The following is a 57,020-nucleotide window of genomic DNA, read 5'->3' on the forward strand; positions in this document are numbered from 1 at the left end:
ACCGAGAACCGGTGCGAGTTTTCGCGGGGCCATGTGCGTGGTGAACAGCGCAATGCCGATTGCGAACGGCGTTGCGATGATCAGCGAGATCACGGCCGAGATCAGTGTGCCGATGATGAGCGGGAACACGTAGGGCAGGAAGCCGCGTCCGCCGCTGATCTGCGAGGGGTCGTCAAACGACGCTTTGATGGTGTCCGTGGACTGAAGAAGCAGGAAGAATGCAACGCCGGCGAGGATGGCAAGAATGAAAATGCCTGCGCTGAGTGCAGCTGCCGAGAAGATGCGGTCACCGGGACGGATTACCGTGCGGGACTTCTTCGTGTCCGGAGCAGAGGCTTGTGTGTCTGTTGCTGTAGACAAAAGAGCTCCTGTGGTGTGGGTAGGTATTTCAACGGGCTGTGCGGCTGTTCGGAGTCCGTCCCGAACAGCCGCACAGCCCTAATGCTCAGTCTGAGTATGTTTCAGACCGGCGTCAGATCACTTCTTGACTTCGATCTTGTCGAGGGCAGAGGTGATCTTGTCGCGCATTTCAGAGGAGATCGGAGCCGAGCCTGCGCTTTCAGCAGCCGATTCCTGGCCCTCTTCGCTCACGACGAAGTTTTCCCACGCCTTGACCAGGTCGACCTTTTCCTGGCTGTCGTAGGACGAGCACACGATGTGGTAGGACACGAGGACGATCGGGTAAGCGCCTGCTTCTTCGGTGTCGCGCTTCAGTTCAACAGCGATGTCACCTTCGCCGCGGCCTTCTGCGACGGGCGAAGCGTCAACGACCTTGGCGGCTGCTTCGGGGGTGTACTCCACGAAGTCTTCGCCGACCTTGATCTTGGCGGTGCCGAGGTCGTCGGCAACTGCGGAAGCGTCTGCGTAGCCGATTGCGCCGTCGGTTTCAGAAACGAGCGAAACAACACCGTCGGTGCCCTGTGCAGCTTCACCGCCGTATTCCGACGGGAATTCTTCGGCTGCTTCGTCCTTCCAGTCTTCGCCGGCTGCCTTGTTGAGGTAGTCGGTGAAGTTCTTGGTGGTGCCCGATTCGTCGGAGCGGTGGACAGCCGTGATCTTGGTGTCAGGCAGGTCAGCGTCCGGGTTCAGGTCGGCGATTGCCTTGTCGTTCCACTTGGTGATCTTGCCTGCGAAGATCTGTGCGGCGGTGGCAGCGTCGAGGTTGAGTTCGTCAACGCCTTCGAGGTTGTAGGCGATGGCGATCGGCGAAATGTAGACGGGGAATTCGAAAGCTCCGCCGTCGCCGCAGACCTCGTTGGCCTGCTCGAGTTCGTCGTCGTCCATGAATGCGTCCGAACCGGCGAAGTCTGCCTTGCCGGCCAGGAACTGCTTGCGGCCAGCGCCGGAGCCGTCGGGCGAGTAGTTGACGGTCACGTCGGAGTTCTGGCCGGTGAAGTCGGTGGTCCAGGACTGGATGGCGGCCTTCTGCGAGGACGCTCCGATGCCGACGAGTTCGCCGGAGACCTGGTCTCCGCCTTCGTTGCCTCCGCCGGATTCTCCGGTGGCGGATCCTCCGCCGCATGCGGACAGGGTGATTGCAGCTGCGGCGAATGCGGCTGCGGCAGGTGCGAGGCGCGTAAGCTTCACAAGAGTGCCTTTCTTTCGAGGTCACGGGGTAGGTTTTCCCTCAGTGCTCTTCAAAAGCTAGGCCGTGCGTGTAACGCCCAGGAACTTTTAAGGTTAACTGAAGGTGAACCTCTGTTCGGCTGCGGTGTTCCCGGCCACACAAGCGCTGAAATCAGGCTATTGTTGCCGCCGCGATCAGGGTCACTCTGCGTGATTTCCCTGGTCGGGAAGGCTGGTCAGAAAGCTCTTACGCATCGATGGGGCGGAACCGCTCGAAGTCCACGATCTTCGGAATTGAGCCCGGCCGCACATAGGCCACAAGGATCTCGCCGGGGCTGAGGTACGGGTCTTTCTGCGGCAGCTTTTCCGCCAGGCCGGGCACACAGTATTCGGAGACGACGTCCAGGAATGTCGGCAGCACCGGTCTGTGCGAGCAGATGGCGGTCGTCTGGCCGCGCGCCATAACCTTCTTCAGCACCTTGACGGTCTTATTGGGGTTTTGGGTGTTCGCCTTCTCTGACAGCCAGCGGTTGGTGGAGATCTTCAGTCCGCGGCCTGCCGAGAACGGCTTGAGAGTTGCGGTGCAGCGTTTCCACGGGCTGGACAGCAGCTTGGGAATGTTCCAGGAACCCAACAGGCCGGTCAGCGCCATCGACTGGCGCGTACCGATGGCCAGCAGAGGCCGCAGCGCTTCTGTTTCGTGCCATTTGGAGCGTGGGAAGGCCTTGGCGTGGCGGACGATGATGAACTGCCACGCCCGCAGCGAACCTGTTGAGTAGGCGAGTTTGAGCTTCTCCAGCTGTTCGCGGTCTGAATGGCGGGAGACCTTTTTGATGGCCTGATCGATGGGCAGCCACCGCCCCTCATCGACTTCTTTGGGGTTGTCGGCCGCGGGCTTTTGGGTCGTGGTGACTTCAGCAGACCAGTACTTGACGTGCTTGGTGAGCTTCTTTCCCACCGTGTAGCGGGCGTCCGGCAACGGCAGGCCCAGGTGGATGATGTAGCCGGTCTCTTCCCGGACTTCGCGCACGGCGGCTTCCGGAAGTGTTTCGCCTTTGTCGACTTTGCCCTTGGGGAACGACCAGTCTTTGTGCTTGGGTCGGTGGATGAGCAGGACTTCCAGCTGGCCGGTGAAGTCGCGCCACAGAACCGCGCCGGCGGCAAAGACGTCGGCTTTGATCTTGGCGGATTCGCCGGCATTGGCTACAGGGGTGGGGCTCACGGGCGCTCTCCTGGGCGACGGCGGTAGTCGGCGATGGTCAGTTCCTGGTAGTTGGCGAGTTTCTCGCCGTCGGGTGAGCGGTCGATGTGCCGCCACACTCCCGCGGGACCCAGGACGAAGGATTCGGTCGCCGGGTCGAACGCGCGGTCGAACAGGGCGTCGATCTTGGCTATGTGTTCGGCTGATTTGAGTTCGACGAGAGCTTCGACGCGACGGTCGAGGTTGCGGTGCATGAGGTCGGCTGAGCCGATCCACATTTCGGTGTTCCCGTCGTTGAGGAAGGAGAACACGCGTGAGTGTTCGAGGTAGCGGCCCAGCACGGAGCGGACTTCGATGTTTTCGCTCAGCCCCTTGATCCCGGGTCGGATGGCGCAGATGCCGCGCACGAACATCTGGCACTGCACGCCTGCGCGGCTGGCCAGGTAGAGCGCGTCGATGATCGCTTCGTCGACGATGGAGTTGACCTTGATGCGCACGCGAGCGGGTTTGCCGGCGCGAGCGTTTTCGGTTTCGCGGTTGATCAGGTGCAGCAGGCTGGTGCGCACCGACTGCGGTGCAACCACGAGCCGCTGGTAGTCCGAGCGGGGCGAATAGCCGGAGAGCTTGTTGAAGAGCTTCGAAATGTCTTCGCCCAGCACGGGATCGCGGGACAGCAGGCCGAAGTCTTCGTAGCCGCGGGCCGTTTTGGGATGGTAGTTGCCGGTGCCCACGTGTGAGTAGCGGACCAGGCCGTCGCTTTCCTGCCGCACGACAAGACAGAGCTTGGCGTGGGTCTTCAGGCCCACGAGTCCGTAGACCACGTGCACGCCGGCCCGTTCGAGTTTGCGCGCCCACGAAATGTTGGCCTCTTCGTCGAAGCGGGCTTTGATTTCGACGACCGCGAGCACCTGTTTGCCGTCGTGGGCGGCTTCGATGAGCGCGTCGACGATCGGGGAGTCTCCCGAGGTGCGGTACAGGGTCTGCTTGATGGCCAGCACGTGCGGGTCGGCCGCCGCCTGTTCGATGAAGGCCTGCACTGATGTCGAAAAGGAATCGTAGGGGTGGTGCAGGAGGATTTCGCGTTCCGCTGTCGCTTCGAAGACGTCGACTTGGTCGGCGGTTTCGGTGGGTGCGAGGTCGCGGTTCATGCGCGGAACGGCCCGGGGGAAGTGCAGGTCGTCACGGGGAATGTCCGCGATGACCGACAGGCCCGTGAGGTCGAGCGGACCGTCCAGTTCGATGATTTCGGTGTCTGCCAGGTCGAGTTCTTCCTGCAGCAGCGCGCGCACGCGGGGGTGGATGTCGTGGGTGACTTCCAGGCGGACGGGCGGGCCGAAGCGGCGGCGGCTGAGTTCTTTTTCCAGCGCCTTGAGCAGGTTTTCGGCTTCGTCTTCTTCGACTTCCATGTCTTCGTTGCGGGTGACGCGGAAGAGCGAATAGCCGACAATCTCCATGCCTTCGAAAAGGGTGTCGAGCTTCGTGGCGATGAGGTCTTCGATCGTGACGAAGCGGGCGGGGTGTTCTGGTGACACCACCCGGTTTCCGTCGGGGGACTCTGACACGTTGATGAATCGGGGCAGCAGGCCCGGCACTTTGAGGCGGGCAAAGCTCTCCGATCCTGTCGCGGGGTGGCGCAGCAGGATGCCGAGGTTGAGCGAAAGCCCCGAAATATAGGGGAAGGGGTGCGCGGGGTCGACTGCCAGGGGAGTGAGAACGGGAAAGACCCGCTCGCGGTAGAAGCGGTCGATCCGCTTGTGTTCGCGCGCGGTGAGTTCGTCCATCGACACGAAGTGGATGCCCTGGTCTGCGAGTTTGGGCTTGATGTCGTCGAGGAAAAGCCGTGTGTGGCGTTTGGCCAGTGCACGCGAATGCTTGTTGATGGACCGCATGACCGCCCGCGGCTGGGCACCCGTGACAGAAGGCACGGCCAGTCCCGTGGCGATGCGGCGTTTGAGGCCGGCCACGCGGACCATGAAGAACTCATCGAGGTTCGACGCGAAGATCGACAGGAAGTTCACCCGCTCCAACAGCGGGGTTTCAGGGTCGTCCGCCATGGTGAGCACGCGCTCGTTGAACGCCAGCCACGACAGTTCGCGGTCGAGGTAGCGGTCCTGTGGTTCGGGAAGGTCGTGTTTCTTCCCGCTGGCGGCGACGTCGTACATCAGCGTTCTCCCTGCGTTGTTTCAGCGGTGTCCTCAGCCTGCGGCGGGGCGTAGCTGATGTGTTCAATGCGGTGTGTAAACCCCAGACGGTCGTACAGGCCGAGGGCCTTGTCGTTGTCGTCTTCCACGTAGAGTTCGAGCATCTGCGCTCCGCGGCGGTCGATCATGTCGCGCATGCCGGCAACCATGAGTGCATTGCCGATGCCCTTTGCGTGCACGCTGGGGTCGACAGCGATGACGTAGACCTCGCCCACCAGCAGACCGGAAACGTGTTCGGGGTGCATTTTGGTGTCGTGGAAGCCGATGACCCGGCCGTCCTGTTCGGCGATGATGACGTCGCGCGGGTCGAAATCAGCGCTGCGGGTGCGGCCGCGAATGTCCTCAATGGTCTGGTTGCCCTGTTCCGGGTGCCAGGAGAAGGCAGCGTTGTTGATTTCCAGCCAGCGCTCTTCGTCCGCGGTTTCAAAAGTGCGCAGCGAAACTCCGGCCGGCAGATCCAGCGGCGGCAGTTCGAGTTTTTCCACGCGCGGGGTCTGCAGCTGCAGAAGAGTGCGCTGCGGCGTGTAGCCGTATTCGGCGGCAAGAGCCGCGGCGGCCGGGTGGTTTCCGTGCGACCACGGCCACGTGGTGTGCTGACTTCCCTCAGCCCGCAGGCGCTCCAGCAGTTCGGTCCACAGCTTCTTGCCCAGTCCCTGACCTCTGAAGTCGGGGTGGATTGTGAACTCGACGGCACCTCGGGAGCCCAGCCCCGTGGCAATTCCGAAGCCGACGACGGTCGAGCCATCGACCAGAGCGACAGTGGTAGTGTCGGCGGCATCCGCCGCATCGAGCACACCGTCTGACAGTGGGGGAACGCCGTCTGCGCGCTGCGCTTCTGCAAGAAGGCTGCGGACGCTTCCGTCAACGCGGGCGGGAGAGTGAATATCCCAGGACACAGCTGCTGCCACCTTTCGCGGCGATCGGGTTTCCGGCTTCGCGGCCACAGTATATCGACGCGCCGCGCTTTCCCCGCCATTAGGCAGACTCATCCGGCTCTGAGACGATAGGGCCGTGTACAGATGGTTTCGCGCCCTCGTGGCCTTGGTCGGAGCGCTCGCTTTGGGGGCAACCTCCCTCTTGGGAAGCTACCCGCTCGCCGGCGAGGCCGTTGCCGTCATACCCGTGGCCCTGGCAACAGCCGCTCTCGTCGGCGTTCTCGCCTTCGGCTGGCCGCGTCTGACTGACTCCCCGCAGCGCTGGCTGACGTCGATCATGCTGTTCGTGTTCGGCCTGGCCGGCATGGGCAGCACGTGGATGAGCATCTATCCGCCGCACTTGGAGTGGCTGCCGCTGCTGACGGGCTTGGCGCTGCTGTGGGCGTTCGTGCAGAACCTGGCTCGCGGCATTGAGGCTTCAAACGCCGTGGCCAATGTGTCGGCGCAGGTGGCCGGTGTGGTCGTGACGCTCGCGGCGTGTTCGTGGGCTGCGAGTTTCCGCCTGCCGGGCGATAAGTCGGCGATCATCATCGGACTGTCCGCCATTTTCTTGGCTCAATGCGCATCCATCCTGCCGTTCCCGGCCCGCTACACCTCGCCGTTGGCGATCATCGCGGGGCTCGTCGGCGCGCTCATCGCCTACTCCGCTTGGTCGTATCCGACCCAGACTCTCGTTTCGGCGAGCATCATGGGTGTGCTGCTCGGCGGTCTCGTCGCCGCTGTTGACCGTGCGCTCGCCCCGATTGCCGTCGGCCGCTTCCATGCGCGCAGTCCCAGGCGCAGTCCCAACCGCAGCAAAGTCCGCGAAGTCGGCGTTAACCTCACCCTGGGCGGAACACCTATTGCGCTCGGCGGTGTGGTTGTCTACATCTTCGATCAGCTGCCGCTGATCTTCCCCATGATCTGACCTGATCTGTGACCGGGTGGTCAGGTCGACTGACGAGGTGCCGGGCGCGTCTTCTTTCCAATCGCGCCCTGGGTACACTGATGGCATGGATAACTTCGTGGTTCTCGAAACCTTCTTCACCGTTCTTGTTGCCCTCGCCGGCCTCGGCACCATCGGTGTTGCGGCCAAGGTCATCACCAACCTCTTCAAGAGCCGCCGCTGATGGTCACCGAAATCCCTACGGACCTCGCTCCTGAGCTTGTGCCGCTGGCATGGGTCATCGGGTCCTGGGAGGGTGTTGGCGTTGTCGGCTACGCTGACGCTCCTGACACCCAGTTCGGCCAGCGCATCGACTTCGTCGCCCCTGTCGGCGCCCCGTTCCTGCACTACACCGCGCAGGCGTACACGCTTGACGACGACGGCAAGATCGACAAGACGCTGACCATGGAAACCGGCATCTGGCAGCTGGTGCGCCAGCGCGAGGCCCACGATGCCGGTCCGGGACTCATGGTGCCCACCGCGGACACTCCGTTCACGACGGCCGACTCCGTCGAAAAGCTGCGCGGAGACGACGACGCTTTCGAACTCGAAGTGTCGATCGTGCAGCCGCACGGGATCATGGAGCTCTACACCGGCCGCGTCAAAGGCCCGCGCATTGACTTGGCGACAGACCTCGTTGCCCGCACCACCACCTCGAAGGAATACAAGTCCTCCACCCGCATGTACGGGCTGGTCGAAGGTGATCTTCTGTGGGCATGGGACATGGCCGCACTCGGCAACCCTCTTGGCAGCCACGCTTCGGCACGGCTGAAGAAGGTTGCATGACAAAATTTCCATGACGATCGATCACACTGCCGAATACCCCTTGGAATGGGACGACGGGCCGACACTCGAAGAGCGCAGACGCCGCAGGCGGCGTAACCTGGCGATCTTCGTGTCGGTCTTTGTTGTGCTCGCGGTCATCGCGGGGTTCCTCGTGGCGGTCGTGGGAACGGCCACGGTGCGGTATCAGAACATCCGCGCTCATGCGGACAGTGCCGTTGAAGCGGCCCGACAGTTCGCTGATGACCTGCGCGACGACCCGCAGAATGCCGAAGCTTCACGGAAGAAGGCCTCGGACGAACTGCACGCGGCGCGGAAGGAAATCGACAAGTTCCCCATGCCGGTGCTGCGCAAGTCCACTGACGTCGATAAGAACGTGAGCATCGTTGCCACGATCCTCGACCAGTTCATCATCGTCGTCGATGAAGCCGCGCCGACCGCGGTGAAGCTCGCCCAGTCGACTTCGGTGTTCAAGGGCGAAGACGGCCAGTCGCTGACCGAGCGCATCAAAGCGCTCAAAGACGCCGGGCCGGCCCTGGCTGATGCGCCAAAGGCCATGAAAAAGCTCAAAGGCGCGCGGGACACTCTCAACAATGTTGATGAGGCCGGTGCGTGGAGGTCAGTGCGCTCACAGCTGCACAAGTCCCAAGATGCGCTGAACGACGCCTACGACACTTTCGAATCAGCAGTGCCTTTCGCGTCCTAGCGGTGCCTTCGGCGCGCAGCCCGAGCTTGGCGCCCGTCCTCGCTGCAGTATTCCCCGTCGAACAGTCAGGAGACCCCGTGAATTCGCTTCGCTACCCCCGCTCTGCAGCCGTCTACGGCATCGACGAACGCGCTGACGAAGTCCAGCACTTCGGCATGCCGCTGAAAGAACAGCGTGACCTCGCTGCCGGCCGTGGTGTCGCTGACCTTTCGAGCTTCCGCGTGTACACGCTCACCGGCGAAGACTGCCTGCGCTGGCTGCACTCCCTGACAACGCAGTCACTGGAGAACCTGCCGGCCGGCACAAGCACCGAAACGCTGATCCTGTCGGCCACCGGGCACATCGAACACTGGGTGCGGATCATCGCGGAAGAGGACAGCCTGTGGCTGATCTTCGAAACCGGCGGTGAAGAAGCCGTCGAATGGCTGAATTCGATGCGCTTCATGATGCGCGCAGAAATCACCGACCGCACGCCTGAGTTCCAGTGCGTTGGCACGGTCGGCCCCGCACCGGAAGGGCTTCCCGTCCAAGCCGAGTGGAACGACCCGTGGCCTGCAATCGGAGCCGGCTCCGCCTCGTATGCTGCCCTTGACTTGGGCCAGGAACAGGCTTCACCGAAACACCCGGGCCACACGAACGACCTGCGCATTCAGCTGTGCCCGCGGGAGCAGCTGCGCGACTGGCAGCCCGGCGGCGTTGCCGGCCGCGACGCGTGGGAGGCCCTGAGGATCGAGAACTGGCGGCCGTCCCCGCAGGACGTTGATTCGAAAACGCTCGTGGGCGAACTCGACGTGCTGCGCACCGCCGTGCACCTGGCCAAGGGCTGCTACCGCGGGCAGGAAGCCGTGGCGCGCGTACACAACCTGGGTCAGGTGCCGCGCCGCCTGGTGTTCCTGCACGTCGACGGTTCGACTCACACCATTCCGCGCCCGGGCGCGGAAGTCTATGCCGAAGTCCGAGGTGCCGAACGGGTGATCGGGCACCTGACCTCGACCGCGATCCACTATGAGTACGGGCCCGTGGCGCTTGCTCTGATCCGCCGCGGAACCAGTCCTGACGCACAGCTGCTGGTTGCCGGAGACGAAGACGAAAAGCTGCCGACCACGGTCGAAGAAATCGTTGCCTTTAAACGCGAAAACCGCGTCGGCCTGCCGCAGATCAATCGCGAAGTTGATCTTCGTCGGTTTGGCAGGTGAGCCGGTCTGCACGAACGCGTCAGAGAGTTCTACACTGACCTCATGACTACGTTGGAGCAGGGCGGGCAGAGCCTGCCGCAGGAACGCAAACTTGTAACCGAAATTCCCGGACCGAAGTCCCGTGAACTCGAACAGCGCCGCAAGGCTGCAGTGTGTGCCGGTGTCGGCAGTTCGCTGCCGGCCTACATCGTCGCCGGCGGTGGGGGCATCCTCAAGGACATCGACGGGAACCAGATCATCGACCTGGGTGCAGGCATTGCCGTCACAAACGTCGGCAACTCGAACCCGCGCGTTGTGAACCGTGCCAAGGACGCACTGGAAGCGTTCACCCACACGTGCTTCATGGTCAACCCGTACGAGGCGTACGTTGAAGTTGCCGAGGCACTCAACCGCCTGACCCCCGGCGACCACGAAAAGCGCACCCTGCTTCTTAACTCGGGTGCCGAAGCGGTCGAAAACGCCGTCAAGATCGCCCGCAGCTACACCAAGCGCAACGCGGTTGTCGTGTTCGACCACGCCTACCACGGCCGCACCAACCTCACGATGGCCATGACCGCGAAGGCCATGCCGTACAAGAAGGGCTTCGGCCCGTTCGCCGGCGAGGTCTACCGCGCACCCATGTCCTACCCGTTCCGCGACAACGCCGCTTACGGCACCAAGCTGTCCGGTGAAGAGGCCGCTAAGCGCGTCACCACCATGATCGACAAGCAGATCGGCGCTGAAGAAGTCGCTGCGATCGTCATCGAGCCCATCCAGGGTGAGGGCGGATTCATCGTCCCCGCCGAAGGCTTCCTGCCGGCTCTGCAGGAGTACGCGCAGAAGAACGGCATCGTCTTCGTCGTTGACGAAGTCCAGGCCGGCTTTGCCCGCACCGGCAAGATGTTCGCTTCCGAATGGGAGGGCATCACCCCTGACCTCGTCACCACCGCTAAGGGCATTGCCGGCGGTCTGCCGCTGTCGGCAGTCACCGGACGCGCCGAAATCATGGACGCCGTGCACGGCGGTGGCCTGGGCGGCACCTACTCCGGCAACCCCGTTGCCGTTGCCGGTGCCCTCGGCGCCATCGAAGCCTACGAACAGGACGGTCTCGCCCAGCGTGCTCTCGAGATCGGCGAAAAAATGGTTGACCGCTGCACCAAGCTGCAGTCGCGCTTCGCCGAAGTCGGCGACATCCGCGGCCGCGGTGCTATGCAGGCTGTCGAACTCGTTGTCGAAGGCACCACCGAACCGCACCCCACGCTCGCCGGTGATGTCGTCAAGTACTGCGCTGAACAGGGCGTTCTCGTTCTGTCCACCGGTACGTTCGGCAATGTGCTGCGCTTCCTGCCGCCGCTGACCATTTCGGACGAACTCCTCGACGACGCATTCGACGTCATGGAAGAGGCTTTCGCCAAGGCATTCGGCAAATGATCTGAACCGCGCGGTGGGGCTTGCCCTCACCGCGCGGCTAAGCCGCAGAAGCGCTTCCGGCCGTTGCAATCACGCAGCGGCCGGAAGCGTTTCTGCTGTTCTAGTCGGCTTTAGCCCTGGCAAACAGCGCTGCGATGATCGCGCCGGACACGTTGTGCCACACGCTGAAAACAGCGGCCGGCAGTGCTGCGAGAGGCGAAAAATAGGCTGCGGCAAGGGACGCTGCCAGCCCGGAGTTCTGCATGCCCACCTCAATGGACAGTGCGCGGCGCTGGGCGGGGGACAGGCCCGTGAGCCTTGCGGCTCCATAGCCCAGCGCCAGGCCGACGGCGTTGTGCAGGATGACGGCCAGCAGAACAATGAGCCCGGCGGATGCCAGGCTGCTCTTGGAACCGGCAACGACCACCGCGACGATCAGCGTGATCGTGATGGTTGAGAGCCACGGCAGGGCCGGTGCGACGACCTCCACGGCACGTGCCGCAAACAGCCGCACGACGACACCCAAAACGACCGGCACGAACACGGTTTTGACGATCGAGAGCATCATCGCCCCGGCCGACACCTCGAGGTAGGAACCGGCAAGCCACAGTGTGAGGATCGGCGTGAGCAGGGGAGCCAGCAGCGTTGATACCGTCGTCACGGTCACCGACAGCGCAACATCGCCGCGCGACAGGTAGGTGACGACGTTCGACGCTGTGCCGCCGGGCGCACAGCCTACGAGGATGACGCCGACGGCCAGCATGGGCTCCAGGCCCAGCAGGCGGACGATTGCCAGTCCGGCCAGCGGCATGATGGTGAACTGCAGAGCAACACCGATCAGCACTGCCCAGGGGCGCTTGGCGATGCGGGCGAAGTCCGGCATCGTGAGCGTCAGTCCCATGAGGAACATGACCACGCCCAGTGCCCACGGGATCGCGGGGCTCATGGCCACGAGCGTGTCGGATGCGGCGACTCCCAGCAGCCCGCCGAGCACCACCAGGACCGGGAACGCCGTCACGGCCAGTCGTGCGCTGCGGGTCTGCTGGTCGCCGGCTGCTCTGCCTGTGTGTACTGCTGACGAGGTGCCGCTCCCGCGGCCGCTGTCTTCGCTGGGTGAGTTCGTGTTCCCGGGTGCCATAGCGGGTAATCTACGCGCCAGAGCGCGTTCGGCCCAGTGAAATCTCACATGGCAAGAGAACCGCGGGTCCCGAGCCCCACCTCGGCAGTCCACCCCAGCCCCACCTCGGCAGTCCACCCCAGCCCCGCCTCGGCAGTCCACCCCAGCCCCGCCTCGGCGACCTGAGGGAATTACTCGCGGCTCAGGGGTGTTCCGGGATTATGACTGAATCACCGTTGAAGCTTTCGATTCTTGACCTTGTGCCGGTACGCGGCGAGCAGACCACCAGTGATGCCCTGCGGGCCTCGAAGTCGTTTGTGGAAAAGGCCGATGCGCTGGGCTACACCCGCTACTGGGTGGCTGAGCACCACAACATGCCGGCCATTGCATCGAGCCACCCGGCTGTCGAGCTTATGCACTTGGGCCAGAACACCAAGCAGATCCGCTTGGGCTCCGGCGGTGTCATGCTGCCCAACCACGCCCCGTATGCCGTTGCCGAGCAGTTCTCCCTGCTGGCTGCCGTCTACGGTGACCGGATTGATCTGGGCATTGGGCGTGCACCGGGCACCGACCCGTTTACGCGCATGGCCATGTGGGGTCACCTGGGGGATGGCCAGGTGGTCAATCGTGAAGGCCAGCCGGTTGACCCGGTGGAGTACTTCCCGCAGCACGTCATGGACATTCTGCGCCTGCTGAGCCCGGAGGGCCTGGACGTGGAGCTGTTCGGCGATCGCAAGCACACTCTGCGCGCTACCCCGAAGCTTGAGGTCAATCCGGCAGCCCAGGTGTGGCTTCTGGGTTCGAGCAATTACTCAAGCCAGCTGGCCGCGGCACTGGGGCTGCCCTACGTGTTCGCCAATCACTTTGCCGGCCGCGGCGCACAGCAGGCCATGCAGACGTACCGTGACCAGTTCGAAGCAAGCCAGTTCGGAAGCCAGCCGCGCAGCTTCATGACGGCGAACGTCGTTGTTGCTGAAACCGAGGAAGAGGCGTGGAACCTCGCACAGCCTTTCCTCTACCAGATGGCGAACCTGCGGGTGGGTGCTCCCATGCGTTCCATGCCGACCGTCGGGCGGGAAACCGACGAGGTCATGTCTGCCGGGCATCGCGCGGTTGCGGACAAGCTCGCGCAGACCTACATCATCGCCACACCGAAGGACGCCGCCCGTCAGCTGCGCGAACTGGCAGCCGAGGGCGGCGTCGACGAAGTCATGATGCAGGCGGTAGCCGGCGGTTACCCGGACGAGGACCTGGGCAGTTCGGTCGCCCGAGAGCGGACTCTCGAGCTTCTGGCCGAAGAGCTCTTCTGATCCTCTAGCTTCCCGGGGCTCTTAGGCTCCCGAGGTGCCGCCGGCCTGGTCTGCGCCTTCGCCTGCTTGCCGTAGGCGGATGGCGCGGGCCTGGTTGTCGGCGAGTTCCACCAGCAGGCGTCGCTGTGCTGCGGGTGCCTGCGGGTGTTCGTCCAACCACGTGTTCGTCAGGTCGAGCACGCGCTGCAGGTCCTTGCCCCACGTGGGGTAGAGGCCCAGCACCAGACGGCGTGCGATTTCGATTGAGTGGTCAGCCCAGAACGATTCGAGTCGCTCAAAGTACTGTTCCACGTACGGTTCGCACAGCGGCAGGGCGCTCGGTGCTGTGAAGCCCTGGATGGTGGCACTCAGCGCGTCGTTGGACAGTGTGTGGTCGTCGACGGCTGCGGTGAACGCACGCTGTTTGGCCAGTGCCAGAGGCATGGCCGCCCGTGCTGTGCGCGCCCTCAGCGCTCCCGCACCGGTGTTGTCGAGTGCTGCTTCCGCATCGATGTCTTCGTGGTCGGCCCAGCCCTGTGTGACGAGCGCGGTCAGTGCCAGCCAGCGCAGTGAGTGGTCGATTTTCAGGTTGTCCGCCCCGTCGGTCAGGGTGCTGCCGAGCTCTGCGTCGAGCACTGCCGATGCCATTTCCCGTCCGGCGGCGTCTACGGGGTGCGGTTGGGTGAGCACCGTCGAGCGCTGTACCAGCAGCAGTGTCAGTTCGGCCAGGTCGAGCTGGACATCCGATCCAGATGTGGCCGTCGCCAGGGCGTCGAGTGCTGAGCCGAGCAGTGACCGCAGCGCCTCTGGGTGTTCGGCGTCGGCCGTCCATCGGTCGAGTGCGCCGAGCACTGTCTGGCGCATCCCGCCGGCGATGCCGGCGTGGTCTTCACGGCCGAGGGAACGTGCGTGGGCCTCAATGAGGTCTGTCACGGGCAGCAGCCCGTCGCGGGCGGCGTTGGTGAGTGCCGACCAGACCAGCGCCCGGTCCATGGGGTCTGCCAGGCGGCTTACGTGGCGCAGCGCCGTAGCGGTCGAGCGTTCGTCCAGACGGATTTTGACGAAGTCGTCGTCGCCGTGATTGACCAGCAGGAGGTCGGGGGCGGGCTTGCCGATCAGCTGGGGGACATCGGCCGTTGCCGTGTCGAAGTCCAGCGTGAACATGTCCGTGAGGTCAAGGGCCGCACCGTTTTTGGTGAATATGCCCACCCGCATGGTGTGCGGGCGCAGCACGTCGGACCCGTCGCAGTTGCGCTGGTAGGCCTTGGCCCCGGTGATGGTGCCGTCTGCGTCGACGTCCAGGTTGATCCCGATTTCGCTCACGCCGGTGGTCTGCAGCCAAGCCTGAGCCCAGCCCCGTACGTCCCGGTCCGGAGCTGCCGCATCGAGTGCGGACAGGAAGTCCTCCAGCGTGGTGCTGCCGTAGGCGTGGTCGCGGAAGTACTGGCGGGAGCCTTCGCGGAAGGCGTCAATGCCCACGTACGCGACCAGCTGTTTGAGCACGGAAGCGCCCTTGGCGTAGGTGATGCCGTCGAAGTTGAGCTTTGCGGCTTCGACGTCGGGAATGTCTGCGACGATCGGGTGGGTTGTGGGGTATTGGTCTTGGCGGTACGCCCAGTCTTTGCGCGACAGTGCGAAGGACACCCAGCCGTCGTCGAATTCGGTGGCTTCGGCCAGGGCGAGTCCGCCCATGTAGTCGGCGAAGGACTCTTTGAGCCACAGGTCGTCCCACCAGGTCATGGTTGCCAGGTCCCCGAACCACATGTGCGCCATTTCGTGCAGGATGACGTTGGCGCGGCCTTCCAGCTGGCGGCGAGTGACGGCGTCCCGGAACAGGTAGTCGTCGGTGAAGGTCACCAGGCCGGGGTTCTCCATGGCGCCGAGGTTGTATTCGGGCACGAAGATCTGGTCGTACTTGCCCCACGGGTAGGGGTAGTCGAAGAAGTCCATGAAGAAGTCCAGGCCCTGCTTCGTGACCGTGAAGATGGATTCGGGGTCCATGTGGTCGGCGAGGCTGGCCCGGGCGTACAGGCCCAGTGGGATGGTGAGGTCTGTGCCGTTTTCGCCGGCACCGGCACGGGTGTAGGTGTCGGTGAGTTCGACGTAGTGGCCGGCGCACACGCATGTGATGTAGCTCGACTGGCGCAGGGTGGGCGCGAAGCTGTGCCGCGTGATGTCCTTGGCGACCTCTTCGGAGTCCTGAGCTGCTCCGCCGGACAGCACCGTGAAATCGGACGGGGCGGTCACGTCGAATTCGAATACGGCTTTGAGGTCCGGCTGGTCGAAGTTGGCGAACACTCGGCGGGCGTCGGTCGGTTCGTACTGCGTGTACAGGTAGACCTTGTCGTCTGCCGGGTCGAAGAATCGGTGCATGCCCTCACCGGAGCGCGAGTACAGCGCTTTCGCTCCGATGGTCAGTTCGTTGTGTCCGGCGGTGACGGGGAAGGTTACGCGGAAGCCGTCGAAGGCCGAGGCCGGATCGAGGTCCTGCCCGTTGATGCTGACGGCGTACACCGAATCGGCGATGATGTCGATGAACGTCGTGGCGTCTTCCGCCGCGGTGAACGTCACGGTGGTCACGGAGTCGTAGGTGGGGATATCACGGTTGGGTGCACCGGACACGTCGAGGCTGACGCGGTAGGTGTCGAGGGTGAGCAGACGTGCTCGTTCTTGTGCTTCTTTGCGAGTGAGATTTGATGTCATTGGTCCTCCGCCGAACAGCTTTTCATATTTCGCTGAGGGTGGATATATAGACTTCAGGAGGAGGTGCGTCAGTGAGTACAGTCAAGCAGCCGTCTAGGGCCAGACGCCTGGGTTCGTACGTGGGGCTGCGCGCTCGGCTGGGTCTGCGCCGCATCAAGGCGAACTTCAGCCAGTATCTGCAGGTGGTCATCGGCGCTGTTGTGGCGTATTCGTTCTGTTTGCTGGTGCTTGGCCACCAGTACCCGTTCTTGGCGGCCGTCGCCGCAACCGTGGGAACGGGTGTTGTCACAGACCGTCGTCTGCGGCGGGCCACAGAGTTCGGCATCGGCGCGATTTTCGGCGTGCTGGCCGGCGAGGTGGTGCTGTCGCTGTTCGGCACGGGCATCTGGCAGATGGCTCTGGTCATGTTCTGCGGCATTCTTGTGGGCGCGCTCATCAATTCCGGCCCGCTGTTCATCACGCAGATCGGCGTGCAGTCCATCTACGTGGTCACGGTTCCACCTGCGCTGAATGCATATCCCTTTGATCGAACCGTCGACGCTGCTGTCGGCGCGTCTGTCGCAATCCTCATGAGCCTCATCGTGCCGCACGATGCGCGCAAGGCCCCGCGGGACCGAGCGGCGTCTCTGCTCGATGAGATCTCTGAGATTCTGCAGGCCATTTCGCGCAGCATCCGAACGGCCGATACTGGGGCTGCGCAGCGTGCGCTGGAACGGGCACGTGATACCCAGAGCTTTGTCGACCAGTGGCGCAGTTCGGTCAACGTGTCGAAGGAAGCGACTCGCATCAACGCGCGGTCGCGCCGCTACGCAGCCGAGGTCAACCGACTTGCCCGCGCCGCCGAATACGCGGACCGCTCCATGCGCATGGTGCGGATTGTGGCGCGCCGGTCGGTCACGCTGACCCAGACGGGCGAGGCCAGGCCGGAGATCTCGGGTCTCATCGATGCGCTCGCCGAGGGCAGCTCGATGCTCGGCATTGCGCTGCGCCGCGGTACGTCTCGTGTGCCGGCCGAAGAGTACCTGTCATCGGTGGCGGCTCGCCTGGACGTCAAGGCGCCTTTTGTTGAAGACCGTCTGGACGAAACGATCATTCTCATGCTGCGCCCGCTGGCGCACGACCTCATGTGCGCTGCCGGTCTGACCGAAGCCGCAGCTGATGACATCCTGCCGGGCCTGCCGGAACTTGGAGAGAACTGACCGGCACGTGAGTGCCGGGGCTCCTGGTGAGCCAGGTGCCCCGGGGGGAGTGGCCCGGGGAGCTTCCGGCACCTCGTGGAACCACAAGGCTGACGAGGTGCCGGTCACCTGGTGCGGCAAATCTGCAGCTGATCAATTTTCCACACGTTTTGGCACACAGCGTCGATGTCTGCTTGATTGTGGCTGGTCAGAAGCACAGTGCGACCTTCTTCCCGAAGTTCGTGCAGGAGCGTGCGGATCCGCTCAACGCTGCTGTCATCGAGCCCGTTGAATGCTTCGTCGAGGATGATCATCTTCTGACCTTCCATAAAGGCTTGGGCAATAGACAGTTTTTGCTTCATGCCGAGAGAGTAGTTGCGTGCTTTTTGTTTGAGGCTTGGGTCGAGGCCGACTCTTTCCATTGCCGCGGCTGCCTCATCTGGGCCGATGACCCGACGAATTCGGGCGAGGTCGAGTAGATTCTCTAAGCCTGTGAGGTGGCCAAGATAGGCCGGACGGTCGATCACGACCCCGACTTCGGTCGGGAAATCAGCGCGGGGACTTCTGAGGCTTTGGTCCAATCGGATGCTTCCGGAATCGGGCCGCTGCAGTCCGACGATCATTTTGAATAGGACTGATTTCCCTGAGCCGTTAGGGCCTTGAAGACCGTGGATTCGGTTTTCCTCGATCTCCATTGACGCTGATCGAAAGATTTCTGTGCCTTTGAAGGACTTGGATACGTTGTCGATATGCACAAGCGGCTGATTCATGGTTTCCACCGTTCGATGTAGTCGGGTGAGGGAGAGCAGGTCAGTGTCTGTCTGCTTCTGGCAGAGGTCTGAATTTGGAGATCAGAATCAGCAGGGCAGCACTGCTGCAGAAGCTGATTGCTGAGGCGCCCGCGGTCCAGGAGGATTCCCAAGCACCTAGAAAACCGGTTGCGGAAGGTGCAGGCCATAGCGGGTTCGCCGCGGGCAAAGTGGATGCTCCTGCCGCAACTAGGACGAGCGCGGCAGAACCGATTCGCGAAGTCGCCCATACTGCGGCCAGGGCCAACATGATCGTTGCCATGGAGCTGGCAGTCCCGCCGAGTACGACTGCGAGCCAGTCGGTCCAGACAGCCGGGGTGAGGCCGTAGATCATGCCGCTGGCTGCGCAGAGAAGCACAAAGGCCGAAGCTGAAACGAGTGTGCGCGCCGTGTCGGTCACCAGTTCGCGGATCAGTACGCGTGACGCTGTTCCGTGCCGAAGGGCTACAAGAGAGAATCGGGGAAGGACCCACCCGGACCAGCGGACGAGCGAGACCATCGCCAGTCCCAGCCAGACGATGACGCCATAAGCCCAGTGGACGAAGGACAGTCCGGCAGGCGACGTTCCGTAGAACAGCGCATCCGCCGCTGTGTCTTCTGGGGATGCGAGCAACAACAGCATCCAGGCTAGAGCGAGTGCTGTAAGAAACCACACGCTTCGAGGTGTTCGAAGGACTCGAAGGGCGGTGTGGATTCCAGCTCCGGCCTGTATGACAGTTAATGTCGCGATGCTGAAGGCGATGCAGGGGTATATCCAAACGCTCAGGCCGTTTACGGCCGGATGTATCGGCAAAAGAAAAGAGATCGGATTCACCGTTGGCGGAAGGAACTCTGCCCGGAATAGGACGGGTGGCAGAAGAATCAAGCAGGCGGCTGAAATCCTGTGTGCAAAGAGTGAGACACGGCACGCCACCGCGAGCCCTGCGGCAGCAGCCGCCAAGGTTCCAGCCCATGCGAATAGCGGAACGAGGAGTGCGCTGAGGACTGGAGTTTCTGCGAGTGCGAATGCGCTGAGCACCTGTGACCCAGCGGCGTCACCGGGCATTGTGGCGAAGCTGCTCCATGACAGGCTTAGGCCGTTTCCTGTCGCAGTGATTGCAGAGCCGACCGCAGCTCCCACACCTGCAGCGAGTCCTGCGAATGCACCGGTGATCGCCTCCGAGGCAACGGCTGCCCTCACTGTGCCCCGCCGGAGAATTCGCAAGGGAGACATGGAGCTCTGCTGGCCAGTCGCGCTGGCGATGATCAAAACTGGCCACACTGAATACATCAGGGGGTAAGGGTCATGTGAGCCTGCAACAACCGACTCCCAAAAAGAAACCCGCGCATCTGTTGGGATAGGAGGAAAAACAAGACCGAAGACAAAATAGACCCCAGCGCTCGCTAAAAAGATGAGACTGGCTTTTCGCAGGGCCTCTGGGCTTGGCAATGCTTGTGAAACGCGGGTCGAAGAGATTGTGTTCTGACCATGCCTAGGGGGTGCCGAATTCATCGAAGCGCCCGGGGTAAGCGAGGAGACCACAGCGTAAAGCCCACCGTGCCGAGGACCGTGAGCAGTACGACGCAGGTCGTTATGACCGGCTCGTGGAGTGGCCCCTGTTCCAGTCCGGTCGGCAACACTGCGTTGTCAGGCATGAACATCTCCAGCTGTGCGATTGCCAGAGCGGTGCCGACAAGAAAAACAACTGCGGGGCCGAGGAGCAGCGCCAGGAACGGATTGCGCAGATGCATCGCCAAAGCGGCGAAAAGAGCTGTGTAGAGAAGGCCGTGGAAAGCTGTCCAGAAGATCATGAAAACGACGAATTTCCAGGTTCCTGTGTGCGCAAATTGGCTGAATGTCATGTCTTCTGCCACTGGAAGAACCCGTTGTTCTGGCATGAAGGCGACCTGGTCGAATGCGGGTGCAATGGCAAAGGCCCACATTGCGGCCAACCCGATAGCTGAGCCAAACGCAAGTGCTCCTATCGCAGCTGAGCGAACAACGTGGGTTCCAACATAGGAACTCCGTCCCCGGCGAGCGATGATCGGCATCCATCCAGCGGCTTGAGTCTCCTGGAGCACGACGGGCACATAGAGAAGCGCTGCGTAGAAGACGAACAGCAGCGGCAGAACGTTGCCGATCGAAAAAATGAAAAGATCAGCCGGATCGGCGATGACGTTCGACGGTGCCGCTAGTGAACCATAGAGCACAGGAGTGAAGGCGATGAGAATGCCGACCGCAGCGGTCGGCGCAAATCGCTTGACATTGGCTGCTGAGAGAGGCTTTTCCCCAGCGAGCGCTGGAAATACTCGCTGGGGAAAAGCGCTGACTATTGCATGTTTCAGTTGCTCTTCCACTTTCCTGAGACTTGGACATTCACTCGGGTTGTGAGGTTGGTGCTGAACTGCACACGAGTCTTCTTTTCAGCTCCGACTCCGTTGGGCAGATCTCTGGATCTGTTCAGAAAGTTTTTGTTCATGCCTTCTCCTTTGAAGTTCCTTAAACCAGAATAGTAAATGTATGGCTTGAGTCACGTCAATGCTTCGTTTAGCGTTTTATTTGGATGCTGCGGTCCATGGTCTTGCGCCCGGCTAGAATGGCGGCATGCAGGTGCTCGGGAATATCCAAATGGGAATCATGATGCTCATCCAGGTGGGCGTCTTCGCTTTGACGACGATCGCGTTCATCGACTCGCTGCGATTCTCTGACGAGGCCTACAAAGCCATTGACCGCCACTCTAAGGCGCTGTGGTGCATCATCCTGGGTGTGGCCGCGGCCTTGGCGTTCGTCAACCTGCCGATCACCGGCGGCACGGGTGGTCTTGGCCTGCTGGGCATTGCCAGCATCGTGGCCGCCGGCATCTATCTGGGCGACATGGCCAAGAAGCTGCGCGCCGTTCAGCCCCGACGTGACCGGCGATGACGCGCGCGATTCTGCCCGGCGCGGAAGAGCACTACACGGCCATCATCGGCTCGGGTGAGCCCACGACCGTCTTCGCGCACGGCTTCGGCGGCAGCATTCGCGACACCAGGCCCTTCGGAACCGGTATTCGCGGCTCAAAAGTCTTTCCCCACATGCCCGGCCACGGAGGCAACCCATCGCCGGGACCCGGCTGGGACTATCCAATGCTCGCTCGTGCGCTTGCAGGTGTTCTTGAGCGCACTGACGCTGATCACGCACTCGGGGTTTCCATGAGCGCGGGCGCGCTCGCCCGGCTCATCACTGACGGGCATCCGGCTGCACGCAGTCTGAAAAAGGTCGCTTTTGTCCTCCCGGCCTCGTGGACCCCGCCGCCCGAACACCTCATGGAGAACTTTGAGGCGTACACGACGATGCTGCGCGGCTATGTCGAATCCGGTGATGAAGACGGCCTCGTTCGGGCTCTTGTGGAACGCGAAGCGCCCGAAGTGCGGCAGATGCCGGAAGCCCAGCAGTTCACTCGCGGGCGAGCCCGGGCCATCATGACCACCGACCTCAAAGACGGCATCGGCCTGGCACGCCAGACGGCTGTCGACAACCCGGCCGGCGCAGCAGACTTCGCAGGCGAAGTTCTTGTGCTGACCCACGAAGACGACAACAGCCACCCTGTTGAAGTCGCACAGAAATATGCGGCGGCGTTCCCCAGCGCGCACCTCGAAGTTCTGCCGCGCGGCTCCATCCTGTGGCGCGGCCGCCAGGACGTGCGCCGCATACTGGGTGAGTTCTTTGGCAGCTGAGCCGCCGATGCCGAACTCATCCGCTCGCCGTTTGGCACTCATATCCCTGCACACGTCCCCAGCTGCCCAACCCGGTGCCGGTGATGCCGGGGGACTGAACGTGTACGCCCTCAACGTGGCCCGGGAAATCGCGGCCGCCGGGCACACCGTCGACATCTTCACAGCGGACCCGCAGCTGCAGAGCGGCAGCCAGCAGGCACCTCGTGAACTGAGTCCCGGAATCCGTGCCCACCTGTTGGAGACGAGAGCCCAGACAAAAGAGGAACTCGCAGCCGACATCGACATCCTGGCCCGGCAGCTGAGCGAACACCCCGACTACCGTGCCGCCGAGTGCGTGTGGGCGCACTACTGGATTTCAGCCGACGCAGCCCTGCGCGCGAAGCCGCACAAACCGACCGCAGTGTCGTTCCACACGATGGCAGCGGTTAAGGAGCGCGACTTCCCGGGGCACAGCGAACCGGCCCAGAGGCTGGAAGCCGAACGGCGGATCGCGCAGACGGCCGACACCATCGTGGCCAACACCCCGGCAGAAGCCGAAGACGCGCAGGAACTCCTGGGCGCGAAGGCTGACAGAGTGCTCACGGCGCCGCCGGGTGTGCGCGCAGACATTTTCACCCCCGGCGACCAGGCCGAAGCGCGCAGCCGGGTGGGCGTGGACGCCGACCTGCTGGTTCTGGGTGTCGGCCGCATGCAGCGCGTCAAGGGAACCGATTTGGCGATCGAAACCCTCGCATCGCTGCGTGCTCTGCGGCCGGACCTGGCGAGCCGCACGCGCATGGTCCAGCTGGGCGCGGCATCCGGGGACGCACACGACAGCGTGTACACCGAACTGGCCGAGAGGCTCGGGGTTGCTGAGGTTCTTGAGATCCGCGAACCCGTGCCGGCCGAAGAGCTAGCCGACTGGTACAGGGCGGCTGACGTGGTGATCGTGCCGTCGCGCTCGGAGTCCTTCGGCTTTGTCGCCGCCGAGGCGTCAGCCGCCGGCCGTGCGGTTCTCGCCTCGCGCGTGGGCGGGCTGGAGGTCATCGTCGACAGCGGAACAACAGGCGTACTGCTGGCTAAGCGGGACCACCGGCTGTGGGCCGAGGAGCTCGCACGGCTGCTCGACGATGCTGGGCTGCGTGATCGCCTGGGGCGGGCGGCGCACAAGCGTGCACAGAGGTTTACGTGGCAGGCCTGTGCTGAGAAGGTAATGGAAGCACTCACTGTTGCCAGAGCGGGTGGAAAGCCTGCCGGGGAGGAACGAATGACGTCGATCGAAGAAACAGCATCTGCCCTGGTCACTTGGGCCAAAGACGCGGAGGTCGAATTCGATGTGGTCGACGTCGGCCACTTGGTCGTCACGCTGCCGGGCGAAAAGAAGCTCAAAACCACCGTGTCGGTTCGCTTCACGCCCAGCCGAGTCGACCTGCAGGCGTTCCTCATGCGCAGGCCTGACGAAAACCATGCCGCGTTCTACAGGTGGATGCTGCGACGCAACCAGATCCTCCACCTCGTGTCGTTTTTCCTCGACCCGCACGGAGACGTCTACCTGCGGGCATCGATTCCAGCATCCGCGTGGACGCCTGAAATCATCGACCAGGTGATGGGTGAAATCCTCACGGTCTCCGACGGCAGCTTCAACGACCTTCTGGTCCACGGCTTCCTCACCTCGATGAAGCGCGAATGGGCGTGGCGGATCGCCCGCGGCGAATCCACCCGCAACCTCGAAGCATTCAAACACCTGCTGGATACAGACGACAACGAATTCATCGGCACGTTCAGTGAAACCGACGACGACTGAGACAAGCCCCGACGGCTTGGCGGATAACCCTGCCGAGCTAGACCTGCGCATGGAAGAATAGAGACATGACTTACAACCTCGTGCTGCTGCGCCACGGCGAAAGCGAATGGAACAAGAAGAACCTCTTCACCGGCTGGGTTGACGTACCCCTGACCGACAAGGGCCGCACTGAAGCCGCCCGGGCCGGTGAGCTGCTGACAGAAGCGGGACTCGCTCCCGATGTCCTGCACACCTCGCGCCTGAAGCGCGCCATCATCACATCGAACCTCACGCTGGAAACCGCTGACCGGTCCTGGATCGATGTCAAGCGCTCCTGGCGCCTGAACGAACGCCACTACGGTGCCCTGCAGGGCAAGAACAAGGCCGAAGTGCGCGACGAATTCGGCGAAGAGCAGTTCATGACGTGGCGTCGTTCGTTCGACACCCCGCCGCCGGAACTCGACGATGCCTCGGAATGGTCGCAGGCAGGGGAAGCCCGCTACGCAAACCTGGGTTCGGCCATTCCGCGCACCGAATGCCTGGGGGATGTCATCAAGCGACTGCTGCCGTACTGGTACGACGAGATCGTTCCGGACCTCCAGCTGGGCCGCACGGTTCTGGTCACCGCACACGGCAATTCGCTGCGGGCACTCGTCAAGCACCTCGACGGTATCAGCGACGAAGAGATCGTGGGACTCAACATCCCCACCGGCATTCCGCTGCACTACGAACTCGACGAAGACTTCAAGCCGGTGACCCCCGGTGGTCGCTACCTCGACCCGGAAGCCGCAGCAGAAGCCGCTGCCGCGGTCGCAGCCCAGGGCAAGAAGTGAGCTGAGCTTCGGCGCTGAAGTTCAGTGCGCTGAAGTTCAGCATCAACGCAAAGGCCCGGTGTCCGTCAGGACACCGGGCCTTATGCGTTCAGTAGTCTGCTGTTGATCCTATGATGCTCAGGCTTCGTCCTGCTGAGCGCGGATGTCGGCGAGTTCAGCTTCACGGCGGGCCGGTTCGGAGTCGTGAAGGGTTGACAGCGTCGGTTCGAACGAACCGGTCAGCAGGTATTCAACGCGGTGTGCCACGTTGACGGCCTGGTCGCCGAAGCGCTCGAAGTAGCGGGAGATCAGCGTGACATCGGCAATCTGGCTGGGCGAGATTTCGCCTTGGGACAGTTCGCCGATGATGGTGAACACTCGCAGGTGAAGAGTGTCAAGCTCTTCGTCGATGGCGGCGATCATCGGCACGGCTGCAGTGCCGGGTTCGCTCAGCAGCTGAACCAGAGCGTTGCCGATGCGGACCGCGGTCGTGCCCATGTGGGTGAAGACGTCGCGGAACTGCTCCGGCAGAGCCGGTTCGGGGTGGCGGATGCGAACGAGCGAGCCGATGTGGCGGGCGAGGTCGCCCATGCGCTCGATGGCAACCGACATCTTCAGCGCCGCGATGACAGCGCGCAGATCAGCGGCAACGGGGGCCTGGAGGGCCAGCACTTCTGCTGAACGGCGGTCCAGGGACGCCTGCATGCCGTCGATCGAATCGTCTGCGGCGATCACCTGCTGAGCGAGTTCGAGGTTGTTTTCCAAGAGAGCCTGAACTGAGCCCTCCATAGCCACGGTGGCCTTTTCGGCCATTTCGACGAGTCCGTCGGCGATGGATTCGAGTTCATTGCGGAAGGCTTCGCGCACTCGAGGTCCTTTCCTTGAAGTTCTACGTGAGGCACTGTACACCCACACGAATCAAGTTAACGTTTTCAAGCGGGAGTTAAACGAGCCTGTCTCCAATATGAATACCACGGGAAATATCGTCAACTCCGTCGCTTTCAGATAGAACCCGCGTCACCATCCGTTTAGGCTGTCAGTGTGGACGTGTTGATCATTTCGCTCATCACCGGCGGAGTTGGCCTCATTTTGGGCATCGCCGGGATTCTTGCGTTCCGCATGTCCGAAAGCTCGTGGTCGTCCGCATCCCTGCACTCGGACGATGAACTTCCTGACGGCATTGCCGAAGTCCTTGCTGTTCTGCCCAGCGCGGCAATTGTCATTGACGCCGGTGACGATGTCACGAAGGCATCGCCTGCCGCCTACACGTTTGGTCTTGTGCGCGGTCACGTGCTGGCCGCGCCGCAGCTGCGCGAAGCCGTTGCGCGAGTGCGTGTGCGTGGTCTGATCGAAGAGATCGACTTTGAAACTCAGCGCGGGTCGGATGAAAAGAGCCGCCGCTATCTGCACGCTCGCGTTGCTCCGCTGGCAGAGGCCTATGTTCTTGTGCTGTGTGACGACCAGACTGAGTCCCACCGCATCAACGCTGTCCGACGCGACTTCGTGGCGAATGTTTCACACGAACTCAAAACACCCATCGGCGCGATCTCCCTCATGGCAGAAGCCGTTACCGACTTTTCGGACGACCCCGAAGCCGTGCAGCGCTTCGGCGGCAAACTTCAGAAGGAATCTGCTCGCCTGGCGCAGCTTGTCCAGGAGATCATCAACCTTTCCCGCGTACAGGACAACGAACAGCTGGAATCAACTGCCCGGGTCGAGCTCGACGACGTCGTGCAGGAGGCTGTCGATCGGGCGCGGACGAATGCCGAAGCAAAAGGCATCGATCTGTCAGTCTCCGGCAGCCCTGGCACCGCTGTGCAGGGTTCGTTTGACCTTCTGGTCAATGCGGTGCGCAATCTGATTGACAATGCGGTCAACTATTCGAACTCCGGCACTTCTGTGGGCATCAGCGTGGAGTTTGCGGACGGCGATGCTTCGATCACCGTCACCGACCACGGGATCGGCATTTCCCCAGAAGAATCCGAGCGCATCTTTGAGCGCTTCTATCGGGTTGATCCGGCGCGTTCGCGCAATACGGGCGGCACCGGACTGGGTCTGTCGATCGTCAAGCACATCGTGGCCACCCATGGCGGCCGCATCGACGTGTGGAGTCGTCCCGGTGAGGGGTCTACCTTCACCATCATTCTGCCGGCCACGCCGGCTGATAATGTTCGGCTTCTGAAGCCGCCGGAAAACAAGACCTCGGACGGAATGTCTGTCGAAGGTCACGAGAGAAAGGCATGAGTTGACCAAGATTCTGCTCGTCGAAGACGAAGAGTCGCTGTCGGACCCGCTGTCCTACCTGCTGGGTCGCGAAGGCTACGACGTTGTTGTGGCTGCTGACGGCAAGAAGGCGGTCGAGGAATTCGAGACCGGCGGGGCAGACCTGGTGCTTTTGGACCTCATGCTGCCCGGTCTGCCGGGTACTGAAGTCTGCCGCACTATTCGCAGCAAATCGAACGTGCCGATCATCATGCTCACTGCAAAGGACGCCGAAATCGACAAGGTTGTGGGTCTGGAGCTCGGCGCGGATGACTATGTGACGAAGCCGTATTCTTCGCGCGAACTTCTGGCGCGCATTCGCGCTGTTCTGCGCCGTGGTTCAGCGTCTGTTGACGATGAATTCGACGACGTTCTCGAAGCCGGCGGTGTGCGCGTGGATGTTGACCGTCACGTGGTCACGGTGCGCGGTGAGGAAATGCAGCTGCCGCTGAAGGAATTCGAGCTTCTGGAAATGCTGGTTCGCAACGCCGGTCGCGTTATGACGCGCGGTCAGCTGATCGACCGGGTCTGGGGCTCCGACTACGTGGGAGACACCAAGACCCTCGACGTCCACATCAAGCGTCTGCGCGCCAAGATCGAGGTCAACCCCTCCGAACCCAAGCTGCTGACAACACTGCGCGGACTGGGCTACAAGTTCGAAGACTGAGGCGCTGCAGTCTGAGCGGCTGCGCCCATTAGGACTGAACTAAGACAGTTGGCTGGTTGAACAAAGTGCCAACGGGCTGAGACAAAGCCAAAGGTGAGGCCCTCGGGTGGAACTCCACTCGGGGGCCTCTGCTTTAGGCGGTCGCCTACGCTTTAGCGACGGATCCACGCTTTAGCAGTGGCTGTTTTCGCGCAGATTCCGGCTATCGGGTGTTTGCGTGCGGCTAACGGGTGTTTTTCTTGCTTAGGGGTGTTTTTGTCGAGGCGGAGGTGGGGAGGGCGCGCCCGCGCCGCCGAGGTGGGGCTTGTGCTGGGACCCGAATTCCACTTAGGCATTCCCTTGTGCTGCCTCTTGTGGGCGGTCGCCTACGCTTTAGCAACGGATCCACGCTTTAGCAGTGGCTGTTTTTGCGCAGATTCCGGCTATCGGGTGTTTGTGTGCGGCTAACGGGTGTTTTTGTTGCTTAGGGGTGTTTTTGCCGAGGCGGAGGTGGGGCTTGTGCCGGTCTGGTTTGCTCTGGTTGCCGAGGCGGCGCCACATGCAAGAGGTCCCCGAGCGACAATCGCTCGGGGACCTCTGCTGTAAGCCTGTGGTTAAGAACCTTCCCGCTGTGGGAGCAGACTCACCGGCTTCACTGTCCGGTGGTGCTGTCCGTTGTGGTGTCAGCGCCGGCGGACGGTTCGCTGCTGGGCTCCAGGGTCTTGTAGTACCAGTGGCTGCCGTCGAGGATCTGCGTCTGCACGTCTTCGGAGTTGCCGTTGACGGTGACCGTGACGTCGACGAGGGTGCCGGTTTTCTGGTTCAGGCCGGTGACGATGACTTCCTTGTCGCCTTCAGCGTTGGGGTTCTGCGGGTCCTGCGAGAAAGTGTCCCCAGCTTTGACGGTCTGCTTGACGGTCTTGTCGCCGGCCTCAATCGAGACTTCGGCGGTTTCTTCGCTGTTGTTGACCAGCGTGTAGAACAGCTGGGCTTTTTCCTGGTCTTCGTCTGAGATGAGCAGGATGCCGCGAACGTCCACACCGTCAATCGAGGTGGCCGCGCCGTCGCCACCGTTGTAGTGGTACTTGGCGGTCTGCTGAGAAGAGATCAGTGCGGCACAGCCGGTGAGGGGTGCAACCAGGGCTGCTGCGAGCGCGACGGCGCCGAAGCGGGTCAGCCTTTTCACGATTAAAGCTCCTAGAAGAAGAAATGCTAAGCCTCTGACCGCATCGTACCTGTTTTTGTCAACGGTCCGAAACTCGGGTCACAGGATTCAGTATGGAATCTCCCATGGTCCTCTGAAAGTGCCAGTAGAGCGCTATATCACACTGTGGACCGCTGTCGCCCAATTTGCGGAAAGTGTCGTGGTAAGATGGGTCACCGAAAGGGGACTAAAGAGTATGAGTTTTCAGGTTGGAGACACCGTCGTCTACCCGCACCACGGTGCAGCCACTGTTCAAGAAGTGAACACCCGCAAGATCAAGGGTGAAGAGACCGTCTTCCTCAAGCTTGAGGTTTCGCACGGCGATCTGACAATCGAAGTCCCTGCTGAGAACTGCGACCTCGTCGGTGTTCGCGACGTCGTCAACGCAGAGGGTCTGGAAAAGGTCTTCGAAGTTCTGCGCGCTGAAGTGGCCGAAGAGCCCACTAACTGGTCGCGCCGCTACAAGGCCAATCTCGAAAAGTTCCAGTCCGGCGATGTCATCAAGGTTGCCGAAGTTGTTCGCGACCTGTGGCGCCGCGAACAGGACCGCGGACTTTCCACTGGTGAAAAGCGCATGCTTGCCAAAGCACGTCAGGTTCTGGTTTCTGAACTGGCTCTGGCCAAGGAAAAGGAAGAGGACGAAGCCGAAGCAATGCTTGACGAGGTTCTCGCTTCCTGATTTCTGTTACACGGCCCGCGCTCAGACTGTTCTGAGCGCGGGCTTTGTGCTTCTGTGTCGGCTGCTTCCCCGCGTTGACGCCGCCACCGCCATCAGCCGCCATGTCGCTGCCGCCGGCTACCATTGCTGTCGTGGAGACAGCTCTCATCATTCCCGCCGCCGGGTCCGGTACGCGCTTGGGCGCTGACCGTCCGAAGGCCTTCGTTGAACTGGCAGGCCGCACACTCTTGGCGTGGTCCCTGTGCTCTGGTCTGCGTGCCGGCTGCGGGCTCACCGTCATTGCCGCACCCGCCGACTTGCTGGAAGAAGCGCGCGCCATCGCAGACGCCGAATGTGACTCGCTCAATGTCTCACGCAGTCTGGTTGCGGTCGTTGAAGGCGGTGCTGAGCGCACAGATTCCGTCGCTGCCGCACTGGAACTGCTCGAAACCGCCAGCCCTGCCTTCGTCCTTGTGCACGATGCAGCTCGAGCGCTCACCCCAGACGAGGTCTTTGCCCGCGTGATCGATGCTCTGCGCGCCGGTGAACGCAATGTGGTGCCGACCCTCCCGGTAGCCGACACCATCAGGACAGTGGCGGGCGGCACCTCGTCAGTGGAAGACCTCGCGACACCGGTCGACCGCTCCCAGCTCAGACGAGTCCAGACTCCGCAGGGCTTCCGCAAGGAGGACCTGCGGGCGGCCCACCGGCACGCTCGCCAGACCGGTCTTTCGGCAACTGACGATGCGGGGCTCCTGGAAGCCATCGGCATTCCCGCCAGGGGAGTGCCGGGGGCAGAAGCGGCACACAAAATCACGTACCCCGAAGATCTGCGCACAGCGCGCGCTCGACTGCAAGGAGAATGACAATGCGGGTGGGAATCGGCTTTGACACCCACGCTTTTTCGGACGACCCACAGCGGCCCCTGTGGTTGGCGGGCTTGCTGTGGGAAGACGCCGGGCCGGGCCTGGAGGGGCACTCGGATTCCGATGCGGTGGCGCACGCATGCTGTGACGCGCTGTTCTCTGCCGCCGGCATCGGCGACCTGGGCGCGCACTTCGGTGTTGACCGCCCGGAACTTGCCGGAGCGTCCGGTGCTGAACTGCTGAAAGAAGCCGCCCGCCTGGTGCGCGAAGCCGGTTTTTCCATTGGCAACATCGCGGTGCAGGCCGTGTGCACTCGCCCCAAAATAGGCACCCGCCGGGCCGAAGCCCAGCGGGTGCTGAGTGTTGCCGCCGGAGCGCCGGTCGCGGTGTCCGGCACGACGTCTGACGGTTTGGGCTTCACCGGTCGAGGTGAAGGGGTCGCCGCTGTGGCGACCGCCCTGGTTTACCAGGCGTGAGGTTCGTCCGGTGCGAGTTCATCGCCGCCGGTGACTTCCTCAACTGACTTACCGCGCGTCACGATGACGCCGATCAGCCACACGATGGCGAAGATGCCGAACGTCCACAGCATCTGCGTGCGGGTGTCCGGAGCGAACATGCCCAGCACGATGACGGCCAGCAGAGCGGCCGCGGTCAGCCACGACAGGACCGGGTAGCCCCACATCTTCATGGGCAGCGGGGTGCCGTCGCGTTCGGCGCGGTGGCGCAGGATGATGTGGCTGGCCACGGTCGCGATCCAGGTCACGAGCAGTGTTGAGCCGACCACGTTGAGGCCGATGAACAGCACATTGTCCTGGTTGAAGGCGTTGACGAGCACGGATGCGAAGCCGATGAGGACCGACACCATGATCGCTGGAATCGGCACGCCCCTGTTGTTTGCGCGTCCCGTGGCCGCCGGCGCCATGCCGCGGTGGGCCAGCGAGAACACCATGCGGGAGGCTCCGTACACGTTCGCGTTGAGCGAGCTCAGCAGAGCCACCACGATGATGATGGCCATGATGGCGCCCACTGCCGGCAGTCCGGTGGTCGTCAGGGTCGTGACGAACGGGTTTTCAGCAAGGTCCGGGTTGTCCCAGCGGACAGCGAGGATCATGAGCGTCACCGAACCCATGTAGAACACGAGGATACGCAGCACGATGCCCGCGATCGCCTTGCGGATAGAGGTTTCCGGATCTGCTGTTTCAGCTGCTGCGACCGCGAGGATCTCAATGCCCCCGAACGCGAAGATCACGATGAGCAGGCCGGTGCCGATGCCGCCGATGCCCGAGGGCGCCAGGTCGATGCCCTGCACATTGCTCAGACCGGGGGATTCACCGGGGGTCAGGCCGAACAGGAAGGCTGCGACCACGATGAGGAACAGGATGACGAAGGCGACCTTGATGAAGCTGAACCAGTATTCGAATTCGCCGAACGAGCCGACGCCCATGAGGTTGATGACGGTGAAGATGAGCATGAAGGCCAGCACCCAGATCCACTGGGGAACATCCGGGAAGAACGCCGAGCGCATGATCTGCGCGGCGGCTGTCGCCTCAACCGCGACGACCAGGCACAGCTGCACCCACCACAGCCATCCGACGGCAAAAGCGGCCGCGGGGCCCAGCGCCTTGCCGGCGTAGTAGGAGAACGCTCCCGGGTTGGGGTCGGCGGCAACCATTTCGCCGAGCATCCGCATAACCGAGATGATGATGAGTCCGGCAGCCACATAGGCCAGAAGAATTGCCGGGCCGGCAACGGCGATGCCCTCGCCGACGCCGAGGAAGAGGCCCGCGCCGATTGCCGACCCGAGGCTCATCATGACAAGGTGCCGGGTCTTCAGGCGCTTCTGCAGTTGGGTGGTGGCCATGAAAATCCTTTATGAACAAAACAGATGGTGGTCGCGGGTGACACTATGCCGCTCAGTGTCCGCGGTCAATCCATTCCTGCAGGTGCGGTTTTTCCGCGCCGATGCTGGTGGAATCGCCGTGTCCGGTCAGCACGATCGTGTCCTCAGGCAGGGCGAACAGGCGTTCGCGAATCGATTCGATGATCGTGTCGAAGCTCGAGTACGACCGCCCTGTCGCCCCTGGACCCCCGTTGAACAGAGTGTCGCCGGACAACAGGACCGGCACCTCGGCATCCGGGGCGGTGGTTCCCCGAACGTCTTCGGGCAGCACGGCCCCCGTAAGGCCCTCGGCAATGTAGAAGCACGTGGAACCGGGGGAGTGGCCCGGCGTGTGAAGCGCGCTCAGACGCAGACCGGCCACCGTGAAGCTGTCGCCGTCGTCGATCCGCGCGGTGGGCTGACGGTCCTCGAAGACCTGGTCCCACAGAACCGAATCGGCGGGGTTGAGCAGAATCGGCGGGTCGCCGAGCTTGGCCTGGGCATCGAAGACGTACCGAATGTGGTCGTCGTGGCCGTGCGTCAGCAGGATGGCGCTGACTTCGCGTTCGCCGACGGCTTCGGCAATCGCATCAGGGTTGTGTGCCGGGTCGATGACGACGACGGTGGAATCGTCGCCGACGATCCACACGTTGTTGTCGACGTCGAAGGTTTCGCCGTCGAGTGAAAAGGTTCCCGAGGTGATGAGCCGCTCAATGCGGACGGTGCTGTCTGTCATGTGAACTCCACTACCGATCGAAGGACTTCTCCTCGCGCCATCTTGTCAAAGGCATCTTCAACCTGCTCGATGCTGATCCGCTCGGTGACGAACTTCTCCAGCGGCAGGCGGCCCTGCTTGTACAGTTCGGTGAGCATCGGGAAGTCGCGTTCGGGCAGGCAGTCGCCGTACCACGAGGACTTGAGCTTGCCGCCTCGGGCGAACATGTCGATGAAGGGGACTGTCAGCTCCATGTCTGGTGTGGGAACACCCACCAGGACGACCGTGCCGGCGAGATCGCGGGCGTAGAACGCTTGGCGCCAGGTTTCGGGGCGGCCCACGGCGTCGATGACGACATCAGCACCGAAGCCGCCGGTGAGGCTCTGGACCTTCTCGACGACCTCGTCTTCGCTCATGCCCTTTGACGAAAAACTGTGGGTTGCGCCGAGGTCTTCTGCCGCGGCGAGCTTCTTGTGGTCGAAGTCGATCGCGATGATGGTCGATGCGCCCGCCAGCTTCGCACCGGCAATCGCGGCACAGCCCACTCCGCCGCAGCCGATAACGGCCACGGAATCGCCGTGCTTGACCTCACCGGTGTTCATTGCTGCGCCGATGCCCGCCATGACACCGCAGCCCAGAAGCCCCAGTACGGCCGGGTCGCCTTCGTCGACCTTGGTGCACTGGCGTTCGGCAACGAGGGTCTTTTCAGCAAAGGATCCGATGCCGAGTGCTGCTTCGAGCTCCGTGCCATCGGTGAGCGTCATCTTCTGCTTGGCGTTGTGGGTGGCAAAGCAGTATTGCTGTTCGTTGCGCTTGCAGGCGCGGCACTCACCACAGGTGGCGCGCCAGTTGAGGATGACGAAATCGCCGACCTCAACGTGGACGACGCCCTCGCCGACCGCGCTGACAACACCGGCGGATTCGTGTCCCAGCAGGAACGGGAAGTCGTCGCTGACTCCGCCCTGACGGTAGTGGTAATCGGTGTGGCAGACACCGCAGGACTTGACGTCGACGACGACTTCGCCCGGACCGGGGTCGGGGATGACGATGTCGACTAGCTGTACGGGTTCTTCCTTTGCGAAGGCGACAATGCCCTTCACGGTCTGGGACATGCTGACTCCTATAAGCAGTCGTTGATGTGTCATGTCCCACGCTACCGAAAACTCGGCACGAATAAAGGCCGGGCTTCGCGGTGTGCGAAGCCCGGCCTCTGTTCAGTCAGCGGGTGGCGACGGATCAGTCGATGTCGCCGGCCGCCTCGTCAGGGTGCGCCCTGAGGTGCAGGATTGCGGCTCCGAGACCGCCCCAGACGGTGATGATGGCGATGAGCATCATGATGACTGCGGATGCGCTCATGGCGTAACTCCGTTCTCGTTGTGCGGTGTGGCTTCCGGCGCGGCCTGCGGTTCAGTGGTCGCATGTGGGGCGGCGGCCGGGGAGCTGAGCTGCTGTTCGAACTCAGCCTGTGCTCGTTCAACCTTTTCGAGGCTCTTGCGCGGCCACGGTGTGATCGACAGGAGAATCGACACCACCAGGATGAGCCCGAGGACGCCCCAGCCGAGCAGGTTCAGCGTGATCTGCGGATAGCCTTCGTAGCCTTCCTTGATGGTTGTGATAATGACCTGAACGAGCATGACGACCAGGACTATCGGGGTGATGACTCCGACGAACGCCATCCAGACCTTGCCGAGCTTGAACGTTGAGACCACGTTGAGGTGGTCGCGCAGGAACGGCAGGCGGCGCAGAACCCAGGCGACCGTGATGACCGCGATGATGGCAATGCCGACGATTCCGATGTTGTTGACGAAGTAGTCAATCGTGTCCAGTGTGATGAGGCCCGAGGTGGTGGAGAAGCCGACCACCGCGAGAAGCGCCATGCCGCCGCCGACGAATCCGGTCGACTTCCGCTGCGAGATGCCGAGCTTGTCCGAAACAGCTGCGATCGGCACCTGCACCAGCGAGATCAGCGAGGACAGACCCGCGAAGATCAGGCTGACGAAGAACAGCACACCGAAGATCTCACCGAAGGGCATTTCGGAGATGATCAGCGGGAACACCACGAATGCCAGGCCGACACCGCCGGCAGCCACTTCGCTCACCTCGGTGCCAGCAGCAGTGGCCATGAAGCCCAGTGCGGCGAACACGCCGAGGCCCGCGAGGATTTCGAACGCGGAGTTCGACAGACCGACGACCAGGCCGGAGCCGGTGAGGTTGGTGCGCTTCTTCAGGTAGGACGCGTAGGTCAGCATGATGCCGAAGGCAACAGACAGCGAGAAGAAGATCTGACCGTAGGCGGCGATCCACACGCTGGGCTTGGCGATCTGACTGAAGTCCGGCTTGAACAGGGCGTCGAGGCCGGTCATGGCTCCGTCCAGCGTGAGGGCTCGGATGACGAGCCCCACGAACAGGACGATGAGCAGCGGAATGAAGACCTTCGAGAAGCGGGCGATACCGCCCTGCACGCCCAGGAAGAGGATGACGAGCGTAATGACCCACACGCCGATGAGCGGGCCGAGAACTGCGGGCACGATATCCGCGGTCGGCAGACCGCCGTCATCCAGCTGCAGGTACGAACCGAAGAGGAAGCCCTCGGGATCGTCGCCCCATGCCTTCGACAGGGAGAACCAGGCGTAGCTGGCCGCCCAGGCGATGATTGCCGAGTAGTAGATGGCGATGACGGTGGCGATGCCGACCTGGATCCAGCCGATGGGTTCAGCCGCCCGGTTCATCGACCGGAAGGCCAGCGGGGCCGAAGACCGGAACCGGTGGCCGATTGCGTAGTCCAGGAACAGCAGTGGGATACCCGCCGTAAGCAGAGCGATGAGGTAGGGGAGGATGAACGCTCCGCCGCCGCTCTCGTAGGCGACATAGGGGAAACGCCAGATGTTGCCCAGGCCGACTGCAGAGCCGACCGCGGCAAAGATGAAAGCGCTGCGGCTGACGAAAACCTGCCGCTTTTCACCCTGAGGGGGTGCTTGAGTAGACATATAAAACACCTTTGTTTTGATGCGATGTTGAGGAAACTGTAGACGAATTCGTGACGAATGTCATAGTTTTCCCAGTGCGCGTCCAGACTGTTGTCAGTTTGTGATTCGCAGGAGCGCGTACGCGATGGCTTCCTGGCGGGGCACTGGCCGCAGGGGGCGGCTAGACTGTCAGCCGTGACAATTCAGCTGTATAACACCAAGTCCCGCACCCTCGAACCCCTCGTTCCCGTCTGTGACGGCAAGGTGGGGATCTACGTGTGCGGTGCGACCGTTCAGGGCGCGCCCCACATCGGCCACATGCGCTCGGCGGTCGTGTTCGACCAGCTTCGCCGCTGGTTGACCCACAGGGGACTTGATGTTCTGCTGGTGCGCAATGTGACCGACATCGACGACAAGATCCTGCAGAAGTCCGTCGAAGAGGGCCGCCCGTGGTTTGCTCACGCCTATAAGTACGAGCAGGTGTTCACTGCCGCCTACGACCGGATCGGCGTGCTGCCCCCGTCCTATGAGCCCCGTGCCACCGGCCACATCACCGAAATGGTCGAACTGATCGGCAGACTCATCGATGCCGGCCATGCCTACGCGGCGGAAGACGGCAGCGGCGACGTGTACTTCGACGCCCGGTCCTGGCCACAGTACGGTGCGCTGACGCACCAGAGCTTGGACGACATGGCCGAAACCGACGCCGAGGTGCGCGGCAAGCGGGACCCGCGCGACTTCGCCCTGTGGAAGGGACACAAGGACGGCGACCCGCTGACCGCCAGCTGGCCCACCCCGTGGGGTCGCGGCCGGCCGGGCTGGCACATCGAGTGCTCCGCGATGTCGACCAAATACCTGGGGGGCGAATTCGACATTCACGGCGGCGGCCTGGATCTGCGCTTCCCCCACCACGAAAACGAACTCGCTCAGTCGACCGCGGCCGGCGACGGCTTTGCCCGCATCTGGATGCACTCCGGTCTGCTCAATGTGGGCGGGGACAAGATGTCGAAGTCACTGGGCAACTCGATTTTCGCCCACGACCTTTTCGACGATCACTCCGCACTTCTGGTGCGGTACTTCCTGTCCACGGCGCACTACCGTTCCGTGCTGGAGTTCTCGGAAGAGCTGGTCGAAGGCCAGGCTCCGGCCCTTGAGCGGATCCGCAACTTCATTTCCCGAGCCCGCCAGGAACTCGGAGATGAGGCTCCGGCAGTGCCGACGTTCCGCGACACCTCGATAACGGTGCCGGAATCCTTCGCACAGGCCATGGATGCCGACCTCGGCATCCCGAAGGCCTTGGCCGTCGTGTTCGACCAGGTGGGCACCGGCTTCCGCCTGCTTGAGGGTGGGGACCGAGGTGAACTTGCCCGAGTGCTGACTTCGGTTGAGCTCATGCTCGACATCCTCGGCATCAACCCGAGTTCTGCCACCTGGGCGCAGGGTGGGGAATCCTCGGCGACCGCGCACGCTCTTGACCAGCTGGTCGACGAACTCGTACGCACGCGCGCTCAGGCGCGCGCCGACAAGGACTGGGCTGTGGCCGATGCGATCCGCGACCAGCTGGCAGCAGCCGGCATCGTCGTCGAAGACACCGCCGATGGCTACCGCTACCACGTAAGGGACTGAACATGGCAAAGGCAAAGGGCCCGCGCAAGGGCACGGGCGGTCACGGGCGGCGTCGGCTGGAGGGCAAGGGCCCCACGCCGAAGGCCGAAGACCGCGTTTACCACAAGGCGCACAAGGAGAAGCTCGAACGGCAGCGCCGCCAGCAGGGCAAGCAGAACTCTCGTCGCTTCAAGGGTGAACAGGGTGTTGACACTGTGGCTGGCCGCAACTCGGTGCTCGAAGCCCTGCGCGAAGGTGTGCCGGCGAAAGCGCTCTACATTGTGCGCGGCGCCGATTCTGACGACCGGGTGCGCGATGCGATCGCAATTGCCGCTGACCGCGGAGTTCCGCTGTTGGAGGCAAGCCGCGATGAGCTTGACCGCATGACCGACAGGGCGGTCCACCAGGGCCTCGCCCTTGTCCTGCCACCGTACGAGTACGCAACCCCGAAGGACCTGCTGGACGCGGCTGCCGCGGAAGTGCAGAAGCCGCTGCTGGTGGCCCTCGACGGCATCACCGATGCTCGCAACCTCGGGGCCATCATCCGCTCTGCCGCAGCTTTCGGCGGTCACGGTGTGATCATCCCCGAACGCCGTTCCGCCGCCATGAACGCCGGGGCGTGGAAGACCTCGGCCGGCGCAGCCGCCCGCATCCGGGTGGCCCAGGTGGTCAACCTGGCCCGCGAACTCACCGAGCTTAAGAAGCAGGGCGTGTTCGTGCTTGGCCTCGACATGGACGGCGATGTGGATCTTCCGGAGCTCTCTTTGGGCACCGAACCGGTGTGTCTGGTTGTCGGTTCGGAAGGAAAGGGTCTGTCGCGGCTTATTCGCGAAACCTGCGACCAGATCGTGTCGATCCCCATGGCGGGAGCAACCGAATCGCTCAACGCGGGTGTTGCAGCCGCGGTGTCGTTGTATGAAATTGCGCGCACGCGCGGTCTGCGCAGCGCTCCCGCCGAACCCGGCGCCTGAGCCTCAGTCCGCTCCCGTGAGGGAGCGGTACGCCTCCACCAAACGGGAGTCGAGTTTGCGCACGGAGGCGAGATCCGCCTCGTCAGTGGAGTGAGCGGTGTTGAACAGCTCGCCCGCCATGTTCAGGCGCGCCAGTTCAAGATCGTGCGTTTTCTGGCCCTCGGACAGGCTTGGGTGAAGCTCGCCGGTTTCAGCATCGACCAGCCACGCGGTGTACCCGTCGCTGCTGGGTGAGAACAGCGTGTTGGACAGTGCAGCATCGCCCCAGAAGAACCCGGCCCGGTGAAGGCGGGCCAGAAGTTCGGCAAAAGCCTCGACCGCGCTGTGTGCGGCTTGGGAGCGGGGCCCGTCCCGCAGGATCTCGTCGTAGCGAGCGGCGGGTGTCAGCCGTCGGGTGATGAGCGCCCCTGAAGCTGCCGTGGTTCGGCCGGTGACGACCCCCAGTGGGCAAACCGCCGGTAATCGTGCATCCCGCAGTGCGTGCAGCAGGCGGTATTCGTCACCGGCGCCATCTTCGTCCATTTCCTTGATGACCAGCGCGCCAGGCTGCGCGCAGTCTACGGTTCGGACGGTGTTGCGCGACAACCCAAGCGGGCCGAGCTGCACACCACCCCATTCGGCCAGGGGTCTGTCCCACGGCAGGGACGTTAGGTGCTCGCGCAAATCAGCGTCAACAGCGGTGATCTGTGCAGCCGGCACGCCCGCCGGGCCTGGCTCAGGCGCTGAGCGCGCCTGCCGCACGCCCGCTGCCGCGTCCCACCCGCTCGTCACAGGGAGTCGCGCAGCTCGTCGGGCGTACCGAGCCGGGTGATTCTGCCCCTTTCGAGCACGGCGATTCTGTCGGCGATGCTGAGCGCCAAAGGAACGTCGCGGGTGGCGACGATCGACGTGATGCCGATTGTGCGCTGCAGGTCAGCCAATGCCGCGGTGGTCTCTTCGCGGGTGTCTTCGGGCAGGCGGTTCAGCGGTTCATCCAGGAGGAACACTGCCGGCCTGCGCACGGCTGCGCGTGCCATCGAGACAGTGTGGCGCTGGGTGCCGGTCAGTTCGTCCGGGGTGGCGTCCAGCAGGTTTTCCAGACCCATGCGCTTGGCGACGGCGTGCACGCGCTCCCTGGCGCCTTCCTGCGTTTCGCCGTACAGCAGCAGTGCGAAGGCCATGTTCTCGGCGACTGTCATGTGCGGGTAGAGGGCGTAGTTCTCAAAGGCCATGACCACGTGGCGCTGGTGTGCCGGCAGCTTTGTGACGTCTTCGCCATCGAAGGTGATCGTGCCGGCCGTCGGCGTTTCCATTCCGTTGATCAGCCGCAGAAGCGTGGTTTTGCCCGATCCGGTGCCGCCGAGCACAACGAGCAGTTCGCCGTCCGGCACATCAAGGCTGAGATTGTCGATTGTTGTTGTCACAGTCGACGGATACCGGTGTGTGAGGCCTGTGAGGACGACCCGTGCCATTGATGCCTTTCGTCATTGAACAGCGTGGCGAAAAACCGTTGGGGAGCGTTGAACGGAGACAACATTACCGCACATGAGGGCGTCTGTGAGCCTGCCATGGAGTTCTCAGCCTGCCGTAGACTTCGCCGTATGGGTGTTCGGCTGAAAGACGTTGCTGAGCGTGCGGGAGTTTCGGTTTCGACGGTCTCGCGCGTGCTCGGCGGTCGTGACGCCGTCGCGGAGGCAACGCGGGCGAAGGTGATGAGCGCGGTTGATGAGGTCGGCTATCAGCGCTCCACACTGCTCGGTGCGGCCGCGGGCCAGTTTGCCGCGGTGAGTCTGCCGGAGAACCCCGAACACTGGCAGACGGATGTTGCCCGTGCTGCGATCGCTCACCTGCAGCGTGCGGGGCATGCTGTCATGACCCCGTATCTCGATGCTGAGGGGCGGGAACTGCGCGCCTGCCTGGATGCCGGTGCGGCTGTCATCATCACCCCAACCTTCACGGAACTCGATGTTGATGTGCCGGTCGTGCGGTTTTCTGAGTCCGGCAGGCGAAGCACTGCTGTCCGCACGGACGGCATGATGGTCGGGCGCGACGATATCGCCGCCGAAATCGACTTGCGCGCGGGTATGAAGCTGGCATTCGATCACCTGTATGACCTTGGGCATCGCCGTATCGGCCTGGTGTGCAAGGACGTTGGGGAGCTCGCAGAGATCCTCAAGGAGAACTTCGGTGCGCTCCACCCGGCGGCAGCCATCGCGCCAAACCTCGATGATTGGATTGCGGCCGTCCCGAAGACCTTCGCCGGCGGTGTTGAAGCCGCATCAATCCTGCGTGATGCTGCCTGCACCGCGGTCATAACGCAGAGCGCCCTGCAGATGTACGGCGTGTTTGAATCCATGCGCCGTCGTCGCCTGAGTGTGCCGCGGGACCTTTCGGTCATCGGGATCGGTGATTCGTCGACCATGCGGTTCACCAATCCGCCTGCAACTGTCCTTTCCTATGACACCGAGAGCCTGGCTGAAGCGCTCGCCACAGCCGCCCTGCACATTCTGGACGGCAACCCGCCGGTGGCGGTTCCGCCGAACTTCCGTCCCCGGCTGCTGGCCCGCGCCTCGACAGCGGCGGTCAGGAGGTGAGCGTGTCCCAGTACGAACTGTCCGGTGTTTCCCTGCAGCAGATCGCCACGGCTGCCGGCATTTCCCAGGCCACGGCATCACGCGCCCTGCGCGGGTCTTCTGCGGTGGCGCCGAAGACCCGGCGTGCGGTGGACATCGCGCTGCGCACCCTCGGTGTGAAAGTGCCCGCTGCCCCTGACGTCAAGCGGATAGCAGTCGTGACAGCAGCCCCGATCGGGCCGGACATCGAACCGTTCACCACACTGATAGAAGAGCTGACCAAGCGCATTTTCGCGGTCGGCCACGTTGCCGTGCAGGCGGTCACGGACCCGGGCCTTCCGCCGACCTACGAACTCCTTTCCGCCGTCGGCGTGGACGGTGTGATCGTCGTCGGCGGCGGACCCGCTTCGAGCGAAGCCCAGAAGCTGGCGGGTACGGAACTTCCCATGCTGCGCATCTCGCACGCCCGGCACACGGGCTTTGCACAGATCATCATGGATTCTTCCGTCGGCATTGAGACTGCGGTGCGCCACTTGGTGCAGCTGGGGCACACGAGGATCGGCCTGGCGGTGCCGGAGGACTCCGCGAAGAACTCCCGCGTGAGTGCTTTTCGGACCACGATGGCGGACTTGCTGTTCATCACCGGCACCCGCGATCAAGCACCCGTCGTCGTGTCCGACCCCGGCGTGCTGGCTGGAGCGCAGGCGGCCCAACAGCTGCTCGACACCAGCTGCACCGCTGTCATCAGCGCATCCCCGGACCTCACGGTGGGCTTCCTCCAGGCGGCTCAGCGTCTGCGTCTGCGGGTGCCGGACGATCTTTCGTTCCTGGCTGTCGGCGATGTCCCGGACGCAGATGTTTTCAGCCCGCCCATTTCGCAGGTCACGTTCGACTGGGAGCAGCTGGCCAGCACTGGCGTACGCGAAATCGAGCGGCTCATGGCAGGGCCAGTGGATCCGCTGCCGGCCTACTGGGTCGAACCAGAGCTCGTGCTGCGCAGTTCGGATGCACCCCTGGCCCGCCGCTGACTCTACTGGCCGGCCTCCCGGCGCTGACTGTGCTGGCCTCCGCAGGCCACGCTCCTCACTGCTCCCGAGGTGCCGTCAGGCTTCCCGGGACACCTCGCGCTCTCGGGCGCTCGCCAAGTGGGCGAGCGCGCGGGACACTTCGCGCGGGTCTTCCGCACGGAACCGGGCCTCGGTCTGGCCGGGCCCCACTTTGACGGTCAGCCCGCCGGGGTAGCGGTTGAGGTGCCGGAAGGCGTCTTCGTCTGTTGTGTCGTCGCCCATGTAGATGGCGGCGTCGGCGCGTGTGGTCTGCATCAGCTGGTCGATGGCGTCGCCCTTGGTTGTGCTGCGCACGCTGAATTCGACGATGTCGTGACCGTGGACAATCCGCACGTCGTCGAGTTCAGCGGAAAGTTCGTCGAGTGCCCTGCGGACGATTTCGGCGCCTTCGGGTTCGACTTCGCGGGTGTGGAACGCCCGGCCCAGCGGTTTGCGCTCAAGCCACATGCCGGAGATTCCCGTGTGATTGAGGTGCGTATCGAGTTCTTCGTGTGCCGTGTCGATGACGTCGAGCACCCGCAGTTCGCGCGTCGAAAGATCGTCCCCGCTTCCCGGCACGGCAGCATCGGGAACGTCGGCGGCATCGGGGACAGAAACCTCGGCCCCGTGTGCCCCGTACAGCAGAGTGCTGCGCGGGGGAGTGACAACGGAGCGCAGGTTGTCGAGGTTGCGGCCTGTGATGAACGCCGTCCACGTGCGCGGCAGCCGGTCCAGAAAGTCGACTGCGCTGAGGGATTCCGGCAGGGCGCGCGATTCATAGGGGTTGTCCACCAGCGGTGCCATGACGCCGTCGAAGTCGAGTGCAACCAGCAGCAGCTTCGCTTGGGCCGCCTGCGACAGGGCGTCGCGCAGTTCGCTCATGGTGCGGTTCCGCCGCTGTTCTGTCCCGGCACCTCGCCAGGCACCTGTCCCGGCGCCTCTGACGAGTCTGCCGCCTGACCCTGGCTCGCCACCTCGCCCGGCACCTCGGTCCCGTCCAGGCCGGCGCGTACCGCGTCGAGGCTGATGGCCGCGGTTTCCAGCGGAACGGGTTCGGCTCCTGCGATCCAGGCGAGGTCGGACAGGAAACTGCGGGCCCACGTGTGCACGGTTTCGTCTTTCAGGCGTCTGCGCATGGGCCGCATGCGGCGACGCTGTTCACGCACCTCCATGCCGACGGCGCGCATGATGCCGTTCTTCAGTTCGGTGATGTCGTGGGGGTTGATGAGCACGGCCTGGGTCAGCTGGTCGGCAGCACCTGCGAACTCTGAGAGCACAAGCGCGCCGGAATCATCGGTGCGGCAGGCCGTGTACTCTTTCGCCACGAGGTTCATGCCGTCGCGCAGCGGGGTGACGAGCATGACATCTGCCGCCAGGTAGAAGGCCGTCATTTCGTCCCGTGGGAACGAGTAGTGGAAGTAGTGGATGACCTGGTTGTGCAGGCCTGAGAACTCGCCATTGGTGTGGCCGACGGCCAGTTCGACCTCCGTGCGGATCTGCTTGTAGTGGTCCAGTCTTTCGCGGCTGGGGGTGGCGATCTGCACGAACGTGACCTTGTCCTTGTCCAGCCGCCCTTCGCGCAGAAGTTCGTGAACCGCTTTCAGACGGTGGCGCAGACCCTTGGTGTAGTCCATGCGGTCGGTGCCGAGGATCACGATGTCCGGATTGCCCAGTTCGCGGCGGATTTCCTGCGCCCGGGCCTGAATCGCGGGGGTGTCCGCCAGTTCGATGAGTGCATCGGTGTCGACGGAAATGGGGTAGTGGGCGGCCCGCGTGATGTGCTCGTCGGTACCCAAGTCGGGGTCGGCCGTGACGGTGATGTCGTCGCCCTTGGTGATGAAGCCTGAGTGCTTGCGCACGCAGCGGCGGAAGTTCGCGGCATCGGTGGGCCGCTGGAAGCCGATGAGGTCTGCACCCTGGACTCCGCGCAGAATCTCGGAGCGCCACGGCAGCTGGCTGTAGAGCTCCACCGGCGGGAACGGGATGTGCAGGAAGAATCCGATGCTGACGTCCGGACGCATGGACCGCAGCAGCTGGGGAACCAGGAACAGCTGGTAGTCGTGCACCCACACGGTTGCGTTCTTGCCAGCGGTTTCTGCCGTGCGGATGGCAAAGCGGGTGTTGACTTCGAGGTATTTGTCCCACCACGTGCGGTGGAATGCCGGTGGGGCGATGACGTCGTGGAACAGCGGCCACAGGGTGCCGTTGGAAAAGCCCTCGTAGTACATCTGGAAGTCTTCGGAGCTCAAGCGCACCGGCACCAGGTGCATGCCGTCATGTTCGAAGGGGTCGACATCGGTGTCGGTGATTCCCGGCCAGCCGATCCAGGCTCCGCTTGCTCTCCGCACAACCGGTGCGAGCCCCGTTACGAGGCCGCCGGGCGCGGTTTTCCACCCGGGTTCGTCACCGGAATCGTCGCGGTCGATTGGCAGTCGGTTGGCCACAACAAGGAATTCTGGGCCTTCCGCGGGCGGATCGATGGTGGGCAGTTGATCGGCGGCGTACAGGCGTTTCACTGTGCTCCTTACTCGACCACAGACAGTGGCGGTGCACCGGCGGGATGACCCTGGGTGCCCGGTGCGTGTTCTGTGCGGAGATCCGGGACTTAAAGCCCATCCTACTGAATTCGTCTACCCTGTTGGTGATGAATCTGCAGACAGTCGGCGGCTACCGCCTGGGCGAAAAACTCGGCTCGGGCGGCATGGGCGTCGTGTACAAGGGCTATGACGACCACAATCGTCCCGTCGCGGTGAAAGTGCTCAATCCCAGCATTGCGGACGACGAACCTTCCCGCATGCGCCTGGCCCGCGAAGTCCGCACTCTGCAGCGCATTTCCCACCCGCGCATCGCGGCTGTCATTGACGCCGACCTTGACGCGGAGCATCCGTACATCGTCACGGAGTTTGTATCCGGCACGACCCTGCTTGAGGACGTCCGCTCCGGCGGTCCCTTTTCGGAATCTGAGCTCGTACACTTCGGGCACGCGCTGATCGATGCGCTGGAAGCCGTGCACGCGGCAGGTGTTGTCCACCGCGATCTCAAACCCGCCAATGTCATGATCTCCGACGGAGAACCGGTGGTGATCGACTTCGGCATTGCGCAGGCCGCTGACGAGGTGACTGTCACCGTGACCGGTCTGGTCATGGGAACCCCCGGCTACCTGTCTCCCGAGGTGGTCGAAGGGGGAGATTCGGCACCCTCGACTGACTGGTGGGGTTGGGGTGCGACGATGGCGTTTGCCGCCACGGGACGTAATCCCTTCGGCGGTGGCGGTATTGACGCGGTCATCGCCCGCGTGGCGACCGGCCGCGCTGACTTGGAGGGCTGCCCCGAGCGCATTGTCCCCATCATTCGGGCCGCTCTGCAGCCGAAACCGGCGAACCGTCCGGCGGCTGACGAACTCCTGGGCGCTCTCATCGACGTCGAAGAGGGGCGGATGCCCGCCATTGGGCGGGGCTCGGAAAATCCTACGGCGGTACAGCCGCCGGCGGTGGGTCCCACGAACGTCTACCCGCACCCGCAGTCGCCGGCACCCCAGTGGGCGCCGCCGCAGCACGGATCACTGGGGCCCGCTCAGCGGCCCTACCCACCCCAGCAGCCGGCTCCGCCTCGCCCACCCGCTCTTCACCCGTCCCCAGCGCTCGGGTACCAGCCGCACTCACCGGCGCCCATGGTGCAGAACCACGCCGCCAGTCCCGTGGCCCAGCAGGCGGTGCAGTACCCGGCGCATCCTCCCTCTTATCCGAATGCAGGCTATGCCCAGCCGGCCGTGCAGAAGTCCCTCAAGGGACGCCTCCCGACTTTCGGTGCTGTCATGCTCGGCATGGCGGCAGCGGTTTTCGCACCGCTGATCATGGTGATCGTCTCCTACGTGTGGCAGGTGCTGGCGCGCACCTTCGGCAAAGTGCACGTGATTGTGCGCAGGCGGCGCTTCTACGAAGGGCCTGACAGTGCAAAGTGGGGGTTCCTGTCCCACGGGCTAGGGGCGTTCTTCAGTTCGCTGTTCCTCAGCGTCTTCGCGACCATCCTGCCCGTCATGGCGGGTGCTGCGACATTCATCTTGGCCCACCTGAATTTTGTGCAGTTCGGCGGTGCCCCGCTGCCGGTCACTGTGGAGCTGCTGATCGCCTCGTTCGTGTACACGCTCGTTCTGTGGCTGGGGCCGGGTGCGGGGATGCTGCGCTTGGGCACGCGTCTGACCTTTGACCGGTGCACGGGATCATCGCGGGCAGCGGGGATCATCATCGGTGTTGTTCTGCTGGTGGCTGCGGCTTTCCTCCTGTCGGCCGTGCTCGCCTCAGACAGCTTCGACCTGTGGCCGCTGCCGCCGGAGATCCTGGACTCCATACCGCAGCTGACATAGTCTGCGGCGGCCGTTCTATCCGAACCGCATGTGAGTCCGCGGACCGGGGCACAAGTAGGATTGTCTGTGAAATCTTCAACCGGAGGAACAGCGGAGAAACATGGCGAAGAAACCGTCGAACACTGACCGCCGTGCGGCAGCGCGTGAAAAGGCGCGTCAGATTGCCGAAGCGCAGGCGCGTAAGCAGAAGACAGCCAAGCGCGTGCTCTACATCGGAGTCGCTCTCGTAGCGGCACTGGTTCTGGTCGTGGTGGGTGTGCTCATCTACCAGTCCACAAAGCCAGCCGCCCAGCCGCAGGGCTACACCGAAGGTTCGGTGACGTTCGTCAAGGACGGCGACGGCGTAGCGCTGACGGAGGATCCGGCTGGCGACAGCAAGGACGCAAAGGACAGCGCGCCCAACGTCAAGGTGTTCCTCGACTACCAGTGCCCAGCCTGTGCGCAGTTTGAAGGCCTCAACGGCAAGGGGCTTGGAAAGCTCGTTGCAGACGGCGATATTTCGCTGACCTTCCAGCCGGTGGCGCTGCTGGACAACCAGTCCGGCGGTACAAAGTACTCGACCCGGTCGGCCAACCTCATGATGTGTGTTGTCGACTCCGGCCAGGCCGATAAGTTCCAGGAACTGTCGCTCAGCCTGTTCTCCAACCAGCCCGAAGGGGGCGGAACGGGTCTTGATGATCAGAAGATGCTCGACCTGGCCAAGGAGGCCGGAGTCGACGTCGACAAGAAGATCAACACCGCCGAAGACGATGTGACCGTCAAGGACTGCGTGAACAACATTCAGTTCGAGGACTTCGTCACCCAGTCGACAAAGGAAGCTCTCAACGGCGGTCTCAAGGGTACCCCGACGGTGCAGGTCAACGGCGAAAACGTCGGTGACTGGAGCGACCAGCAGTCGTTCTTCGCTGAAATCCTCCAGGCTCAGAAGAAGTGATCGAGGGCGGTCTGCGGCTGCTCCCGACGGGGTTTGCCGCAGACCGCACTCGCACTGATTTGGGCTGTGTGGGCTGTTGGACTAAACTGCTCACGATCGGAGGGAGTCCCTCCGTCCGCCTCCTTAGCTCAGTTGGTAGAGCACCGCTCTTGTAAAGCGAAGGTCGTCAGTTCGAGTCTGACAGGGGGCTCAGCTTCTTCGGGAAGCACCTCATTGTGAGGTGCTTCCCGTTTCTGTTTTGAGTCTCACCTAGACTTCCCCTGTGACGAACGCAGAAGGAAGCAGACTCAGCGGACTTGACCGCTTCTTCAAAATCACGCAGCGCGGCTCGACGGTGGGCACAGAGATCAGGGGAGGTCTGACGACCTTCCTCGCGATGGCCTACATCATCGTGCTCAACCCGATCCTCATCGGTGCGGCCGCTGACTCCACTGGTGCTTTCCTCGGCGGGGGAGACACTCCCAACCTGGCCGCCGTGGCTGCTGCGACTTCGCTCATTTCGGGTCTGCTCACTCTGCTCATGGGCCTGGTGGGCAATTTCCCCATGGCGGTGTCCTCAGCCTTGGGCATGAGTGCGTTCATGGCCTTCGGGGTCGTTGTCATCCCCGGTATGACGTGGGCCGATGCGATGGGCCTGGTGGTCATCGAGGGCATCATTCTTCTGCTGCTGGTGGTCACCGGTTTCCGCACCGCGATCTTCAACGCGGTGCCCGGCCAGCTGAAATCCGCAATCGGTGTGGGCATCGGCTTCTTCATTGCGCTCATCGGCATGATCAACGCCGGCTTCATCAGCAACTCCGGCGGAACAGCGCTCGAACTGGGCCAGGGCGGGTCGATTGCCAGCTGGCCGGTGCTGCTGTTCACCGTCGCGCTCCTGCTGCTGTTCGTCCTCTACGCATGGGGCGTGCGCGCCGCGATCCTCTACACGATCCTCATTGCAACAGCCGTCGCGTTTGCACTCGAAGCGGTGTTCAACCTGGGACCGAAGACCGGAGCCGACGGCGAAGTCGCCAATTCGGGCGGCTGGGGTCTGACGGTTCCGAAGATCGAAGGCGGATGGTTCCATTCGCCCGACCTGTCGATTCTCGGTTCGTTCAACCTGCTGGGTTCGTTCCAGTCGGTTGGCATCATCACCGCAGCACTCGTGGTGTTCACGCTGCTGCTGACGAACTTCTTCGACCTGCTGGGCACCATGATGGCCGTCGGCACGCAGGCGAAACTCGTTGACGAGTCCGGTCAGGTAGAAGGCGCCAAGCGGATCATGGTGGCCGATGCTCTCGGTGCCATCGTCGGCGGTCTGGGCGGAACCTCGTCGAATTCCGGTTTCGTCGAATCGACCGTCGGTGTCGGATCCGGCGCTCGCACCGGCCTGGCGAATGTTGTGACCGGTGCGCTGTTCCTGCTGACGGTGTTCCTCGCTCCACTGGCCGCTCTCATCCCCTCCGAGGCGGCAGCGCCGACACTGGTCTTCGTCGGCTTCCTCATGATGCAGCAGGTTGTGCGCATCAACTGGACGGACATTGAAATTGCGGTTCCCGCGTTCCTCACGATTGTGCTCATGCCGTTTTCGTACTCGATCACCAACGGCATCGGTGCGGGCTTCGTGTCCTACGTCGTGCTCAAGACCGCACGCGGCAAGTTCCGCGAAGTGCACCCGCTCATGTACCTCACGGCCGCACTGTTCATCGTGTACTTCGCATCCGGGCCGATCCAAGCGCTCGTGGCCGGCTGACACGCCACCAGCCCCAGCCGCCGTTGCCACCGGCGCCCAGCCGCCGTTTTCAGCAGTGCCGGTTCGGCACCTCGGCGAGTGACACCTGGCCGAATTCGTCATTCTTCTCAGTGTGACTCGGCTCCTATAGAGTGTTGCCGTCATCGGAAAACACCATGAGGACGCAGATATGGAACCCCTGTACATTCTGATTCCGCTCATCCCCGTCATCATCATCGTGGTGCTGCTGTTCCTGCTGTTCGGCGGGCTGCGCACATCGATCTTCTTCACCGTCAAAACGCAGGAGCGCGTCATCGTCGAGCGCTTCGGCAAGTACCGCAAAGTCTGCGAACCGGGCCTGAACATGAAGGCCCCGTTCGTCGACACGACCACCAAGCCGATTTCGCTGCGCGTGCACCAGCTTGAGGTCAACATCGAAACCAAAACCCAGGACAACGTGTTCGTCATGGTGCCGGTTGCGGTGCAGTACGTGATCGGCGAAAACCAGGTCGTTGACGCCTACTACCGCCTGTCGAACCCGGAAGAGCAGATCCGCTCCTACGTCTTCGACACCGTCCGTTCGGCACTGTCGACCCTGACCCTGGACTCGGCGTTCGAATCGAAGGACGACATCGCCACCTCGGTCGAACAGCGACTGTCGGCATCCATGGCCGGCTACGGCTTCCGGATCGTCAACACCCTCGTGACTGACATCAGCCCGGACTCGCGTGTGCGCGACTCGATGAACTCGATCAACGCCGCCCAGCGCGACCGCGTTGCCGCACAGGCCCTGGCTGAAGCTGACAAGGTCAAGCGCGTCACGCAGGCCGAAGCGGAAGCTGAATCGCGTCGCCTTCAGGGTGAGGGTGTCGCCGCCCAGCGCAAGGCAATCGCCAACGGTATCGCCGAACAGTACGAAGCGCTGCGCCGCGTGGGCATCGAGCAGACCGCTGAACAGCTGCTGCTCATGACCCAGTACTTCGACACCATGCAGGACGTTGCCCGCAACGGAAAGTCGAACGTCATGTTCATGCCGAACACCCCCGGTGCCGTGGGTGACCTCGCGGCTGAAATCCGCAACACGATGCTGGCGACCAACCAGATCCAGGAGGACAGCCTCGGGTCCCGCCACGGTCGGTGACGGAGCCGGCTGAGTCCGGGCCGCCAAAGAGGGGTGCGGCTTGACCGCCCTCACGCGAGAACGGCTGCTGAGCACATGCTCAGCAGCCGTTTCGCTGTTTCAGGTCCTGTCGGAAGGGCCCGAGGCGCCGGGCGGCTCCGGTGCGTCCGGAACTTCTGAGGTGCCGGGGGCTTCCGAGGCGGCCGCATCGTCGGCCGCGGCCTGATGGGCAGCGAGTGAGACGTTTCTGCCGCTTTGGCTGCGGGCGTCGAGGGGAAGCTCGGCCGCGGGGACCCATTCGGCGTATTTCGGGTCAAGGAAAGCCCCCGACGATGTTCCGCGGAGTCGGCGGCCCACCCACGGGGCCAGGTGGTCCTTAAGCCATTCGGCTTCGTTTTCCATGCGGTCGCGCAGCGGTTTCGAGGTTTTCTGCAGCCGGAATCCGCGGAAGTCGACGCGGCTTCCTTCGAGCACTGTCTGTGCGGACTGGGCGACCATGCGGTGGCCCTGCGTGCTCAGGTGGATGCGGTCGGGTGCCCAGTATTCCGGGGCGTAGAGCGGGCGCATGCCCCACAGGTCGAGCATGTAGCAGCCGTGGCGGCCGGCCAGGGTCCACATGTGTGCGTTGTACACGGCCACGCGGGGGCGCAGGGCGCGCAGCATCGGGCTGAACGCGGCGGTGTCGAAGCCGTTGCCCAAAAGCACTTCGATGCCTTCGGCCCGCATGGCTGAAATTGCTCGTTCCAGCTGCTCCGCCAGGCCGTCAACATCGACTGATGGGCGCAGCACGTCGTTGCCGCCGGCCACAAACGACACGAGGTCGGGTTTGAGGTCAAGGGCGACGGGCACCTGTTCGTCGATGATGGCGGTCAGCTGCCTGCCGCGGATGGCGTGGTTGGCGTACAGCAGGTTGGGGCTGCCCACGGGGGATTGGGTGAGTGCGTGTGCCAGCCGGTCGGTCCATCCGATGAAGCGGCCGTCCTCGAGTGCGGATTCGTCCATGAGACCTTCCGAGAATGAATCCCCGATGGCCAGGTAGGTGCGGATCCGGTTGTCTTCGTGTTCTGTCACAGGGCCTCCTTATTGAGCTGGTCGAAGGCTTCACGCAGTCCGCTGGCCCGCTCTTCTGGGTTGGCGGGAATCGTGGTGTCGCCGGTCATGACGCGGCGGCACCACTGCATGACGAGGCTGTTCTTGGGTGCCCGAATGCCGTGCAGGTGTGCCAGGCGGACGATCTCACCGCCCAGGTAGTCGGCTTCGATATTGCCGGTCCCGCGGGCCATGGACTGCCAGGTGGAGGACAGGTTCTGCACTCCGTCGATGGGGGCTTCGGGAATGCGGTCGGCAAAACCGAGCTCTTCGGGCGGGTTGGGGCAGTGCACAATCCCCGCGGCCTCGTAGACGCTGCGAGCTTCGTCCTGCAGCTGCTCCAGCAGGTCGCTGTAGTCGACGGATCCCACGAGGGCGTCGATGCCGTTTGCCAGGTTCGCCAGCAGCTTCCCGAAGGTGTAGGGCGAAGGCTCGGGTACGAGCACGGATGCGAAGTTTCCGGCCGTGAAGTCGCGGTCTGCCTGCTGAAGGTAGTGCGGAAGGGCCGCGTTGTCAGCGGTGCTGGTGGCGCCGGCCTGCGGTCGGGGCACATCCGGACCACACACAGGACCGGTGATCAGCCCGGCCCAGCGGTCTTCCATGAACACAGCCAGCTGTCCCGGTTCCGTGTAGACGGCAGGTGTGTAGATGACGGTCGTCGACACGGTCCGGAACCAACGAGGCGCCTGCTCCTGTGCGTCAGTTCCGTTGAGGAACAGCATGAGCGGCAGGCACTCGCCGGCGGTGCCCAGCTGCCTGCCGTGTTCGTCCTCAACCGGACGGTCGGCCCATTCGCTCAGTGCGGTGGGCGCCTGCTGAGTTTTCACTGCCAGGATGATGACATCGTCAGGGCGGAGATTCACCTGTGCGGCAGAGCGCACTACTGTTGGATGTGCAGTCAGAGTTTCATGCGGAGTGCGGACGGTCAGCCCGGCATTTTCGACAGCATCGGCTTGGCTTCCCCGCGCAACCAACACGTGCTCCACGTCAGCGCGGCAGAATCCAGCGCTGAGCATTCCGCCAATGGCTCCGGCTCCCACAATGATGTATCTGCTCATAGCTCAACACTACTAGGAAGGCGTGGCAAAACTGGATCCTCAGGACGTTCGCGGCCCCGCTTCCGGCCGTGGCGCAGACGGCACCGACGGCACCGGAAGCGACGGCACTGCCGCACCGCACTCAGAGGCATCGACGACGGGACGGAACCCGCAGTCTGAAACTGCGGCCGCGTGGACGTCGAGCGAAAACGCTTCCGAACCTCCCACGCGGTCGGCCCGAGCCCGGGATCTCCTGTCGGACCTTGAAAGAGCCGGTGCTTTTGACAAGCCCACGCAGGAAGTTGAGTACGTTGACGGCAGCATGCCGGAAGGTGCGGGCAGCGAAGCTGAGGCAGGCGGTAAGCCCGTTGCATCAGGTGACGCATCTGGTTCTGCGCAGACCGCCTCGATCAGCGTCGACCAGGTGCGCGAAGGTGTCGCCAGGCAGAGGGCGGCATACACGGCCGCCACCGTACGCCCCGCCAGCGCACCTCGCTCGCGCCCCACGAAACCCGAACCCGCAGATGGTGCCGGGCAGGCACCTCGTCCTTCTCAGGGGCCCGGGGTGCGTTCCGGGGCAGGTGCTGTCACCTCGAAAGCTGGAAGTCCCAAGAAAGGTGCAGCGGCCCAGAGCCAGCGCACCTCACGTTCCAAGCGGCGTGCCGCGCAGCGAATCGCACAGCGTACGGTAGCGCGCTTTGCCTCTGATCCGGAGCCGACCACCCAGCCGGTCCCGATCGTCAAAGTGCTTGAGGGCACCCCGTACCAGGCCCCCGTGCAGGCGAAGGCGAAAAGCGAATCCGAAGCGCGGATGATCCTGGACTTGGCGGTCGACATCGGGGCCATGGTCCTGCGTGCCGGAGCCGGCAGTTCTGACGTTGAGGTCAGCGTCATTGCCGCATGCACCTCGATGGGGCTGCCGAACGCGGAAGTCGACCTCACCGCCACCGCACTCACGGTCCACTACGCCGACCCCGAGGGCAAGCAGATGACGGTCGTGCGGGTTGTGCGTGAGGTTTCCCCGCACTTCGCCAAAGTGTCATCCCTGCACCGGCTGGTGTCCGACATGGTCGCCGGCAAAGTTGACTACACGCAGGCGCGCAGCCGACTGGATGCCATTCGCGCCCAGCGCAGGCCCTTCCCGCAGTGGCTTGTGACCCTTGCGTGGGGTGTGCTCGTGGCGTGCTTCGTCACGCTGATCGGCGGGCGCCTGCCGTCTGCTGTTCTGGGCTTCGGCCTGGCCATCTTCATTGACTGGGTGGGTCGTGTGATCGGTAAGACCGGTCTGCCGGCGTTCTTCCTTGTGATGGCCCAATCGGCGATTGCGACGCTGACTGCAATGTTTGCCCATCACGTCGGGTTCATTTCATCGCCCCAGTATTCGGTTGCCGCGGGCATCGTTCTGCTGCTGCCCACTCTGGGGCTGGTGTCAGCCGTACAGGATGCGCTGTCGAACTTCCCGCTGACCGCTGCCGGGCGCATAGTCGAAACGGGGATGGGCTTCGGCGGCATCGTCTCCGGTATTGCGTGCGCTGTTGTCATCGGCAATACGCTCGAGCTCAAACCGATGGAGATTACGGTGCAGAGCAGCGGGATCAGCGTGCTCACCACGATCATCGCTGTTATTGCCGCGTTTCTTGTCGGTGCTTGCGGCGCCATTGGGTTCTACTGTGCGCGCAGGCTCGTGATCCCGGCCGCGCTCATCGGCCTTGTGGGCTTCCTCGTCTATGTGGGTGCTTCGCTTGTGGGCGTTGAGAACATTATGGCTCTGCTCATTGCGTCGACGATTGTCGGTTTGTTCTGCCGCCCGGTGGCCTCCCGTTTGGGTTCACCGGCGATTGTGCTCATCGTTCCGGCGATCTTCCCGCTGCTGCAGGGGTTGTCGATCTTCGCGTCTGTTTACCGGATGATCCCCGTGCCCGGGGAGGATGTTCCTCTGTCGGTTGGCCTGGGTGCCCTGTTTGCGGCGATCACCGCGAACTCGGCAATTGCCGCCGGTGCTGTGCTCGGTGACTTCCTGTCCCGGCCCATGTCGCGCTACGCGAAATCCCGTCGGACTGCGAAGGCTCGAGCGAAAGCCGAAGAAAAGCTCGAGGCTATGCGCAGGGATGCGGGCATCAAGCCGAGTACGGCCTGATCAGCGCAGTCGTTTTAGTCCACTCGCCAGTCGATGGGGGCTGAGCCCTGTTCCGCCAGCAGCGCGTTGCAGCGGCTGAACGGCTTTGACCCGAAGAAACCGCGGCGGGCTGACAGCGGCGACGGGTGCGGCGAGGCGATGATCGGAATGTTCCCCAACAGGGGAGTGAGCGTCTGTGCGGGCCGGCCCCACAGAATGGCGACCAGTGGTCCGCCGCGGCCGGCGAGTGCGCGCACGGCCTGTTCGGTGACGGCCTCCCAGCCCATTCCGCGGTGTGACCCGGCATCACCCGCACGCACCGTGAGCACTCGGTTGAGCAGCATGACGCCTTGCCGCTGCCAGGCCGACAGGTCGGCATGTTCGGCTGGTGCAATCCCGAGGTCGTCCTCGAGTTCGCGATAGATGTTGCCCAGTGAGCGTGGCAGGGGGCGCACGTGGCGCTCCGCCGCAAACGACAGTCCGATGGGATGGCCGGGTGTGGGGTAGGGGTCCTGGCCCACAATGAGCACTCGCACGTCGGCAAGCGGTTCGAAGAACGCGCGCATGACCTGTTCGGGCCGGGGAAGCACGAGGTGGTGCTGGGCATCCCGCTGGACCGTCCGCTGGAGTTCGCGCACCTTGGGCACGGCGGGGCCCAGTGCTTCCAGCCAGTCGGGGCTGACGTTTTCTAACAGGTCAATCGTCATGACTACGACCCTAGCGCGCACGCACACGGGCTGTGCGCAATCGGGCAGACGGGGGCCTACAAGCCCTGGGGATGCGCGGCTATGCTGAGTCCAAGAGTGTCCCCGCCCACACTTCTGCGGTTGAGGCAGCGCGGGGCACAGCGCAAACGCTTCGATGCCGAAAGGACAAAGACGACTATGGCACAGGTACGGGACTTCCCCGAGGTCAAAGACTGGAAGATGCTCATCGGCGGCGAATGGGGCGAAGCCGCTGACGGCACGTGGGCTGATGTCATCACGCCGATCGACCGCAATCGTGTGATCGCCCGTGTTCCGGAAGGCAAAGAAGAAGATGCCGATCGCGCCGTCAAGGCTGCTCGCGCGGCTTTCCCCGCGTGGTCTGCTCTGCACTTCAAGGAGCGTCAGAAGGTCCTCGGACAGTGCGCCGACGCCCTGGAAGAGCAGGCTGAAGAGCTCGCTCAGCTGACCGCGATCGACACCGGCAACGCGCTGCGCACGCAGGCTCGCCCGGAAACGCAGACGCTTGTTGACCTGTTCCGCTACATGGCCGGTGTGGCAGGCGAAGTGAAGGGCAACACCCTTCCGGCCGGCGAAGCGCAGCTGCAGTTCACCCGCCGCGTTCCGCTGGGCGTTGTGGCAGGTATTCTGCCGTGGAACTCGCCGCTGATGATTGCGGCGTTCAAGACTCCTGCAGCGCTGGCTGCGGGCAACACGATTGTCCTCAAGTGCGCCGAAGACGCACCGCTGACCATCCTCAAGATGGCTGAAATCATCCAGGAGTTCCTGCCTGCGGGTGTCCTCAACGTTGTGACCGGCAAGGGCTCGGTCATCGGTGAGGCTCTCACTCAGCACAACGATGTCGACAAGGTTTCCTTCACCGGTTCGACCGGTGTGGGCCGCCACGTGGCCGAGGTTGCCGGCGCTCGCCTGGCTCACTCTTCGATGGAGCTGGGCGGCAAGAGCCCCAACATCGTGTTCCCGGATGCGAACAACGACTACACGCTCGAACAGGTTCTCCTGTCGACCCGCTTTGCCCGTCAGGGCCAGTCGTGCACCATGGGCTCGCGCCTGTTCCTGCACGAGGACATCTACGACGACTTCCTGGCTAAGCTCGTTGACGGTGTTGCCAAGATGAAGGTCGGCGACCCGCGTGATGAAGACAGCGACATCGGCTGCGTCATCAACAAGAAGCAGTACGATCAGATCGCGAACTACATTGAAATGGGCAAGGCCAACGAGGGTGTGGAAATCGCCTACGACGGCGCTGACAAGCTCGAAGTCGGCGAACCCGGCTTCTACCACGCGCCGATCATCTTCGCGAACGCCAAGAACGAATGGCAGACTTCGCGCGAAGAGATCTTCGGTCCCGTGCTGACCGTCATCAAGTTCAAGACGGAAGACGAAGTCATCGCAATGGCGAATGACTCCGACTACGGTCTGGCCGCGTACGTCTTCACGAAGGACGTCGACCGTGCGCTGCGCGTGGCCGACAAGATCGAGTCCGGCTGGGTGCAGGTCAACCAGGGCGGCGGCCAGGTGGCCGGCCAGTCCTACGGCGGTATGAAGACCTCCGGCTTCGGCCGTGAAGCATCGCTTGAGGGCATGCTCGAAGGCTTCACCCAGATCAAGCAGATCAACGTCAAGATCAACTGATCTGACCAGCCGGGTCAGAGAACCCGCTGGGATGGGAAGCGCCCCGGTTACCTCACACGAGGTGCCGGGGCACTTCTGTGCCGTCTTTCGGCTGCTGTTTAGTTCGGCTGCCGCTTATGTGCTTTTGTCTTTCGGGCTGCTGTGGTTGCTGTGCAGGCCCGATCGGGGCTTGTCAGTGTGCCCGCGGTGTGGCCGTGTTCCGACCTTGCGAGCCTCCGTCTCGTGAAGAAAAGAAGTTGACGAGGGCCCACACCGCGGAGGCCAGGATCAGCGGAATTGTCATCGCCCACGAAGCAAACGCGATGACGGCCTTTGCGACCCAGCCCTCGTCCCCGGCCTGCGACCATACGGTTGCGCCGATGCTGATGAGCAGGAATGCTCCTGCCGCGCAGAGGAGGATCGTGAAGACGGTGCGTGCGCCCTGTGTCTTCGGCATCATGATGGGTCTCCTTTACCTTTGTAATGGGATTTGCCAAACGCGCGTACTGAGTAGTAGTAAATATGGGCTGCCGAGTTGCATGATTTCCTGTCCTGGCGTGGTGCGCAGATCTTCAGCATCGCGTTGCGGAATCGGATGTCGCAAGTCTTTCGGGCTGTTTTTGATCCTGGCGAGTAGCATCGGTCGTGGCGATCACACGCTGGTTTAAAGATT

General features: G+C 63.2%; 52 protein-coding genes and 1 tRNA gene (2 of these 53 running past the window's edge). 27 read left to right on the plus strand and 26 right to left on the minus strand.

What is annotated here, in order from left to right; all coding sequences use genetic code 11:
- The 5 genes from pstC to mshD all read right to left on the minus strand — a co-directional run.
- A protein-coding gene (gene pstC / locus HMPREF3092_RS03345; RefSeq protein WP_019175814.1) for a phosphate ABC transporter permease subunit PstC crosses the window boundary here: on the minus strand, positions 1-360 show its 5' end (the start). 609 nt of this gene lie to the left of the window's left edge; the window shows 360 of its 969 coding nt (coding positions 1-360); the start codon lies at positions 358-360; the stop codon falls past the left edge of the window.
- A gap of 117 nt (positions 361-477) precedes the next feature.
- The gene (pstS, locus tag HMPREF3092_RS03350) at positions 478-1,587 is read right to left on the minus strand and encodes a phosphate ABC transporter substrate-binding protein PstS (RefSeq protein WP_070423831.1); all 1,110 of its coding nucleotides are present in this window, start codon (positions 1,585-1,587) and stop codon (positions 478-480) included.
- Between the two features lie 226 nt (positions 1,588-1,813).
- Positions 1,814-2,788 (minus strand): NUDIX hydrolase, encoded by a 975-nt coding sequence (locus HMPREF3092_RS03355; protein ID WP_070423832.1) that lies wholly within the window; start codon positions 2,786-2,788, stop codon positions 1,814-1,816.
- Positions 2,785-4,929: an RNA degradosome polyphosphate kinase gene (locus HMPREF3092_RS03360; protein WP_070423833.1), complete on the minus strand. Its 2,145-nt coding sequence runs from the start codon at positions 4,927-4,929 to the stop codon at positions 2,785-2,787. The genes HMPREF3092_RS03355 and HMPREF3092_RS03360 overlap by 4 nt, the downstream gene beginning before the upstream one ends.
- The gene (mshD, locus tag HMPREF3092_RS03365) at positions 4,929-5,864 is read right to left on the minus strand and encodes a mycothiol synthase (RefSeq protein WP_176745682.1); all 936 of its coding nucleotides are present in this window, start codon (positions 5,862-5,864) and stop codon (positions 4,929-4,931) included. Before mshD ends, HMPREF3092_RS03360 begins: the two co-directional genes overlap by 1 nt.
- Positions 5,865-5,979: 115 nt before the next feature.
- Between mshD and HMPREF3092_RS03370 the strand changes: the two genes are divergently transcribed.
- The 5 genes from HMPREF3092_RS03370 (at position 5,980) to gabT (ending at position 10,923) form a co-directional block, all read left to right on the plus strand.
- Positions 5,980-6,810, plus strand: a complete 831-nt coding sequence (locus HMPREF3092_RS03370; RefSeq protein WP_256174369.1) for an ammonia permease — start codon at positions 5,980-5,982, stop codon at positions 6,808-6,810.
- 201 nt (positions 6,811-7,011) lie between these two features.
- Positions 7,012-7,614, plus strand: a complete 603-nt coding sequence (locus HMPREF3092_RS03375) for a heme-binding beta-barrel domain-containing protein (RefSeq protein WP_019175807.1) — start codon at positions 7,012-7,014, stop codon at positions 7,612-7,614.
- 10 nt (positions 7,615-7,624) lie between these two features.
- Entirely contained in the window at positions 7,625-8,317 is a 693-nt protein-coding gene (locus HMPREF3092_RS03380; RefSeq protein WP_019175806.1) for a hypothetical protein, read from the plus strand.
- A 77-nt stretch (positions 8,318-8,394) separates the two neighbouring features.
- A complete protein-coding gene (locus HMPREF3092_RS03385) occupies positions 8,395-9,513 on the plus strand; it encodes a CAF17-like 4Fe-4S cluster assembly/insertion protein YgfZ (RefSeq protein WP_070423836.1) in 1,119 nt (372 codons plus the stop codon).
- A gap of 42 nt (positions 9,514-9,555) precedes the next feature.
- Positions 9,556-10,923 (plus strand): 4-aminobutyrate--2-oxoglutarate transaminase, encoded by a 1,368-nt coding sequence (gene gabT / locus HMPREF3092_RS03390; protein ID WP_070423837.1) that lies wholly within the window; start codon positions 9,556-9,558, stop codon positions 10,921-10,923.
- Between the two features lie 100 nt (positions 10,924-11,023).
- Here gabT and HMPREF3092_RS03395 read toward each other — a convergent pair whose 3' ends face one another.
- Positions 11,024-12,040, minus strand: a complete 1,017-nt coding sequence (locus tag HMPREF3092_RS03395) for a bile acid:sodium symporter family protein (protein ID WP_070423838.1) — start codon at positions 12,038-12,040, stop codon at positions 11,024-11,026.
- Positions 12,041-12,240: 200 nt separating this feature from the next.
- Between HMPREF3092_RS03395 and HMPREF3092_RS03400 the strand changes: the two genes are divergently transcribed.
- A complete protein-coding gene (locus tag HMPREF3092_RS03400) occupies positions 12,241-13,329 on the plus strand; it encodes an LLM class flavin-dependent oxidoreductase (protein WP_218079001.1) in 1,089 nt (362 codons plus the stop codon).
- A gap of 21 nt (positions 13,330-13,350) precedes the next feature.
- Here HMPREF3092_RS03400 and pepN read toward each other — a convergent pair whose 3' ends face one another.
- Entirely contained in the window at positions 13,351-16,011 is a 2,661-nt protein-coding gene (gene pepN / locus HMPREF3092_RS03405) for an aminopeptidase N (RefSeq protein ID WP_070423840.1), read from the minus strand.
- 71 nt (positions 16,012-16,082) lie between these two features.
- On the opposite strand from pepN, the gene HMPREF3092_RS03410 reads away from it, so the two are divergent.
- On the plus strand, positions 16,083-17,210 hold the full coding sequence (locus HMPREF3092_RS03410; protein ID WP_256174370.1) for an FUSC family protein: 1,128 nt from the start codon (positions 16,083-16,085) through the stop codon (positions 17,208-17,210).
- A 104-nt stretch (positions 17,211-17,314) separates the two neighbouring features.
- On the opposite strand, the gene HMPREF3092_RS03415 is transcribed toward HMPREF3092_RS03410, so the two are convergent.
- The 3 genes from HMPREF3092_RS03415 to HMPREF3092_RS03430 form a co-directional block, all read right to left on the minus strand.
- On the minus strand, positions 17,315-17,959 hold the full coding sequence (locus HMPREF3092_RS03415; protein WP_062020052.1) for an ABC transporter ATP-binding protein: 645 nt from the start codon (positions 17,957-17,959) through the stop codon (positions 17,315-17,317).
- 40 nt (positions 17,960-17,999) lie between these two features.
- A complete protein-coding gene (locus HMPREF3092_RS03420) occupies positions 18,000-18,611 on the minus strand; it encodes a hypothetical protein (protein ID WP_141737946.1) in 612 nt (203 codons plus the stop codon).
- Positions 18,612-19,486: 875 nt separating this feature from the next.
- On the minus strand, positions 19,487-20,335 hold the full coding sequence (locus HMPREF3092_RS03430) for a hypothetical protein (RefSeq protein ID WP_070423842.1): 849 nt from the start codon (positions 20,333-20,335) through the stop codon (positions 19,487-19,489).
- Positions 20,336-20,582: 247 nt separating this feature from the next.
- On the opposite strand from HMPREF3092_RS03430, the gene HMPREF3092_RS03435 reads away from it, so the two are divergent.
- From HMPREF3092_RS03435 to HMPREF3092_RS03450, 4 genes are all read left to right on the plus strand, one after another.
- Positions 20,583-20,900 (plus strand): DUF2516 family protein, encoded by a 318-nt coding sequence (locus HMPREF3092_RS03435; protein WP_062020059.1) that lies wholly within the window; start codon positions 20,583-20,585, stop codon positions 20,898-20,900.
- Positions 20,897-21,694 carry an alpha/beta fold hydrolase gene (locus HMPREF3092_RS03440; protein WP_070423843.1) on the plus strand — a complete coding sequence of 266 codons (798 nt, stop codon included), beginning with the start codon at positions 20,897-20,899 and terminating at the stop codon, positions 21,692-21,694. The genes HMPREF3092_RS03435 and HMPREF3092_RS03440 overlap by 4 nt, the downstream gene beginning before the upstream one ends.
- Positions 21,695-21,701: 7 nt before the next feature.
- Positions 21,702-23,477: a glycosyltransferase gene (locus tag HMPREF3092_RS10945; RefSeq protein ID WP_176745683.1), complete on the plus strand. Its 1,776-nt coding sequence runs from the start codon at positions 21,702-21,704 to the stop codon at positions 23,475-23,477.
- A 65-nt stretch (positions 23,478-23,542) separates the two neighbouring features.
- Positions 23,543-24,289 (plus strand): phosphoglyceromutase, encoded by a 747-nt coding sequence (locus HMPREF3092_RS03450; protein WP_070423844.1) that lies wholly within the window; start codon positions 23,543-23,545, stop codon positions 24,287-24,289.
- A gap of 117 nt (positions 24,290-24,406) precedes the next feature.
- Here the strand turns inward: HMPREF3092_RS03450 and phoU are convergent, their stop codons facing one another.
- Complete coding sequence (gene phoU / locus HMPREF3092_RS03455) at positions 24,407-25,135, minus strand: phosphate signaling complex protein PhoU (RefSeq protein WP_019175790.1); 729 nt, start codon at positions 25,133-25,135, stop codon at positions 24,407-24,409.
- Between the two features lie 174 nt (positions 25,136-25,309).
- On the opposite strand from phoU, the gene HMPREF3092_RS03460 reads away from it, so the two are divergent.
- Positions 25,310-26,512: a sensor histidine kinase gene (locus tag HMPREF3092_RS03460; protein ID WP_070423845.1), complete on the plus strand. Its 1,203-nt coding sequence runs from the start codon at positions 25,310-25,312 to the stop codon at positions 26,510-26,512.
- A gap of 1 nt (position 26,513) precedes the next feature.
- Positions 26,514-27,197, plus strand: coding sequence for a response regulator transcription factor (locus tag HMPREF3092_RS03465; protein WP_019175788.1), 684 nt, complete (start codon positions 26,514-26,516; stop codon positions 27,195-27,197).
- 631 nt (positions 27,198-27,828) lie between these two features.
- Here HMPREF3092_RS03465 and HMPREF3092_RS03470 read toward each other — a convergent pair.
- The gene (locus HMPREF3092_RS03470) at positions 27,829-28,362 is read right to left on the minus strand and encodes a hypothetical protein (protein WP_070423846.1); all 534 of its coding nucleotides are present in this window, start codon (positions 28,360-28,362) and stop codon (positions 27,829-27,831) included.
- A gap of 214 nt (positions 28,363-28,576) precedes the next feature.
- Between HMPREF3092_RS03470 and HMPREF3092_RS03475 the strand changes: the two genes are divergently transcribed.
- The 3 genes from HMPREF3092_RS03475 to ispF all read left to right on the plus strand — a co-directional run bounded on the left by HMPREF3092_RS03475 (position 28,577) and on the right by ispF (position 30,380).
- Positions 28,577-29,059, plus strand: coding sequence for a CarD family transcriptional regulator (locus tag HMPREF3092_RS03475; protein WP_019175786.1), 483 nt, complete (start codon positions 28,577-28,579; stop codon positions 29,057-29,059).
- Between the two features lie 131 nt (positions 29,060-29,190).
- Positions 29,191-29,904 carry a 2-C-methyl-D-erythritol 4-phosphate cytidylyltransferase gene (ispD, locus tag HMPREF3092_RS03480; RefSeq protein WP_256174371.1) on the plus strand — a complete coding sequence of 238 codons (714 nt, stop codon included), beginning with the start codon at positions 29,191-29,193 and terminating at the stop codon, positions 29,902-29,904.
- Positions 29,901-30,380, plus strand: a complete 480-nt coding sequence (gene ispF / locus HMPREF3092_RS03485; RefSeq protein ID WP_070423848.1) for a 2-C-methyl-D-erythritol 2,4-cyclodiphosphate synthase — start codon at positions 29,901-29,903, stop codon at positions 30,378-30,380. The genes ispD and ispF overlap by 4 nt, the downstream gene beginning before the upstream one ends.
- Here ispF and HMPREF3092_RS03490 read toward each other — a convergent pair.
- From HMPREF3092_RS03490 to HMPREF3092_RS03505, 5 genes are all read right to left on the minus strand, one after another.
- Positions 30,368-31,765: an amino acid permease gene (locus HMPREF3092_RS03490; protein WP_070423849.1), complete on the minus strand. Its 1,398-nt coding sequence runs from the start codon at positions 31,763-31,765 to the stop codon at positions 30,368-30,370. The two genes, ispF and HMPREF3092_RS03490, sit on opposite strands and share 13 nt — an antisense overlap.
- Before the next feature lie 52 nt (positions 31,766-31,817).
- Positions 31,818-32,519, minus strand: coding sequence for an MBL fold metallo-hydrolase (locus tag HMPREF3092_RS03495; RefSeq protein ID WP_061942104.1), 702 nt, complete (start codon positions 32,517-32,519; stop codon positions 31,818-31,820).
- Positions 32,516-33,610 carry an S-(hydroxymethyl)mycothiol dehydrogenase gene (locus tag HMPREF3092_RS03500; RefSeq protein ID WP_070423850.1) on the minus strand — a complete coding sequence of 365 codons (1,095 nt, stop codon included), beginning with the start codon at positions 33,608-33,610 and terminating at the stop codon, positions 32,516-32,518. Before HMPREF3092_RS03500 ends, HMPREF3092_RS03495 begins: the two co-directional genes overlap by 4 nt.
- A 124-nt stretch (positions 33,611-33,734) precedes the next feature.
- Complete coding sequence (locus HMPREF3092_RS10950; RefSeq protein ID WP_083274231.1) at positions 33,735-33,854, minus strand: methionine/alanine import family NSS transporter small subunit; 120 nt, start codon at positions 33,852-33,854, stop codon at positions 33,735-33,737.
- Positions 33,851-35,485 carry a sodium-dependent transporter gene (locus HMPREF3092_RS03505; RefSeq protein ID WP_070423851.1) on the minus strand — a complete coding sequence of 545 codons (1,635 nt, stop codon included), beginning with the start codon at positions 35,483-35,485 and terminating at the stop codon, positions 33,851-33,853. The genes HMPREF3092_RS10950 and HMPREF3092_RS03505 overlap by 4 nt, the downstream gene beginning before the upstream one ends.
- Before the next feature lie 174 nt (positions 35,486-35,659).
- On the opposite strand from HMPREF3092_RS03505, the gene cysS reads away from it, so the two are divergent.
- The gene (cysS, locus tag HMPREF3092_RS03510; RefSeq protein WP_070423852.1) at positions 35,660-37,090 is read left to right on the plus strand and encodes a cysteine--tRNA ligase; all 1,431 of its coding nucleotides are present in this window, start codon (positions 35,660-35,662) and stop codon (positions 37,088-37,090) included.
- A gap of 2 nt (positions 37,091-37,092) precedes the next feature.
- Complete coding sequence (gene rlmB / locus HMPREF3092_RS03515) at positions 37,093-38,040, plus strand: 23S rRNA (guanosine(2251)-2'-O)-methyltransferase RlmB (protein ID WP_061942095.1); 948 nt, start codon at positions 37,093-37,095, stop codon at positions 38,038-38,040.
- A gap of 3 nt (positions 38,041-38,043) precedes the next feature.
- Here the strand turns inward: rlmB and HMPREF3092_RS03520 are convergent, their stop codons facing one another.
- Complete coding sequence (locus HMPREF3092_RS03520) at positions 38,044-38,739, minus strand: lipopolysaccharide kinase InaA family protein (protein WP_070423853.1); 696 nt, start codon at positions 38,737-38,739, stop codon at positions 38,044-38,046.
- A 68-nt stretch (positions 38,740-38,807) separates the two neighbouring features.
- Positions 38,808-39,443 (minus strand): ABC transporter ATP-binding protein, encoded by a 636-nt coding sequence (locus HMPREF3092_RS03525; RefSeq protein ID WP_176745684.1) that lies wholly within the window; start codon positions 39,441-39,443, stop codon positions 38,808-38,810.
- Positions 39,444-39,620: 177 nt separating this feature from the next.
- Between HMPREF3092_RS03525 and HMPREF3092_RS03530 the strand changes: the two genes are divergently transcribed.
- Together HMPREF3092_RS03530 and HMPREF3092_RS03535 are read left to right on the plus strand one after the other, a co-directional pair.
- On the plus strand, positions 39,621-40,613 hold the full coding sequence (locus HMPREF3092_RS03530; RefSeq protein WP_062020569.1) for a LacI family DNA-binding transcriptional regulator: 993 nt from the start codon (positions 39,621-39,623) through the stop codon (positions 40,611-40,613).
- Positions 40,614-40,615: 2 nt separating this feature from the next.
- Complete coding sequence (locus HMPREF3092_RS03535; RefSeq protein ID WP_061942087.1) at positions 40,616-41,620, plus strand: LacI family DNA-binding transcriptional regulator; 1,005 nt, start codon at positions 40,616-40,618, stop codon at positions 41,618-41,620.
- A gap of 75 nt (positions 41,621-41,695) precedes the next feature.
- Here the strand turns inward: HMPREF3092_RS03535 and otsB are convergent, their stop codons facing one another.
- A complete protein-coding gene (gene otsB / locus HMPREF3092_RS03540; protein ID WP_061942084.1) occupies positions 41,696-42,520 on the minus strand; it encodes a trehalose-phosphatase in 825 nt (274 codons plus the stop codon).
- Positions 42,517-44,154: an alpha,alpha-trehalose-phosphate synthase (UDP-forming) gene (locus tag HMPREF3092_RS03545; RefSeq protein WP_256174372.1), complete on the minus strand. Its 1,638-nt coding sequence runs from the start codon at positions 44,152-44,154 to the stop codon at positions 42,517-42,519. The genes otsB and HMPREF3092_RS03545 overlap by 4 nt, the downstream gene beginning before the upstream one ends.
- A gap of 128 nt (positions 44,155-44,282) precedes the next feature.
- Here HMPREF3092_RS03545 and HMPREF3092_RS03550 point away from each other — a divergent pair, with 128 nt between their 5' ends.
- The 5 genes from HMPREF3092_RS03550 to HMPREF3092_RS03570 all read left to right on the plus strand — a co-directional run bounded on the left by HMPREF3092_RS03550 (position 44,283) and on the right by HMPREF3092_RS03570 (position 49,787).
- Positions 44,283-46,001 (plus strand): serine/threonine-protein kinase, encoded by a 1,719-nt coding sequence (locus HMPREF3092_RS03550; protein ID WP_070423855.1) that lies wholly within the window; start codon positions 44,283-44,285, stop codon positions 45,999-46,001.
- 100 nt (positions 46,002-46,101) lie between these two features.
- Complete coding sequence (locus HMPREF3092_RS03555) at positions 46,102-46,935, plus strand: DsbA family protein (protein ID WP_070423856.1); 834 nt, start codon at positions 46,102-46,104, stop codon at positions 46,933-46,935.
- Between the two features lie 117 nt (positions 46,936-47,052).
- Positions 47,053-47,125: transfer RNA gene (locus HMPREF3092_RS03560), tRNA-Thr, on the plus strand.
- A 72-nt stretch (positions 47,126-47,197) separates the two neighbouring features.
- A complete protein-coding gene (locus HMPREF3092_RS03565) occupies positions 47,198-48,667 on the plus strand; it encodes an NCS2 family permease (RefSeq protein ID WP_070423857.1) in 1,470 nt (489 codons plus the stop codon).
- A gap of 169 nt (positions 48,668-48,836) precedes the next feature.
- A complete protein-coding gene (locus tag HMPREF3092_RS03570; RefSeq protein WP_019175766.1) occupies positions 48,837-49,787 on the plus strand; it encodes an SPFH domain-containing protein in 951 nt (316 codons plus the stop codon).
- A 99-nt stretch (positions 49,788-49,886) separates the two neighbouring features.
- On the opposite strand, the gene HMPREF3092_RS03575 is transcribed toward HMPREF3092_RS03570, so the two are convergent.
- The gene (locus HMPREF3092_RS03575; protein WP_070423858.1) at positions 49,887-50,837 is read right to left on the minus strand and encodes an SGNH/GDSL hydrolase family protein; all 951 of its coding nucleotides are present in this window, start codon (positions 50,835-50,837) and stop codon (positions 49,887-49,889) included.
- Positions 50,834-51,913: a ketopantoate reductase family protein gene (locus tag HMPREF3092_RS03580; RefSeq protein ID WP_070423859.1), complete on the minus strand. Its 1,080-nt coding sequence runs from the start codon at positions 51,911-51,913 to the stop codon at positions 50,834-50,836. The genes HMPREF3092_RS03575 and HMPREF3092_RS03580 overlap by 4 nt, the downstream gene beginning before the upstream one ends.
- Positions 51,914-51,935: 22 nt before the next feature.
- Between HMPREF3092_RS03580 and HMPREF3092_RS03585 the strand changes: the two genes are divergently transcribed.
- Complete coding sequence (locus HMPREF3092_RS03585) at positions 51,936-54,029, plus strand: threonine/serine exporter family protein (protein ID WP_070423860.1); 2,094 nt, start codon at positions 51,936-51,938, stop codon at positions 54,027-54,029.
- Between the two features lie 14 nt (positions 54,030-54,043).
- On the opposite strand, the gene HMPREF3092_RS03590 is transcribed toward HMPREF3092_RS03585, so the two are convergent.
- Positions 54,044-54,715, minus strand: coding sequence for a uracil-DNA glycosylase (locus tag HMPREF3092_RS03590; RefSeq protein ID WP_070423861.1), 672 nt, complete (start codon positions 54,713-54,715; stop codon positions 54,044-54,046).
- Between the two features lie 177 nt (positions 54,716-54,892).
- Between HMPREF3092_RS03590 and HMPREF3092_RS03595 the strand changes: the two genes are divergently transcribed.
- Positions 54,893-56,368 (plus strand): aldehyde dehydrogenase family protein, encoded by a 1,476-nt coding sequence (locus tag HMPREF3092_RS03595; RefSeq protein WP_070423862.1) that lies wholly within the window; start codon positions 54,893-54,895, stop codon positions 56,366-56,368.
- A gap of 172 nt (positions 56,369-56,540) precedes the next feature.
- Here HMPREF3092_RS03595 and HMPREF3092_RS03600 read toward each other — a convergent pair whose 3' ends face one another.
- Together HMPREF3092_RS03600 and HMPREF3092_RS10955 are read right to left on the minus strand one after the other, a co-directional pair.
- The gene (locus HMPREF3092_RS03600) at positions 56,541-56,804 is read right to left on the minus strand and encodes a hypothetical protein (protein WP_176745685.1); all 264 of its coding nucleotides are present in this window, start codon (positions 56,802-56,804) and stop codon (positions 56,541-56,543) included.
- Positions 56,804-57,020: the 3' portion of a phospholipase A2 gene (locus HMPREF3092_RS10955; protein ID WP_162131036.1), read on the minus strand. It continues 308 nt past the right edge of the window; only the last 217 of its 525 coding nucleotides appear in the window; its start codon lies off the right edge, out of view; its stop codon occupies positions 56,804-56,806. The genes HMPREF3092_RS03600 and HMPREF3092_RS10955 overlap by 1 nt, the downstream gene beginning before the upstream one ends.

This window comes from Brevibacterium sp. HMSC24B04 (genome assembly GCF_001806835.1).
Classification (GTDB): Bacteria; Actinomycetota; Actinomycetes; order Actinomycetales; family Brevibacteriaceae; genus Brevibacterium; species Brevibacterium ravenspurgense.

Coding starts and splice junctions, on each gene's coding strand:
- HMPREF3092_RS03415 (WP_062020052.1), bottom strand. CDS start 17,959: ATGAATCAGCCGCTTGTGCATATCGACAACGTATCCAAGTCCTTCAAA.
- HMPREF3092_RS03375 (WP_019175807.1), top strand. CDS start 7,012: ATGGTCACCGAAATCCCTACGGACCTCGCTCCTGAGCTTGTGCCGCTG.
- HMPREF3092_RS10945 (WP_176745683.1), top strand. CDS start 21,702: ATGCCGAACTCATCCGCTCGCCGTTTGGCACTCATATCCCTGCACACG.
- HMPREF3092_RS03400 (WP_218079001.1), top strand. CDS start 12,241: ATGACTGAATCACCGTTGAAGCTTTCGATTCTTGACCTTGTGCCGGTA.
- ispF (WP_070423848.1), top strand. CDS start 29,901: ATGACAATGCGGGTGGGAATCGGCTTTGACACCCACGCTTTTTCGGAC.
- HMPREF3092_RS03475 (WP_019175786.1), top strand. CDS start 28,577: ATGAGTTTTCAGGTTGGAGACACCGTCGTCTACCCGCACCACGGTGCA.
- HMPREF3092_RS03600 (WP_176745685.1), bottom strand. CDS start 56,804: ATGCCGAAGACACAGGGCGCACGCACCGTCTTCACGATCCTCCTCTGC.
- rlmB (WP_061942095.1), top strand. CDS start 37,093: ATGGCAAAGGCAAAGGGCCCGCGCAAGGGCACGGGCGGTCACGGGCGG.
- HMPREF3092_RS03380 (WP_019175806.1), top strand. CDS start 7,625: ATGACGATCGATCACACTGCCGAATACCCCTTGGAATGGGACGACGGG.
- HMPREF3092_RS03440 (WP_070423843.1), top strand. CDS start 20,897: ATGACGCGCGCGATTCTGCCCGGCGCGGAAGAGCACTACACGGCCATC.
- HMPREF3092_RS03555 (WP_070423856.1), top strand. CDS start 46,102: ATGGCGAAGAAACCGTCGAACACTGACCGCCGTGCGGCAGCGCGTGAA.
- HMPREF3092_RS03435 (WP_062020059.1), top strand. CDS start 20,583: ATGCAGGTGCTCGGGAATATCCAAATGGGAATCATGATGCTCATCCAG.
- HMPREF3092_RS03550 (WP_070423855.1), top strand. CDS start 44,283: ATGAATCTGCAGACAGTCGGCGGCTACCGCCTGGGCGAAAAACTCGGC.
- HMPREF3092_RS03395 (WP_070423838.1), bottom strand. CDS start 12,040: ATGGCACCCGGGAACACGAACTCACCCAGCGAAGACAGCGGCCGCGGG.
- HMPREF3092_RS03505 (WP_070423851.1), bottom strand. CDS start 35,485: ATGTCTACTCAAGCACCCCCTCAGGGTGAAAAGCGGCAGGTTTTCGTC.
- gabT (WP_070423837.1), top strand. CDS start 9,556: ATGACTACGTTGGAGCAGGGCGGGCAGAGCCTGCCGCAGGAACGCAAA.
- HMPREF3092_RS03360 (WP_070423833.1), bottom strand. CDS start 4,929: ATGTACGACGTCGCCGCCAGCGGGAAGAAACACGACCTTCCCGAACCA.
- pepN (WP_070423840.1), bottom strand. CDS start 16,011: ATGACATCAAATCTCACTCGCAAAGAAGCACAAGAACGAGCACGTCTG.
- HMPREF3092_RS10950 (WP_083274231.1), bottom strand. CDS start 33,854: ATGAGCGCATCCGCAGTCATCATGATGCTCATCGCCATCATCACCGTC.
- HMPREF3092_RS03570 (WP_019175766.1), top strand. CDS start 48,837: ATGGAACCCCTGTACATTCTGATTCCGCTCATCCCCGTCATCATCATC.
- otsB (WP_061942084.1), bottom strand. CDS start 42,520: ATGAGCGAACTGCGCGACGCCCTGTCGCAGGCGGCCCAAGCGAAGCTG.
- HMPREF3092_RS03450 (WP_070423844.1), top strand. CDS start 23,543: ATGACTTACAACCTCGTGCTGCTGCGCCACGGCGAAAGCGAATGGAAC.
- HMPREF3092_RS03530 (WP_062020569.1), top strand. CDS start 39,621: ATGGGTGTTCGGCTGAAAGACGTTGCTGAGCGTGCGGGAGTTTCGGTT.
- HMPREF3092_RS03590 (WP_070423861.1), bottom strand. CDS start 54,715: ATGACGATTGACCTGTTAGAAAACGTCAGCCCCGACTGGCTGGAAGCA.
- HMPREF3092_RS03580 (WP_070423859.1), bottom strand. CDS start 51,913: ATGAGCAGATACATCATTGTGGGAGCCGGAGCCATTGGCGGAATGCTC.
- HMPREF3092_RS03500 (WP_070423850.1), bottom strand. CDS start 33,610: ATGTCCCAGACCGTGAAGGGCATTGTCGCCTTCGCAAAGGAAGAACCC.
- HMPREF3092_RS03495 (WP_061942104.1), bottom strand. CDS start 32,519: ATGACAGACAGCACCGTCCGCATTGAGCGGCTCATCACCTCGGGAACC.
- HMPREF3092_RS03490 (WP_070423849.1), bottom strand. CDS start 31,765: ATGGCCACCACCCAACTGCAGAAGCGCCTGAAGACCCGGCACCTTGTC.
- HMPREF3092_RS03595 (WP_070423862.1), top strand. CDS start 54,893: ATGGCACAGGTACGGGACTTCCCCGAGGTCAAAGACTGGAAGATGCTC.